Raw genomic sequence first — 56546 nt, 5'->3', positions numbered from 1 at the left:
ATGATTTCTTTTTCTTCTGCTTCACTTATTATACGTTGTCTTGGTGAAAATAGCGATAATTCGTTAGTAAGGACACATACAGAAAGCTACATTAAGGTGAACCGTATTATAGGGTGCAATCGTTAAACAAGAAATATACTAATCATCTCCCCTAATCGGGCGAGATTCTGTAATAAGGATTAGCGCTCGTTTTCATTTGACCGAGTGCTATCGGACCTTCTGCTTTTTTATTTACCTATCCCCCTATTCTTCTTGTTATTATTAACATAAAGTTATAAAATCAGATGAAAAAGAAGGTCTTTTGATGTTAGAAAAATTAAATGTATTTCTCCAAAAATACATTGCGATCTTGACACCATTAAGTTTAATTTTAGGTGTATTATTAGAAAGCATAGGACAAAGCTTATTATTCCTCGTATCATGGCTATTTGCATTCATGACATTTTCAGGAAGCTTACATATGAAATTTAAAGATGTAAAAATCTTTGTGAAGCATCCTGGACTTATTATCTTCTCCATTATTTTTCTTCACCTATTCATGCCGTTATGGGCGTATTTCTTATCTACTGTTATCTTTGACGACCATTTGTTAACGGTCGGATTTGTTTTAGCGGTTGCACTTCCAACAGGCGTTACAAGTGTTATTTGGATCAATATTTGCAAAGGAAACTTACCGCTAGGCTTATCGATCATTTTAATCGATACGCTACTTTCTCCATTTATTCTCCCTTTCATTCTCTTCTTGGTGTCGGGTGAAAAAATTGAACTAGACGTTCTATCGCTTATACTTAGCTTACTCTTAATGATTGTCTTACCGACGATTGTAGGTATATTGGTAAATGAATGGTCAAAGGGAGAAATACCAAAGAAAATTGGAAAGAAGCTTGCGCCTTTTTCAAAGCTATGTTTATTTGCCGTTATTTTAATTAATAGCAGTGCGATTGCCCCATACTTGAAAGATTTTAATCTACACCTATTATTCGTTATATTATTAGTGTTTCTGCTTGCTGTTTCAGGCTATGTTTTCGCCTTTATCATTGGTCGTTATCTGCTAAAAGACTATTCACATATGGCTACCTTTGTCTATACTGGAGGGATGAGAAATATTGCCGTTGGGGTCATTGTGGCCACAACATACTTCCCAGGTAAAGTAGCAATGCCTGTCGTGTTTGGGATGTTATTTCAACAAGTGCTTGCTTCAATCTTTAGTAAAATGGTGATAAAAAGAACCGCTGTGATGGCTGACAATCAAGTTTCACATTAGGTGGGGTTTTCATGAAAAAAGTCATGATCCCTGTTTTTTCTGTTTATGGGATAGGAGCTATTTTAGTTTTATTGATGCCACTCCTCCTTTATTGTTTTTTATCGTGTATCGAGCTTCATTCGCCAATCTAATGTTTAGGGAGGATGTTATGACTGTTAAAAATAGGAATTTCATTTGTTTCATTAGTGGCTTAGCATTATTTTTAGTAGGAGCCTATAAAATCTTTACCGATCACTTGGAAGCTATGTCCCTACTGGTAGCTTATATAATCTTCGTTTGTGGATTCATAGGGTCTGTTTTTAGTATTGTATCGTTATTTAGAACAGCTCGAAATTAGCGTAGCTACTCAATTGGAATAGCTTCTATGAAATTATAGACTTTTCCTTTATACTGATAAAAATATATGAATAGGATGGTGTGATCTAAATGATGTATGCTCCATTATTTGAACAGGACGTTCCAGCACTTCTTCTTCCTTAACGGTAGAAGCACTTTTTCTCCGTTAAGGACATAGGTAACTATGAAAACGGAGGAAAAAACATGAGAAATAAACTAATCGGCGCCTTCTTTTTATCGCTTGCGGCGAGCATTTGGGGCGCTATGTATGTAGTTGTCAAAGTTGTGGTGGAGGTCGTGCCACCGTTAGAGCTTGTTTGGATTCGTTATGTAATTGCCGTCTTGGCACTTGGTTTGATTGGCATTATAACGAAACAATCTTGGAAAATCGCCAAAAAGGATTGGCTCCTTATTTTTCTTGTCGGTCTCATAGGCAATACGATTTCGATTGTTACTCAAGAAATAGGTACCATGCTTTCCACTGCACAAATGGGTGCAATTATTACGGCTACAACACCTGCTTTTATGGTTGTCTTTGCACGTGTCATTTTGAAGGAAGACATAACCTTAAAAAAATGCTTGTCTATTATCCTAGCAACGATTGGTGTCGGTGTCATTGTAGGCCATGGCGGAATTGATAGTACCCAACAATTAGGTGGACTCTACTTATTGCTCGCTGCCTTAACATGGGCATTGATGTCTGTTCTAGTAAAAAAAGTTCCAAGTCATTACTCTCAAATTGTGGTGACAACCTATTCTTCCTTCATTGCCGTCATCCTACTGACGCCATTTGTCATTCCAAGGTTAAAAGAGATGAATTTATCCATTGTTGTGCAGCCAACAATTTCAGGTGGCTTGCTCTATTTAGGTATTGTTTCAACTGCTGGTGGTTTTTTATTGTGGAATAAAGGGCTTCAACTAATGAATGCTTCTAGTGGGGGCTTATTTTTCTTCTTTCAGCCCGTTGTTGGTACATTTTTAGGCTGGCTCCTTTTAGGGGAGACGATTGGTCTTTCATTTTGGTTGGGCTCGCTTTTCATTTTTAGCGGTGTATTTATGGTCATTCGAGAAGAGTAAAAGAATGTGCGTTTCTATCTTGTATAGAGGCGCACTTTTTTAAATCCAGCTACTGGCGGTTATGCCGTTGTGTGTAGTCATGTTCCTACAGCTCGCCTCATATATTGCAACAGTTTAAAGGAGCTGATGATTTGATTACCCTTTTAGAATCCATAAAGGAACTATCATTTCTAGTTATACTTATTTCTAGTATGGTGTATTGCAGACATCTTAAATTAACAAAATGGAAAAGAAAACTGACGATTGGTGAATGGACAATGTATATCGTTACTTCCACCGCACTTTCTGTTTATGCCGTACTTTATTTTGCTTTTCTATTGGGAACAAAATAGATGAAAAAATAAAATGTTTCAACCTTAAAAACTATATAATTAGGTGGAAGACTTCATTTTAGGAGGGTTATTTTATGTTTCAAACAGTAGAGCATTTTTTACAATCTTGGACATTTGAAGCTACTGCTACGCAAAATTTACTCCACCAGCTTACCGATGAATCGCTTCATCAAGCAATAACGGCTGAACATTGGACTTTAGGACGTATCGCTTGGCATACTGTCACAGCTATTCGAATTATTTCCGTCAATACCGATCTAACCTTCGAGGCACCAGCAGAGGATTATCCTGTTCCCACTTCAGCTCAATTGATTGCAGATAGTTATCATCAAGCGAGTAATTCCTTTATTGAAGCAGTAAAAACACAATGGACAGACCAGACCATGAATGAAATGATTGAATTTATTGGTCAATCCATCCCTAACGGCTCTCTTTTATTATTTTTATTGCAACATCAAAGTCATCATCGTGGACAAATGACTGTGCTCATGCGACAAGCCGGCTTACCTGTTCCAGGCATTTACGGTCCTGCCAAAGAGGAATGGGCACAGTTCGGGTTGCAAACCCCCAAAATGTAATTGAAGCTAGACAAACAACATTCAAAGTGAGGTTGCCCATTGAAGGACAACCTCTTTTTTGAGAGCTTATTTAAGAGTAGCTAACCAATTATTTGTGTCTGCAATGGTTGGGTTTGCTAAATAATGGCCACCTTCAATTTGCATTGTTTGACCTGTCATAAATTTTGATTCGTCCGAGGCTAAAAATACCACTGCGTGACCGATATCATCTGCTTCACCATGGTATGGTAGGGCATTAAATTTAGAATAGATCGCTAGCATTTCATCTGGCATATTATTTTTTGCTGCTGGTGTTAAAATGAGACCTGGTGCGACCGCATTACAGCGAATTTTATCTTTCCCATATTGAGTGGCAATGTTTTTAGTCATATTTACCACTCCTGCCTTTGTAGCACCATAGGCTGTTCGGATTTGGTCACTAGCGAATGCAGCCATGGAAGCTGTGTTAATTATGGAGCCCCCACCTGCCTTTTGCATATGTGGAATCGCAAAACGACTTCCAAGTAAAATGGATTTTAAATTCACATTGACTAAACGATCCCATTCATCTAAGTCGATATTCACAACATCTAAATCCTTCTGCAAGTTTGTTAAACCAACATTGTTAAACAATACGGTTAATGTACCGTATTGTTCCACCGTGAAGTTCACTGCCGCTTCAATTGAAGAAGCATCCCCTGCATCAAGGAAAATCGCTGAAGCCTCGTAACCTTCTTTCACTAAAGAATGTGCTGCTTCTTGAGCACCCTCTATATTGAAATCAGCAATAACCACTTTTGCGCCTTCCTTGGCTAATAAGGTTGCTGCTGATAAACCAATTCCTGATGCGCCACCTGTTACTAATGCTACTTTATTTTGTACACGATTCATATTTAATTCCTCCTTATAACAAAAAAGAGCAACCCACTCTTTCTTTTCGGTTAATAGTTTAACATTAAACTATTTATTTTTAAACTAAAAAGACTAGCTCATTGATTACCTGCGCCATCTTTTTTTATGTTATATTTACATATATTACATAAAGAGGTGTTTATATGGAAAATAATAAAATGAATTGTAAAGCATGTGGAAACGATGCCTTTGCCTCAGGACAAATTGGCAGTTTCACGAGTGAAGGAAATATACGGCCGTTCGGTTCAATTATGGCTACTGGATCTCCACTTATTTTAACGTTTTGCACAAAATGTGGGGAAGCTGCATCCATTAAAGTAGCTAAGCCGGAGAAATTTAAGTAAGATAGCGAGTATGCGAAAGATAAATAACGAGGTATATGCCTCCTCGATAGATAGTTAATGGTGGAAGATTGATGGCGTGTGACAATGCAAACACTTCAATCCTCCCCCTTTCTATGCAAGAAATAATTAATTATGCTATAATACATTGGAAAACCTCAAAGGGTCAACCAATTCTTGGCTGTAGCGAATAACCTCGCTACAGCTTTTTTATATGATCGTTTACTTATTTATTAACACAACTAAAAAAATAAAACGAGAGCATCCTTTCAAAAGAAGTGAAAATTGCTCCCGTTTTTATGTTTCCTTATTATTTTTCTTCCCCCATTGGTACGGCTTTTTCGACCAATTCCACAGCAAAATAAAGAGATATATGATGACCATCGTAATTATCATCATTGTCACGTTTTCGCCCCATGTAATAGATGCTTGTTTCCTCCATTGATTGATCGTTCTTACGATGAAGTAGGTAATTGGATAAATGAAATAACTTAATTGAGCCCGTTTCATGATTCAAACATTGACGTAAGCTTCATGATAGTTTTCCAATTACGAACCGTTGCGGGCATCTCGAGCTTGGGCAATTGTTGGCTAAGTTTGGCGTTGCGGATGCTCTTGTGAAATAAAAGATAAACCTCTCTGCCAATGATGACGCAACGCTCTTGATCATTTTCATATGATAAGTACTTACGACGATTTTCTTCTGTTGGGGTAGCAGGTAAAAAGGCAACATGTAGGCTTTCCCCAACTGCTGTGGCACTTGCTTCAGCGATGTCTTGCTGAGAAAATGGGCAATTGTCGACGATATGCTGAAGTTCCTCAGCGGTTCTAATGATGACTGTACTTGTCATTTCAAAATTCATTTGGATTGTTTCATGAATTTGCTTCTGCAAAACTTTCTCTAATTCGGTCGATTCAAAAAGGATATTTCCACTTTGAATATAGGTACGAATGTTTTGCAATCCTAGCGGTATAAGAGCTTCCCTTAAGTCAGCCATTTTTATTTTATTATGTCCACCTACATTAATCCCTCTTAGTAATGCTACGTAGTTCATCCTACACTCCCACCTTTCTCTACTCTCATTATAGCCATAATTATGGAATAATAGGGAAAAACTGCACCTTGGGAGTCCAAGTGCAGTTTAATCCTTATGCTAAACGCTCAATGTCCTTTATTAAACGCTCCACATTTTCTTTTTTTGTCGCCCAGCTTGTACAAAAGCGAACAACTGTATGTGTTTCATCGAATGTTTCCCAAACGGAGAATGAATATTTTTCGCCTAATGTCTTTAGTAAATCATTCGGCAAAATTGGGAATTGCTGATTGGTTTTCGAATCATAGCGTAATGCAAAGCCTTTATTGATAAATGCCTGTTGAATGAGCATGGCCATCTCTACCGCATGTTGGGCAATATCCAAATAAAGATGGTTCTCCAATAATGTTTCAAACTGAAGACCTAGTAATCTACCTTTTGCCAGTAGCCCACCTCTTTGTTTGATCATATAGCGAAAATCTCGTTGATAGGCAGGATTCACGATTACGACCGCTTCGCCAAATAATGCCCCCATTTTTGTACCACCTATATAAAATACATCGCAAAGCTGAGCGATATCTGCTAAAGATAAATCATTATCCTGTGCTACTAAACCATAGCCTAAACGAACGCCATCTAGAAACAATGGCAATCCACAATCCCTGCAAACTTTACTTAATGCGGTTAATTCAGCTTTACTATATGTTGTTCCATTTTCTGTTGGATGAGATATGTACACTAAGCCCGGCTGTACCATATGTTCATGTGTGCTGTCTTGCCAGTGTGCGTCATAGCATGCTTTAACCTGTGCGGCTGTTAGTTTGCCATCATCACTAGGCAAAGTAAGCACTTTATGACCGGTCGCTTCAATTGCCCCCGTCTCATGGACAGCAATATGGCCTGTAGTTGCAGCAATAACGCCTTGATGAGGACGTAGGATGGAGGCGATTACAGTTGTATTCGTCTGCGTGCCACCAACTAAAAAATGAACGTCTGCCTGCTCAGCCGCTATCGCTTTTTTGATATACGCTCTAGCTTTTTCAGAATGCTCATCCATCCCATAACCTGGTGATTGCTCTTCATTGGTTTCCACTAATTTTTGCAAAATTTGCGGATGGGCACCTTCTGCATAATCATTTTCAAATCGTATCATATCTTTTCCCTCCAAATTCTCTCTGTATCTATCCCTTATTTTACAACCTTATGATGGTAATAATCTATGGTTAGTTAGTCGGAAGGAATTATTTAGCTTTGGAGGCTGCTAACAGAAAGTTGATCCACATTCAACCACAAGGAAAAACTACGGGCATAGATAATAAGAAGTAGTTCAGGACAATCGCTCTCAGCTTAACATATTGCTGTATATTCGCTATGCTCATTCCACCTCTATATCATCATTTTATTCATAATTTCTATTTGTTTAACTGTAAACTAACTGGTATACTTATTGTATCAATGCGCAGTAATGGGGCGAATTTATATCAAATATTGCCCTCACGCATAGTGTACAAGCCGACTTGTTTCACAAATCTCTGCCATCTGAAAATATTGAAAATGGAGAGGATAAGTATGTACAAAGAAGATCGGCTACCACAAAACGCAAAAGAGGGTATTTTATTTTTATTGATTATTTCAGTTATTTCTGTCAATACCATTGCACCCATTATTGTTGGGCTAGAGCGAGGTTTCAGTATAGCTGTATATATGGAGACACTAAAAATTATTCCTATTATGTGGGTCATTGTCATTTTATTAGTGAGAGCTGTTGCGGGTCCCTTAGTTGGAAAAATAATGTCTGTTATAATAGGCCCAACAGATGGGTTCAATGCACGCGTGCTATTGGATACATTATTAAATGTAACGGTATTGTCTATTTTTTTATCAATCATTGGTCCTTGGGTAGGCACCAAGCAAATTAGCTTAGAGCCTTTTCAACAATTTCTTCACATTTGGCCAAGGAATTTTGCTGTGGCCTTTTGGATTGAACTTTTATTAGCACAGCCTATTGCTCGACTTGCGATGAAAAAACTACACCAAAGACAGTCCATTCAAGCACATCAATTATAAATATGAATTTGCCTAATGATATTTGTGTATCATTAGGCTTTTTTAATGCTCTTCCATTCAACTCATTGATCAGTCCCCTGAAGGACCGCATGACGAATCAGGAGTTGTTGAACTATTGTCAGCACAATGATGGTTCTCCTGAATAGTAGTATGTGCATGATGCCCATGTAAATCGTTTGTTGAATGTAGTTCATGTATTTGCTCATTGGATTCGTTAGATTTTTTGCTAACATTACTGATGATGCTGACGACTACGATGATGCCAATAAATATAATAAAAAATTCCATTTTTACCACACCCCCCTCTTCCATTATAAAGATTATAACATTGCGTTGATAAAAAAATGATAGTTCTTAACATATGTAAAATTCCCCATTACCTCTTAAGAGGAAAGGTCGTTTTAGGAACCATTCTGAATGAATGGCTCTCTATTATTTTATGTGACGATTTAGTTCAACTTCTCTGGCTTTCGTCTATTTATGGTGAAATGACGGACAAAAATAATACCACAATCGAATGGATTGTGGTGTGTGAATTATGATTGAGATTTACGTGATGATGATTCGTTCGAACAATGAGTATCGTTTGAATTTTTCTTTTGTTCTTTTGTTAACGCATTATCTTCACGCACATCTAAATCATCTGGACTTAAATCTGTCGCTAATTCCGCCAACTCTGACTGACGTTTATATTGCTTGCCCTTTGTCAAAATGATCACCTCCAAGTAGTATTACATTGCCCTAATTGGTTTGATCTCATTCTTGGAAAGGTATGAAATAATCATTTGTAGCTATGCTAATTGAGGTACTGGCTGGTTCAAAAGATGGTGATATGCCTGTAAATCTTGCTCATATATTTTTTTATAGGTCGCTAGGCTATGTTGCCTTATATAATCAAATTCCTTATCACATACGAAGTGATGTTTACAATTGAGAGCCCAAGCATTTTCCCATGCTGTTTGCTCAAATTGAATATTCATGTCATGTTCTTCCAGCAACATAGATAACAGATGCTCATGAAGATAAATTTCCTGTAAGCTATGTTGTTTTTTCATTGTAAAAATTTCGATAGTACGTGGAAGCGAGGATTGTAATGCTTCACGATCCACCGCATGACCCAGTTCATGTAAGGTCATTGTTTTTACATACACTTCTAGTGATGGTGGATATTGCAACTCATTCTTTGCCTCAATTAAACGTTCAGCATCAAAGCCCACATAATCCCCAATAAAGTTATAACTCATATTTACGCCTGAGTGGTCCTGCTTTATGGTCATCGTCATGCCAACAGCCTGCACAACGGAGTTGATGATTTCATATAGTTCTTTCTCTTTAAGTTGTTTTGTCATGAACCGTCCTCATTTCCTCTGCAAACATTCTCATGTAACTATAATAGAAGCGGATTAAATATATACTACAAATCATATAAATTCAACCAATTCATCCTGTACATATAGAGGAAATGCTCAACAAAAAAAGGCGCTTGTAGTAAAAACTACAAACGCCTCGTGTGTGAAGGGTTTTATTTTATTTAACGAAATTAGCGATTATTGTTACTTCGGCGATTTTGGTTACTGTTGGTGTTGGTACTACGCTGTTTGCTGCGAGCCTCGCCGCCTTTGCGACCTATTTCTTCATAAAATTCCTCGCCGTGGTTGTCAGCTGTAGCTTCTCCACCCTTTTGACCAATCTCTTGATAAAATTCATGTCCATGATTTTTAGACGTAGCCTCGCCGCCCTTACGTCCTATTTCTTCATAAAAATCACGATCATGATTTTTGGAGGTAGCTTCTCCGCCTTTACGTCCCGCTTCTTCGACAGTCATGTTTTCATTGTTGTTTCTGTTGCGATTGTTTTGCTTGTTAGCCATTTTCTATTCCTCCTAATTATTTTTTGAGCTATTGACTAGCTCGCTATTTATATTCCCAGCTCTACCCTATCTAAACATCCTTTTTCAAAACAATGATTTTTCTATAGTTGTAGAACCTCTCAATGCTAGCGCTCATCAGGCTTTGAGCAAGCATATAAATTTAGCCATTCCAATATAATACTAATCTATAACATTGTAATTTTTTGAAGGAAGGGTGATGTGAAAATGACGATTTTGACAAAGCCATCTATTGGCTTAACACAATTTACGGACTTCACAATGAAGGGAAGTGCCGCCAAGACGAAGTTTGTGAAAGATATTAAATATCAGGGTGATTATCATCCAATTAAGGATTATTGGAAAGCGTTACGCGAGGGGTTAAAAAAATACCATGAGCATCATTTTAATGACTCCTACCTTCTCGATATTATAGACAATGCCCTCCCTGCTCGGCAGAAAAATTATCAAGAAGCGATTAAAGCTTATTTAAAATTTTTTAAAAACAAAAATGTGCAGTGGTTTGAACCAGGTAAATCTAATTGGGTTTGTGGTGACTTAATCGTGCGTTCAAACCCAGAACTTGGTTTAATCATCGATGACATCCCCTACCTTATAAAATTATATTTCAAAGGAAAAAATGAACGCATTGATAAACATAAATGTCGATCTGCCCTGACACTTCTAAAGGATTCCCACTATTCCGTTGAACATCCCGATTCTGTTAAGCATGCCATTTTAAATGTTCAAAAAGGTCGCTTAATTTCTGAGGATGAATCGACCGAGTATCACCAACTAGCTCTTGAAGCGGATGCAGCACAATTTATGTTTATTTGGAATAGGCTTTAAATCCATTCAACTATATTTGAATAGGGTATTTTTTATTCTAATCGCGCGGAAAGCATAAGCAGCATCTCCTTCTCCAGACAAACTAGTTCAACCATGACAAAAGGACATTCCATATAGGATAATAAGGGATGGCGTTGAAATTAGATAAAAAGGAAGTGCTTCTATGAATGCAGAAATGGTCATGCAGGAGCTGGAGAAGCTAGGCAAAGAACGTACGAAGAAAATGTATATGTCGAATGGGGCACATGAGCCGGTTTTTGGCGTGGCAACTGGAGCGATGAAGCCGATTGCTAAAAAAATTAAAATCGATCAGGCTTTAGCAGATGAGCTTTATGCTACTGGCAACTATGATGCGATGTACTTTGCGGGTATCATTGCAGATCCAAAAACGATGACGGCGGCTGATTTTGATCGATGGATGGATTCTGCCTATTTTTATATGCTATCTGATTATGTAGTGGCAGTCACTTTAGCGGAATCCCCTATTGCACAAGAGGTAGCAGATGCATGGATTGCAAGTGGTGAGGAACTGAAAATGTCAGCGGGCTGGAGCTGCTATTGCTGGCTTTTAGGAAATCGCAAAGATAGCGAGTTTTCTGAGGGCAAATTAGCGAGGATGCTAGATGTTGTGAATAATACGATTCATACTGCACCCGAACGAACAAAATCTGCGATGAATAATTTTCTTTACACAGTCGCGATTTCCTATGTACCCCTTCACGAAAAGGCAGTGGCAACAGCACAGGCAGTTGGTCCTGTGGAAATGAAGCGTGACAATAAAAAAAGCACGACATTGAATGCGTATGAAAACATTCAAAAGGAACTCGATCGAGGGAAGCTTGGTTTTAAACGGAAATATGTAAGATGTTAATGAATCATACTAAAAGGCATTGATCCAATATGGATGAGTGCTTTTTTAAATAAAAAAATGGATTATGGATAAATTTATTTTAGAATCTTTACCGCTGTCCTCCATCGCCTCTTACAAAAAATAGAGAAGTTAAAATGAACTAACTTTGTTTAAATCAAGTTGGCACTAATAATTGATCTGTTAGCACCTTCCATTTTGTGTTGTTTTTTAATACTAATTTACTATAAAAACATTCCAAATTTTACTTTTATATAGTATAATAATTACATATTTTGATAATAGGAGGATACATATGAAAAAACTGGTCTTGTTTTTAGCGATGGTTACACTATTCTTCACTACTACCTCGATTGCTGATGCGCATCCAGGGCGTCTCGATAGCAATGGTGGGCATAATTGTTCTGATAAGTCAAAGGCAAAAGGTCTTTGTACAGGCTATCATTATCATAATGGGAATAGCGGCGGTGGTTCTTCCTCAGGTGGTCAAAGCAACTATACGCAGCCGACAACAGCAATACAAGCACCGGCATTGACAAAAGTAGCCGTTTATTTGAATAATGAAAAACAAAGCTATACGCCGAGCGCCTACATGAAAAATGGCACAACATTGGTACCGATGAAACATATTTTTGAAGCACTTGGTGCAACAGTTTCTTATGATAGTGCTACTAAAAAAGTAACTGCGACGAAGGTCAGCAAGAAAATTGTCATCGGCGTAGGTAACAAAACTGCTTATGTAGATGCAAATGGAACGACATCTACCATTAACCTTAGTCACCCTGCTGAAGTTTATCAAGGAACAACAATGGTACCTTTACGTTTTGTAAGTCAAGCTCTTGGCGCAGAGGTAACATTTGATGAAGCCAAATTAACGGTCTATATTACAACAAAATAATGGACAAGCAAAAAGCAGCTTCCCCTGAAGGATGCTGCTTTTTTAGTGTTGATTTAACTCGAACTGATATTTTTTATTAATTTTATTAGCAATTTTCTCTAAAAATGCAGCAACTGTCATATTTTCTACTTCATTTGTATACCATGCCAGTTTAGCACCATAATTTTTCTTATTATAATTTACTTCTAATGGCCAGAAGTTTTTAGTCTTATAAGTATAATCAAATTTGACATATAATTGCTTTCCCTCTGGACACTCCATGACTACGTTATATAACGGATTTTTTCGTTCCTGCTCAAATTTTACTTTTCTTATTTTTGTTAACATCCTAACCCCCGCCTCTCTTCTATTTATTTCGACAAAAGTTCTAAAAATCTAAAAAAAAGATAAAGCACGCTGTTTCAACGAACTTTATCCTCTCTATATTATAGCATAGTTATTTATTATCGACAAATTTATCGTAATATCGTTTGAGCATAGTAGCCATTTGCTCCCGCGTGAGAACGCCTGCTGGATTCATATTTTTACTACCATCTCCTCGGATAATACCTTCTTGAATGGCCCAATCCCATGCTTCTTTGTAAGATGCGCCTACTTCTCGGTCGGATTGTAAACTGGCTTTAGTAGCTAATAAGCTTTTTAAAGCCTCTATTTCCTGCTTCAACTCATTATATTGTGACACGGTTAACTCCTCCTCCAGGCCATTTTTTATATCTTGTTGGAACTGTGCTTCGGTAACACCCATACTCATTAAATAGGCAAACGGATCTTTGTGTGTGGTGCCGCCCAAATTATCGGCAATCCATCGATGGGATTTAATGCCGTTGCCAGTACCATCTAAAATAGTTGGTACCCCTGCTTCTATAGCCATTTTGCGCAATAACCAAATATAAGCCGCATAATCCTTTTTAAATTGTTCCTTATCGGAAGTCCGCGCTAGCTCTACTTGAGCATAGCTATACGGATTCCCTTTTGGTCCACAACCATATTGGACGCGGTTAACGGGTGCTATTTGCACAATGCGTCCACCTCCTCCTACCCAGTGAGAAACGAAGGCATTGTCTTTATTTCTATTCATATAGGCAATTTCATTTTCTAATGCGTTTGGACCTGTGTTTGTGCTGTTACCTGATTCATGTGCTACCACGTATTTGATGGCGGTGAGCGGCTGATTCGGTAAACCTGACATTATTTGCATTTCAATAACATAACTCATTATGCACCACCCTTTCCTATCATTTTTTTGCGAATGACAACCATGTTATTCATTAGTTATGTCGATTTTAGGGGAGAATCAACAACTAGTTATAGTGCGATATTCTAACTATTTGCCATGGTTGACTGATGGGGCTGAATGGGTGACTGCTCTATTTCACCTTTTTTGCTGCTACACATGTCAAGCTAATGACCGTGAATGATTGAAGAGAATAACATTCACTTATTCTAGTAAATGCAAGCTACACCATTTTTTCTAGTTATTTGTGCTCATGACTATTATTTAAAATGATGAATAAATGATCATTTCACTTCAACAGGTACATTGACAAAGGACAGCTCCATATAGTATTTTGTATCTTCTAAACTGATGGAAGGAGAGAGATAAAATGGTTGTAGAAAATATCATGAATCGATTAACTAGCTTACAAGGTTACACTGCTATTAATAAAATCGACAAAGGTTATTCCTCTGATACCAAATATGTTGTAACAGTTGATGATACACCTTATTTTGTACGGCTATCCGATCTCGCACACCACGACAAAAGGTGGATTGAGTTTACTTTGCTGCAGGACTTAGAGCTACAGGGAGTTCAAACACATAAGGCCATTGAATATATGGTCCTCCCTGACAACGATCTTTCAACGATGGTTATGAGCTATTTAATAGGCACCCCTGCGGATGAAATCATTCCTCACCTTTCGGACACAGAGCAGTTCCATCTCGGTCTTGCGGCTGGGAAAGAATTAAGAAAAATTCATCAGGTGAAAGCTCCAAAAACTGTCCAATGGGAGACGTTACAAAAAGAGAAATTTACCAATTATTTACAAGCCTATCAACAGGATTCTTATCAAATTCCGCAAGAAGCTAAATTATTGAGCTTTATCGAAGAACATTGGCCGCTATTAAGACAACGTCCTATTACGCTGCTTCATGATGATTACCATCTTGGTCACATTATTTGTCACCAAAACAGCTTCAATGGGGTTATTGATTTCAATGGCTATGATGCCGGCGATCCCTATCATGATTTTTATAATCTAGCCCTGTTTAGTAGACGGCATAGCGTCCCCTATTGCGTCGGGCAAATAAATGGGTATTTCACACAGCCACCAGATGATCAGTTTTGGCGCCTTTATGCCTTATATGCCGCGATGAATGTCATTGCAACTATTGCTTGGACACGCCAATATGATCCGCAATCGTTTGACGATGCATTAGCCAGAATTCAGCTAATTTTGGAGGATCATGCTTACTTTTCATCTGTGAAGCCTTTATGGTATGCCGAAAATTAGGACGTTTAACCACTTTCGAGCAGCGCTAATATTTTTTGTCGTTCTGCTTCAAAATTAATGGTTGGCTGCTGTGGCCGTTCCTCTTCATGACGATGATGAAACCACTGCGGAATAATCTCTTGACGTCTATTGGCTGGAATGTCCGTCACTTTTATCTTCTTGGCCTGAAAGCGCCTTTGATCTGAAGCAATATCTGCCATGGTCTTTAGTTGTTTATGATGCCAATTTCGCAATATCTTCTCAACATACCGCCAGCGCAATACATTGTGTTCTACAGCTAGCTTCATCGCATGAATGACGATTTCCTCTGAAAAAATGGTAAGCCAGGAATGAATTTTTGCCGTTATATACGCCGACAGTGAGCCAAAGCCTTGTTGTTCGTAAAAGTAGTCGGCTGTATGTGATTGTTGATCATCATCTTTATTTTTTAGTAATTGGTTATTTAGTAATTTATTATTTAGTTGTGTGGGCTTTTCCGTTTGTGGTGCGTCCGTTGACGGATAACCCGTTGACGGCCGGGCAGCACGTTTTGATACTTCAAAAACGACAAATTCCACCTTGCTGAATTTCCCATCCTTTGTTCGCTCCTGCACCTTTTGAAGATAACCTGCCAAAATCAGTTCATTGATAATGCTAGCAGTTGCTTCACGTCCGCATTTACTACGTGTCGCTAAATCAGTCAGACAAAAATCCCAATCATCTGGTAATGACAGCATATAGGCAAGTAAACCCTTTGCCTTCCAACTTAATTGATCATCATTTAAAAAGCCCTTGTCCAATACGACAAAATTTTCGTTCTTTACTACTCTGTAGATCATAGCTACCCCTCTCCCCTACAATTAATCTCTGTACTATCTATATAAACGGGCATGCTGTAAAAGGGGACAATTTTTCTAATTCACTAAAATTTGTGGTCGTTTTCAGAGAATGGCCTTCTGCATACATATACAGCAAAAAAGACACTTACCATTTAGTAAGTGCCTCTGCTAGGCTAACTGCCCATTTTGCGGCCTTGTTTATTCGTACAGTTCTTTATAAATAATAACTTTTAATGCAGCTATTTCTTCATCTGATAATTTTCCTTCTACCTGTTGCAATGCTTCTTCCTTTGTCATGGAGCCATCTTGTAATTTCACACGAATATCATTGAGCTCTGTAATGCCAACCTTTTGAATGATTACTTTCGTAGCATCTTCTTTTGATGTAAACGGTAACGTACTACTATCAACCGTTTTCGCCTCTTCCATATAGGCTTTTAACTCCGGATCATTTTCAATCGTATTTTTTATTTCTTCCATTTGTCCACTATTCTCTAATTCTGTTGAAAGTGTATTGACAATTTTTTCGGACGCAAATTTCGTGCCAAAATGTAATACACCATAGCCAACTATACCAATGAGAATAATAAAAACAACTAACCATTTAATGAATCTCAAAATCGCTTCACTCCTTTATCCACGTTCATCATACTATATGGAGTGGGGTATTGAGAAACAATTCTCCCTAGAAATTATGTAAAAAAACCCCATTCAACGATGAGGCTTTTATTTGACGTATTTCAAATACTTGCGGACAAATTCTACAATATAAAGTACTTCTTCATCCGTCATGCCTACAAGATTGCAAACACGTTGCAGTCTAGCGGGTGAAGTTAATTGTTGGCGAACTTGATGGATATACATGTATTTGCATTTACGCGGATTGACCTTATCCCGTATTTGCTTGTATCGAAGATATGCATAGCGTGCAAAGGCATTAAGCATCTCCCGCTCCTGCTCATCACGTTCCTTTTTTCTAGCAGCTTCATCAATTATATCCGTTTCAAACGTCCGTGTACCATCTGTTAATTGCATAGTACCACCTCTCTATTGCAAATGTACTTTTACTTATTAAATGCAACAAAAAAAGCCACACCTAGGGTAGATGTGACACTTTTATTGATTATCTATGTAAAGATTATTAAGAGCGCTTTCTTTTTTGATCTCGTTTCTTCAAAATATAGCGTGTAATCCCAAGAGTGATAACAATTTCATTTATTAATAAAAATTGAAAACCATTGGGTGTTGCGTTTCGCCAATCATAGATGCCCCAAATGATGAGTGTGAAGAGAACAACTGCAAGTGTATATCTAGATGCTTCTGAATAATAATCTTTTTCTTTATCCAAGGTACACATCATCCTTTCAATTGAGCTGGTATGATCACATATAATACGCAAAGATAGCGACAATAATATTTGGTAATGCTAACAATAAAGCATTATTCATCATATGATTGCGTTCGTCCCTATCTTCTTTTGTTGCTGTTGCAAAATTAGCCCGCATTCTATCCCCACTCCCCATCGAACCCGACACTAACAGAGCGAATATTATGAATATTCCACCTACCAATCCAGAAAGTAAATGCGCTTTTTCTGTACCCCATATTAGGATTGAAAATACTACACCTAGGATGGACAATATTGTTCCGATGCCTACATATTTCATTTCCGCCCCCCTTTACTTTAGTATACGATTGAGACTTCATTTTCGTTTCAATAAATCCAAAATTTTCATATTTACTACATCAACTATATAATATAAAGAGGAATTTGCTTTATTTTGTAAATTATTGTAATGTACGAAGTCGTCTTGTTGTTTTCTACTAAGCCCACTTTGTAGAGGGAGAAAAAATTTCTGTAGTAATAGTTCGCTTATGTATATCGGCTTCTTCCCCATTATTGCTTGCAGCTATTTGTGATAAATGACATAGATTTTACAAAGATTAAGAAAGGTGTAGATACGATTGAAAAAAGAAATTGGTACATTGCTATTGTTAAGTACAGTTATATTTTCAGGATGCCAATCAGATCAAAAAGATGATCCAACAGAAGAACGAATTTCGAAGGAAGCCCACAGCCCAACACATATAGATGCCACATTAATTGGGGCCTCTGACCATAATGAAGTAAAACTGTATAAGAATGGAGAGAGCGTAAAGCTAGAGATTAATGGGAAGGTGAAGGACTTTAATTGGAACAACCCTGGTGATACAGGAACCGAGCCACAAGTGTTTTACATAGATATGACGGAGGATGGCAAAGAAGAAGCTGTTATCATCATTCAAACTGGCAGAGGAACTGGGCTAGATAATTATGATATTCATATAGTAGATCAGGACTTACAAGAAATAAAGGTCCCTCATTATGAGGAAATTGTTGCTCAACATATTGAGTCAAACGTTGTGAAAAAGGATCATGAAACATTAACGATTACGGGCCAAGCACTGGGCAAGGAATATCACTTGGACTATCATGTCGATCCAGAGCTAGAATTACAGCAGGATGAACTAGGTTTTGGTGGGATAACGATTTACTATTTAGAAAATCAAAAGATAAAATTGACCCTTGCGGCTAGTGTCTTTCCTATAAATGTGGCTGATTTCCACATTACCTATAAATTCGATCATACGAAGAACGAATTTATGGTCGATCAAATAAAAGTAGCACCTATTCAACAATAAATGACAGTTGTATATTTTCAACCTATTATTTATTCGTATAGGATACGCTGCAAACGTTCATAGTAAGTATGGTATGAAACTTATACCGAATCATACGACGGAGGGATCAATTTTATGAATAATGTTCGTGAAGGTTTAATCCCAACTATTCTCGGGTCGGCTGTCACAGCGGCAGGATATGCCATGAAGCAAAAGCATGGCTCTAATAAAATGGTGGCCAACACCATTTTTGGCTTTGGTTTAGCTCATATTGTGTTAGGAGCTATTGACCTGGTAGAGCATCGTCGTTAAGAAAAGAAGGGCACTCTATGTGCTCTTCTTTTTTATTTTGAATAATTTCCCACATAATGTTAGCATGATAATATAGTTGACATGAAGGAGAGTTGAATAATGGCCACATTTGAAGATTTTACAGCGCTTGATCTACGAGTTGGTACGGTCTTGGAAGCACAGGAGCTACCAAAAGCACGTGTTCCAGCAATAAAAATGAACATCGATTTTGGTGAAGAGCTCGGTATTAAACAGTCTTCCGCCCAAATTACAAAACGTTATACGCCAGAGGAAATGGTCGGAAAGCAAGTCGTAGCAATTGTTAATTTCCCCCCACGCCGCGTTGCCGGTTTTAAGTCAGAGGTGTTAGTCATTGGTGGAGTGCCAGGTGAGGGAGACGTCATCCTGTTAACACCTGATCAGCATGTACCCAATGGAACAAAAATACATTAAAGAGCCATGCATTATGCAAGAGGCTCTTTTTTGTGAATGGGTATCCATATTTCACTTGTAAAGGTTGGTGATGAAAAATCGGTGCTCGCAAGACTGACAATTTCAGGGCCAGCAACCTGTTCATAGCTGGAAGATGGAAACCACTCAGCATAAATGCGGCCCCACGTCTCCTGAAGTGTTTGCGGGAAAGGTCCGACCACTGTAAAGGCAGCCCATGTATTCGCTGGGACAGCAAGTTGGCAAAAGCGCCCAGGGATTGTTGCTGTAGTAGCCACGCCAATATAATGATCGAGTTCTCCCTTTTGCTCCATTCGCCCCTCTGAAAAATTTGTAGAAGCTTGGATGATGCCCTTAGGTTCCACATTAGACAGCTTTTTAAGTTGCTCAATATCTGTGGTTGTTAGGGATTGCGCCAATTTCACAATGTCCGGATTTTCTCCCTGAAAAATAATCGGTACGCGTTTCATCAAACCAACGATGCGAAAAGCTTCCTTTTGCTCGAGTCGGTAATTCATTTCAATTCCTCCTTGGATGGTCAATTGGAAGGTCATCCGTGGAAAAGCTTTGAATGTTTGGCCAGTTTGCCTCGCCTCAGAAGGTTTAATCCCATGTAAGTGCTGAAAGGCTCTTGTAAAAGCATCTGCTGAGCTATAACCATACATAACTGCTATATCGAGGATTCTCAAAGAGGCGTTCGACAATTCAAGAGCGGCCAGTGTCAAACGTCTCCGACGAATGTATTCGGAGAGCGAGATGCCTGCGAGAAATGAAAACATTCGTTTAAAGTGATACTCAGAACAATACGCTCTACTTGCCACTTCCTTCATATCAATGTCATTGGTCAAATTGGCCTCAATATAGGCAATCGCTTCATTCAGTCGTGTGCATGAATCCACTTGAATAACCTCCCTTTTCACAACAATAGCAAGAATAGAATTGAGTCATCCGACATATTGTGCCCGATTTAGTCGCCATTCAAAAAAATAATCTATCGAACAGGCAGATAACTAACTTTCGAAGTTACTTTCACATACATATAATAGTGTAAAGCTAATTTTAGCCTTACACCTCCTGACTTGATACTTAGGGTCACTGCTCGCACAGTGGCCCTATGAATAAGAAGGATTAAGCATAGCTTGTATTCCATTTTTTGGAGCAAAAAATGTGTTACTGCTTTCCATTTCTGAAAAAACTCCATCCTTTTGGACAAGCTTTTGCTCTATCATAACGTCTTCTATGTAGTAGTTTGATCATCAAGAACGTATAAGAAATGACCAAGAACTAAAATTCTTGGTCATTATTATGTTAGCGGTAGGTTGAATGGCTAGGTCCAAATAAGTCTTCGTCTGAATGACGCACCAGCGAGAAATGGTCAACATTGTAATGACCGTGTAATATGTCATTATGATGTGCGATCATGGCTTCTGGTACTAAATGCTTGGAGCCGTTCGTCGAATGTCCATCAGCGACAACTGTGACATCGAAGCCGTGAACAGTGGCTGATCTGACGGCAGTATCCACACAATGCTCGGTTTTACACCCCATCATTACCAAATGCTGCACGTCATGATCCTTTAAATACTCCAGCAGCCCAGTTTTGTAGAATGCATTGGTAGCGAGTTTGTCAAAAAAGACAGCTGATATTGGAACATGGATTTTTTTATGTACTTGAAAGCCATCTCCCTCTCCACCAGCCACATCTTGATCACGAACAAAAATAATTTGAACATTTTCCTCGATAGCCTTTTTAATTACCTTATTGATGGTCTCTAGTAATTCTTCTTTGCGATAAACAGCTTGTTCCTCCTGATTACCTTCTATCAGTTCTTGCTGTGCATCAATCACAACTAACGCTTGTTTCAAACGCATCTCTCCTTTTTCAGTTACTAACCATACTTTACCATAAAGGAGGACTAATCTTTATTATTTTTTTACCTTAGAAACGGTTATGCCATCCCCAATAGGTAAAAGAATTGACTCCAATTGTGGGTGGTTCGCCACCAGACGATTAAATTTCTTCATGATGGCTGTATATCGTTTTGGTGTCACTTCTGGGTCTGCAACACTACCCGCTGCTAATACATTATCCGTGACAATTAATGCATCAGTATTTGCTAGTTTTATACAATATGCTAAATAATGCTCGTAATTTTCCTTATCCGCGTCAATAAAGAAAAAATCAAAGCGTTTTCCATCAGCTACAAGCTTTTCAAGGCTTTCAAGGGCAGGCCCAGTGAGATAGGTCACTTGTTCAGCAAAGCCTGCATTGGCAAGATTTTGTGCAGCTAACTGTGCATATTTTTCCTCTAATTCTAGTGAGGTTAATGCGCCCTCATCTGCCATTCCTCTCGCTAGACAGATGCCACTATAACCACCTAATGCACCGATTTCTAAAATATCCTGAGCCCCTGTAAGCGATACGAGCATCGTCAATAGCTTTCCTGATGAAGGAGAAACAGAAATGGCTGGCATACCTTGTTCCGTAATGGAAGCTATGACATTCTCAAGAATGGGGTCCTGCTGGGCAAATACCGTATCAATATAGTTATTCACTTTTTTCATGCACAGAATCTCCTTCTTCTATCTGTGAATGATCAACTGCAGTTTCTACTGTTTCGCTTTCATGTATATCAAACAGCTGGCTAAATTCTTGGATCACCATATCAATGGCCTTTAACTCACCTACTAAAATTTGCTGAATGGATTGAAACTCGGGCTTTTCTAATTGCTGTTTAATCGTTGCACGTTTCACATTTAACGTTTCTAAAAAGGCAATGGCTCTCCCTCTTCGGAACGTTTTTGCTCCACGTGATGCCGTTCCCTCCATTCCTCTGTGACGACCACCTCGATGATGACCTTCCTTCATATGCTCTCTAAAACCTGAACCTCTCATTCATTAAACACTCCTTTTGTATACAAACGTATACGTTGATTTAAACTTATTGTATACAAGTGTATACAATAAGTCAATTAACATATTGCTTTCATCGTTCAACATATACTAGGGATACCGATTACTTTTGAAATGGAGGTACGTGTATTGAAAAGAGTCATAAAATATGTTTTGGCGATTGGCACATTATTGATACTGTCAGGCATATTTTTAATTGGTGCGCAATCTCACTATAATCAGAAGGAAATTAAAATTGCGAGTAAACTTTGTCTTGAAAATGGCGGACATCCTAAAATCATTCGTGATTATTTGGCCCTTAACTACTCCTTTTCATGTCAAAAGGATTGAGGTTTTACATAAGATAGATACTCCAGTCATTTTTAACTATCGTTCGGACAAAAGGCTAGCTGGAAAATATACTTTCCATATATGTATAGAATTATGAAATCCCTCGGTCATAAAAAGATAGAAACGACTATCATTTATATGGAGAAGGTGTTGGAGACAGAACAGCATGCTATTCATGAATGGGAAGCGGAGAATTTTAGTGGTTATATCTAAAAATTTTAGATTTGGTTGTTGTTTGTTTGATTAACTAATTTTTCAATAATTAGAGTAAAAAAAAATAGTTGCTCCTATTTCTACATCTATGGAGGTATTCCCGCAGTTCCATCATAGTATATTGTTATTGTTGCCTGTCTTAAGTTTTGTAATTATTTGTAATTCGTTTGCAAAATATATAGGATTTGAAATTATTTAATTCAAAGGAAATCCACTACTTTCTAAATTAATTTTGTGATTTCCATACACCTGCAAATAACATTTTATAGCATGCACGCAATAAAGAAATATATACAACAAATACATCAATTTAGAATTTTAGAAATTAACAGATTATTTATTTCAAATTAATTCTCTAGTATGGCACAATACTTCAAAATTTTAAATGAACAGCAAAAATACAGTCTGATAATAGATAAAGAAGCTTCCCTTAAATGTCTATCTCTAAGTCTGAGAGAAACTTAGGAATCCTTTTACCTAGAATATAACTTACTTCATATGACTATAAGCTATTGCATGATGTGTTCAAATTGTTCAGTACTATTTTGCTCCTTGCAAGGCTATATTCGGTTCCCAGAATTTACTGGTATCACTTAACTAAAATATTGATAAAATGAATTGAATTCTTTCTTTTTCGGAGGCAATATGACTGAAATAATAAAGCAGCCTATAACCATTTCGCTTTCACAACTGGCAAATAATCCCTTTTATACTAGTAGTAATTCTTTCAATTGTAGTATTATTTCAAGCTAGAAATGATAAAGGCTCAACAGCAATATATTTATATATAACGGTTTTATATATATTCATTTATCTACTAGTTGGTTATTTTTACATATCGAATTGATACATTGTTACTGCACAAAATCTTTCAAGTATGCAAAACCACTTTTAAAGAGAGTTTACTAAAAAAACACAACTCCTATTATAGGATTTGGCCGAATGTGAAAGATCAAAAGCATATTTCTACTTAAACTAAAGCTCTCCTTTAGTTTAAGTAACTTTTTCACATACTTTATTATTTAGCTAAATTAAATAGTTTATATAATAAAAAAACAATACTTTGTTAGCAGCCTTTGAAAAAGAGATCTATCCAGGAGAATTACTTCCTTTCTTTTCATCTTTACTTATTACTTCGGCTGTTAGTATGAACTAGCCTGCTAAATAATCTTATAATTAATTGCCCTAGAATATAAATAATTGAAACAAATACAATGGCGGCATCTCTGCCAAAAGGTTTAAACCAACCTCCATCATCATCTATGAAAAAATAGCCAAATATCAAAGAAATAACGGTCATAATAAAATTCAAGCCAATGAACAAAGGCAATTTAATGTTTCTCGATGAAATACCTACAACAATTATGAACACTAGAAATACCTGAAACAAAAAATCAGCTTGTTGCCTAGCAAGATGACAATTAAATTCGTAAAAATGAAATAAGAAAGGAACTGGAAATAAAGACAAAATACTTTTAATAAACCTCTTCAATTTATATATACTCCCATATTATATTGATAACGAAAACCACCCATAAGTGTAATTTTACACTATCGGACATTTTTTTCAATATGTTGTAGTTTTATTTTTTCCAAGGCTACATATACGGTATATAGGACATTCCTGAAGGTTGAACGTTGCATAATGCCAAGGTACGGTGTACACAAAGTTTGTCGTTAACAATAAGCTTAAAAAGAAAAGGCATTACCATGAGTATGTCCTGTAAAGGTACACTCGCTGATAATGCACTTATCGAACAAAAATTTTTCATTAAGAACAACCAAATACTAATTATTTGTAGCCTCTTTTTCTTCTTCTTTTATAAATTCTTCTGTGTTGTTTATGTCTTCCGAATTCAAATCTTCTGCTGATAAGGTTGAACTAGTATTATAACTCGCTGTTTTAAATCCAAAATTTATAGCATGTTGATAATTTTCTGATGTCCCAAAAAAGATATCAAACCAATTAGGAGTTACATTTTTTACTCACTTAACATCTCCCATATCGTAAACTTGGAAAGTACTTCTTAAACGAGCGTCAGGGAATGGTAATCCGGCCTGTGTTGTAATTATTGTTCCAGCAGGAAATTTTGTACCCGATAATGCATTCCCACACACTTTAGGGCGAACTGCAGCAGTACTATACATAACTGGAACAGTACCATGATAAGTCAGACTACCCTGATCGGCTACATATGCGGTAACTGATTGATTTACATATGTTGCTGCTAAAGTACTTTCTGAAAGTATAGATGCTCCTAAAATAAATAACATTCCTAAAATTATAGGAATCTTTTTCATATTTGATTCCTCCTGTAAAGGTTTATTTTTTTTCAATTCCTCCTAAATACTCTCCGTTTTTAGGATTGAAATAGATTTCTGCTCTCTTGCCTGTTTTTTGACCTCCCACCCCCAAAAATACATTTTTCTCATCTCTTATTAGACGGAAATGATAACCATTCAAAAAATTATCATTTCCTGGTTCTAATTTAAATTCAGATATGGCTTTTTTTACAACCTCGTTACTATCTACTTTTATATCTTCATCTTTAATAGGCAGTTGTTCATCACTATCTATTACATCGTAACTTTTCAGTTTCCCCTTTTCGATAACAAATATGATACTTAGTCTTTTGTTAGGTAAGGTAATATACCCTTGCCAATTTCCTTTTTTTCCATCTGAACCATTTATTTTGCCATCATTCACACTATTCATAAAAATAAGTTCCGAATTTTTATCGTATTCTTTTGCTATGTCCATCCCTATGTCATATGCTTCTAATAAAGTTATTTCCTTATTGGGTAGTGATTCAAAAGAATCCACTTTATAAGAACCTTTCTCTAGTTCAGTTGCAAATAGTTTGTCCCTTATTGTTAATGCTCCGATAATTGATAGTAAGATTATTAGTAAAAGACCTGGAATAATTTTATATTTCACGGATACCCACCTTCACTTTTACTACTTTTAATTGCTATAGTATTTAACATATGATGGAAATTACTATATTATACTTAAAGATAGATAATATATTATTAATTTATATATTTTTATTAACAACCTACTAGATTTGAACAAGCTTAGTATAGCCATATAAATTGTAGTTTAAAAAAAGAATGATTATTTATAATAAAGTTGGATTAAAAATTCTGTGGGCATTGTTTTTGTTCTATAATTCAGAACTTTCCATAAAGAAAGACGCTTTCCTTATTTCAGAAAGTACCCGATTTTTTAATAAACTTATCCACTTATATTTAATTCTCAATGATGCAATATTTAGTTGCATAGATTGAATAAAAATGTTATGGATGTTTAATATTGAATGATATGATATTTGTAGATAGGTGGAGAGTAGGATATGAAAACTAACGACATCGTAATAAGCAAAGTAATTAAATGGTTGAAAGCTGAGGATAAATCATATCAATGGCTAGCTGAACAATTAGGAGTAAGTAAATCACTTGTAGGACTTATGTTAAAAGGAGAACGTACTTTAAAATCAGATCGCATTGAACACTTTGCCAAGATAATGGGGATCACGACAAAAGAATTGGTTCATTCAGATACAATAACGGAAGGCCAATTAACTGTTAACTTGCTAGGTGAATTATCTAATCGTCACTCTAAGAGAGAATTGGATTATTTATTGTTTGCCATCAATGATTATCTTGGATTAAAAGAGCAGGTCCAGTAGCTATCGAGATTAGGGGGACATTCAAGTGGCTATCGTTTTTTGGTAAGATGCTAGTTATAACTGACATAATTCATAGTTCTTCAACCAAAATAAAATAAGGATTCTAATTTGAATAGAGACCCTTTTTCTGGTTGTCACACTATGAGTATGATGCTGTAACCCGTCACACTCAACACCCCCTATCCTCGTAGGTTTTTGGTTGAATCGGCTACACTAAGTTGGACATAAAAAATAAGGGCTAGTACACTTAGACTACCAACTTAAAGGAGCGTGCTACTATGTCACGTCAACGTCGAACTTTTACATCTGAATTTAAATTGCAATTAGTAAAACTTTATGAAAATGGAAAATCCCGTGCAGATATTGCCAGAGAGTACGATATAACGCCTTCGGCTTTAGACCGTTGGATTAAAAACCATCAAGAAACCGGTTCATTCGCTGCCAAAGATAATCCCTCTGAAGAAGATAACGAACTAGCTCGATTACGCAAAGAAAATCAACGTTTACTGATGGAGAATGATATTTTAAAGCAAGCAGCGCTGATCATGGGACGAAAATAGATGTGATTCGAAATAACGCTCACAAATATTCAGTATCAGCAATGTGTGACGTCCTTAATATTCCGAAAAGTACGTATTACTATCATGCCGAAGTTTGTGGCAAACGTGCGCTAAAAACTGAAGATAATGAGATTTCCAAAGAGATTGCTCGTATTTTCAAAGAAAGCCGTAATAATTATGGTACGCGTAAAATCAAGAAAGAACTAAGTAAATTACCAGAGCCAAAACACGTATCACGTCGTCGAATTGGTCGTTTAATGAAAGGTCTTGGACTAGTATCAAACTATACAGTAGCACAGTATAAGGTGCATAACTCAACATGTAATGAAGGGCCGATAAAAAATGAATTACAGCGCCAATTTGAGCAAAAAGAGCCGTTGGCTGTCATCGTGAGTGATTTAACATATGTCCGTGTCGGAACAAAATGGCATTATGTATGCTTATTTGTCGACCTTTTCAATCGTGAAATCATTGGCCGTAGTACTGGTGCAAATAAGACAGCAGAGCTGGTTTATCAAGCACTAGTAAGTATTAGAGGTAACTTGAACGACATACAAATGTTTCATACAGACCGAGGAAAAGAGTTTGATAATAAGCTCATTTCAAAAGCCCTAGAAACATTTGGAATCCAGCGATCCCTGAGCATGAAGGGATGCCCTTATGATAACGCCGTGGCTGAGGCGATGTTTAAGGTATTTAAAACCGAATTCGCTAACGGAGCACATTTCTCTACTCTTGAACAGCTCGCTCTTGAACTTGATGATTATGTTCATTGGTTCAATAACATTCGAATTCACGGGACACTAGGCTATTTACCCCAGTGGAATTCAAGCAACAGACCTTATAATTTTTGTGCAGTTTAGTGTTGACATACCAAACAATGCAACTTAAATGCAAAATCTAAACCTATAATTTTAAAAATATAAATAGTAAAGGGCTGCCACAAATAATCAGCTTTCACTGACTTTTTGGACAACCCTACTTTTTTTATTTTAATTGCATTGTTGTAATGCAAGTGCCATCGCTTTCATAAGTAGAAAATGACGATTTTACAGTTTTGCCTTTGTGCTCCATTTTTATGTTATACGTTTGGTCACGAGGTAGCCATAAATCAATAAATCCATTAGCTAGAGTTTTCATGGTTTCGTTCACTAGCACATTACCTTTTGAGTCTTCAATATAGACAGCTATATCCTTATTAGCCAGCTCTCCTTGGCAACCCGTCAAGCTATGGTTAGTACAAGGGTGAGTTTCATTTATGTAAGGAGCTACAGAAACAAAAAATTCGTCTTCTGGCAAAGCATATGCTGACTCAATTCCTTCTTTATCAGTTACAATCAGCTGGTTTGATGTGATTGAAGCAGATTCGTCTTTTGTTTTGTTCCCGCTATATTCATTCACCAACTCCTTAATATTTTGCATCTCCACTTCTTTTCTAGGGTTATCGTCATTAGTACTCTCTCCATTGCAAGCACCTAGGACAATCGTAGTAAGCAAAGTTACAGCAAAAGCTTTTAATTTCATTTTATTCACCTCTAATTTCCTCATTCTTTCTACTTTGTAAAACGCTGACGACTTATACTATAAACTATAAATAAGAAGAAATTGTGCAGAGGAAAAATAGATTAATGACAAACAGATTTTATTTATTTGAGTATTGGAGACTCAAATCCATTCCAATGAAACAAACGTGACAATGTTGCTGATATATAATTGATTTTTAAAAGTTACAGCAAAAAAATTCTGAATATTTAATATTATAATCCTTTCATTGTTTATAAAGAGTATCTCATGATCATTTCCATTCAAACTCCAATGTTTTTAGTTTTGACTCAAATTCAAAGCCCAATTTTTTTGCTAAACGTTTAGATTCAAGGTTTGTTTCCATCGTTGACCATTGGGGTATTAGTCCATTTTTTATACAATCATCTAAATATGCAGAACACACTAAAGTGGCTAATCCTTTATTCATGTGTTTCTCGTCGTATGTTTCAACACTAATTTCATGTTTATTCTCGTGTACACAGCAAGAAAAACATGCACTTACTATTTTATTATCCCTTATGATACAATATCCCAGTCCATGAGTATTAAAGTCTTCAATTGAATACCAAACCTCTTCTACTACTTCAGAAAGAATCCCATCTGGATCGTTCTTAATGACTTCGGTATCAATTTTTTTTATAAGATAATTATCCGGTAAAGGTTTGTATTGCTCTTTTAAAGAAACGAAAGCCTCAGGATTGAATTGATAATACAGCTCATAATCTGGTTCGTATTCTTTATCATCAATAACATTCTCTAATACTTGTTCCCATATCTCATCTTTTATGACTGCAATAAACCAGGTTCCACCACACGATTCATAAGTATCCATTTTTAATTCATTATCAAGAAAATCACGTAAAGAATCAATAAACTGTTGATTAGTCGCATTCCCAATAAAAATACTGCTTATTCCTGTTACATCTATTAGTGCTGTATTGGGTTCTTGCGGATTGTCTACATAAATTGTCCCTCTGTTCATACCATTAATTATGGAATTTAATGTTAAATCATTCTTCTGATCAGGTGTTTGTAGTAACCTTTTTATTTTATAATAGTCTCTTTTATCCAATTTATAAATCATAAAACAGCTCAGCTCCTTTCATAATCTAGATAAAATATTTGTTTGTATTTAAATTCCTATAGTTTTTTTAAGAAAAAAATGCTTTATACAGGCGCTATGAAATGACGTAGCGATGGTACATTTTAACTTGAGTGAATGTCTACTTCTCCCTAGAAAAATCCCCTATGCCTACTGATTTTATTTTTTTATCTGTACTAAAGAAATATAGGGTAAAATCCTTAAATTAAGTCCTTCTAACTCTTTTCATTCTAAAAGTTCGGATGTACTATTTAATATTTATTACCATTTTATAACTTTTTATGAAGTAAAGCTAATAACTGCACGTTTTGATTCACCAATAAATGAGGGAACCTTTTCCAGTATTGATTACTTCGGGGCAGGACTATTCTTTACTATGAATGATGCAAACCCAGAATAAAAAAGACGTCAGGTAGACGCCTTTAATGTTTGATCGATATCCTCAATCAACCTATCCACTTGTTCCTTTGTTATCTTTATGACATATAACTCTGTCTTTTCGATTCCATCTTGAATGGCTAGGTGTTCAGGATATTGATAGTTGTTTGATATCTCTTTGTCCATACAATCACCTCTTCAATGATATATATTCGACATAAAGTATAGCAAACCTTCTATAAAAAGGAAAATTCCCAATACTTTCTCACCCTATAAGCATAAGTTTCCACTATTCCTATTAAAACCCAGTCAATTGAAAGAACCAATTCCTTAACGGGGCTATTACTTATCCAATTTTGCCGTTTTTTTAAGATAGAACACCCCAATAGACATAAGGATAATGCCATATACTTTCACCATCCTGTTTCGAATGGCTGTATCCATCGTTGTATTTAGCAGGGCAAGCCCAAAAAATGTAATGAGCAGGCCAATGAGCGTATGAATGATTCTCATTTTTCTACTCTCCTTTTAATAGGCGATCCCTACTCGACTTTTAACGAATTCCTTACTGAAGATTTGTTGGTAGGCAAAGTAGGCTGTATCGGCTACTGATATTTCACTACCGCCTTCAGGTAAAAAATTGCGCTCCACTCGATAGGTTCCTGTAAATGATCCATCTGGTAAATAGGTTGGACAAACAATCGTCCAATCGACATTGGAAACGCGTAATTGTTCAAAAACGTACTGATGCTCCTTAGCAGCAAACGTAGATTTACGTTTGGATTCCGTTGATTGATATCGAAGAATCGTAGGTGACACTCGACTTTGTAAAATACCCGCAGTGCCAATCGTAATAATTCTCTTTATCTTTTGTTGCTCCATCACCTCAAGTATGAGCGAAATACTAGTAGATAAAGTATCATTCCCATCTGTATTTAATGCACTTACTACTACATCCACATTCACCATAGCCTGTTCGAGATCTTTCTTATTTAAGACATTTCCCTGAAAGATATGTAAGTTCTTATTGTCTAGCTGTAATTTATGGGGATCACGGACAAATGTCGTTACTTCGAGTTGATCTTTTAACGCGAACTCAACAATTTGTCTTCCCACACGTCCTGTTGCACCCAAAACTAATATTTTCATAGACCTTCACCTCTACATTCCATTATAACATGCCCCCTCTATGCAAAAGAGACACATGCAATATGTGTCTCCCGCTTTCCTTATTTTGTTTCTAATAGCTGAACATTCACTATAAATGCTCCCATATTCTCTTCTTTGGCCAGCTCATGGATAATCGTTTGAATCTCACTTTCTGTGCTTTTTTCTATTTCATTACCATCGTGTAATTGGATGGTGATGATTTGATGGTTAGGAAAATCTACCATATAGCCTACCGTACTATCTGGTGAATATCCTGCCTTTCGTACCGCTTGTATGATCTTTTGTGTAAAATTAGTCTCTTGTAATTTTTCACTAAACTCTTCCGCATAGGTCGGAGAAGGAGAGAAACTTACGGCTATTGGTGAAGGCTGTTTTTCTACAATCAGCCATGATATCACTACTATAGCGAACATCAGTAAAAAGAAACCTTGTAGTATTCTCTTCATACACTCGCTCCCTTTCACCTTCATATTAACAGGCAGAAATCTAGTATTACCCCCTAAAAACGGTTAGTTATGTACGACAAAGTTTCCATTTTTCTATTCAAAGGGCAAATTACCAAGAACTCTATTTGATTTGTTCATAGATTAGAGGTGTAAGGGTTGCGCGACCAATACTAAAAATTAACCATAAGGGAGATTAAAAGATGCAAGATTGTAGATTTAATCATTATATGAACTGGGGTCAACAAAAAGACGAATCGAAAAAATGCTGTGAGAAAAAATGTAAGCATACGTGTAAATGCGAACACAAAGATGAAAAATGCCCTGAGAAAGATTGCTGTTCCAAAAACGAATGTAAAGGCTGTATTTGCCATCAATTAAAATGCCTGCCTATTGGCACACTTGTAGACGTCGTGTTAGTAGGTGGTTTTAGCTTAGCTGATGTCTTTTTCATTAGCCTAGATCCTAAAACATGCTGTGCTACATTCTTAGAAGTAGCAGATGTAGGAGCATCTCCGATTATCATAGATTGCCAACAAATTATTGTCATACGAAGAAGCACAATTGCTTAAAGAATTCTGGAATTGATATTTTCAGATATATGTAAACAGACTATTTATTTGATCTTCTGCCAGGTTAAATCCTGGCAGAATTTATAGTCTTATTCATTAATAATTACTTTGACAATGGGCTCCAGTTTGCCTCGGTACACATCGCCCAAATAATCCACTTCCACTACGACTGCTCTCGGCTCAAAACGCTGGATACACTCAATCAAACGTTTGGTGTTCATTTTTTTCATACGTTGGAAGAGTTTACGAATATCTGACCGAATGCTCCATTCCCGTTGCGGGCAAGAGACCGTAAACGTCGATAAAATAAATGCTACATTTTGTAAAATACCTTCCACTCCCGTAGCTTTTCCATTCACATTACTTAATGCCGTTACTTGATGTGTCATGCTATCAACCTTTCTTCTACGTTCATACTGAAGTTTGTTCTCTTGAAAAAGAGCACTTTGTTATTTATGCTTGTTAGTCAATATTTATGAACGTTACTTTGTTTGTACCCCATAAACTTTTGGATTAAACAAATACTTAGCTGATAGGTATGCTTTAAAGTTTAGCGAGTAAATGCATAATAGAGAACGTAGAGCCAGCTAAAGCAGCCATGAATGATTGCCCATATGATGGAATGATGGACACTCCATGAAATTGTGATCGCTAAAACAGAACCAAAGCCTATACCATTCTTGACGACTGTTTTGTGCTCCATTTTCTTCACCTTCTTTACTTTTTTCATCTCCCCTTCTTGCCGTCTCACCTTATTCCCCTCCTCTATATCTTTGGTTTATGTAACAGCTAACAAGGGCATCCTGAGAAAAAAGGATGTGTGTTGATGAACGTATTCATACTAGTTACCATCATTGTCATACCTGCTCTCATGGTCTATCTTCAGCAAAAAAGTGATAAAATGCGCCTTGTTTTCAATGCATTAGGTGTCGTATCTGCCATTCTTTTTGGCTATATTGCCGCTACTTCTATAACGCAGATTATTCTGGAGGATGTGGTCTTTATGACAACGATTCATGCTGTTTTCCTAAATCCCATTTTTCTACTGACAGGCGCGTATCTAGGTTTATTTTTCATTCAATACATGATCGATATTACAATCCATTTTAGGGCTAAGCGTTAACGATATTAATAAAAATCACAATAGACGCGCCATGTCTGTGCTGTTGGATTATAAAAGAAATAAAAATTGCCATTATCCACAATATTCAGTTGTGCCTTGGCATCTGAGGCAATTTGGAAGACAAAAGGTGTATCTTCACCAAAATCATAGCCACTTTGACAAAAGGTCGGGTAGCCGCCAATTTTGTGTTGCGGATACATCTCTTCAAGGATGTCTTCAAAATAATTAAGGCCGTCTTCATGCTCCAATCTTAGTATGTCCTCTTCTATTTGTGCAGGAATACCCCCGCCATCCCATACTGGATAATCATTGTGAATATGCTCTACCTGCAGAGGAAAGGCTCGAATACGGTCGTGCTGCCAGTCCCGCTGTACTAGGTTTTCTAAGGTGGTGTAGGCTCTTATTTCAAAATAGATGCTCAAATCATCCTCCATAAGATGATCGAAAATATTCTCATGGACAAATAGAGTTACCAATTGAAACGGCTGTAAAGCTTGAGGTACATAGGGCAAATCTTTCAAAAATAATGTAGCGAGCGGTTGAAAATCGGAAGGTCGATCCTCCTCTAGTAAAGACCATCCAACATAGCCAATCCAACTTTCTAAAAGCTCATGGGTTGGACGGAAGCCACCCGTCTGGAATATTGTCGCTTGCTTGGCTAGCTGAGATTGGATATGTTTAATGCTCATGCGCAAGCCCCTGTTGTCGACAGCAGCAATCCGTTATATGATCATTGACCATACCGACAGCCTGCATAAATGAATAACAAATCGTACTACCCACAAATTTAAAGCCGTCCTTCTTCAATTGCTTACTCATCCGATCACTGCGATCTGTTGTCACTGGTACCTCTGCCATAGATGGCCATTCATTTATGATTGGTTGATGATCGACAAACCCCCAAATATATTCAGAAAACGAGTCATATTTTTCTTGTATTTGTAGAAATGCTTTCGCATTCGTCACAACGCTAGCTATTTTTAATTTATTGCGCACAATCCGTGTGTCTTGCTGTAATTCCAAAAGCTTGTCCTCTGAATAAAGGATAATTTTTTTAGCATCGAAATGATCAAATGCCTCTCGATAGCCCTCTCGCTTTTGTAAAATCGTCCACCAGCTAAGTCCTGCCTGTGCTCCCTCTAAACAAAGCATCTCGAATAAATGCTGATCATCATAGACGGGTACTCCCCATTCTTTATCATGGTAATCTACATATAACGGCTGATCTAGCTTGACCCATGAACATCTTTTCACCGTATAACCTCCCACGTTTATGTATTATTTAATGGCCGTAATACATAGCCATCCTTTACTTGTTTTTTCACTTATATATACCGTTTGGAAACCGGTTTGTTTCAATAATTCTTTCATAGCTGCGGGTGTTTGGAAAGCCTCCATATGGTAATTCATTTTGTAGTACTCGGCGATGACAATAAATTTTCCTCCATTTTTCAATACCCTCCATACTTCCCCAACATCATGTTCCAATGATGGCCAAAAATAATGGGTTTGAAAAGCTGTAATGGCATCAAAAAATTGGTCCTCATATGGTATTTGAGACACACTTGCCTCCTTAACAATCATACTGCCACTTGCGACATTCGCTTCATTCATTTTGATGGATTCCTTTACGGCTTGTGCAGAAATATCGATCCCATAAATTATACCATTGGGATTCAATTTCGATAAATTTCTGAGTGTTTTCCCTCCGCCACAGCCAATATCTAACACACGGTCCCCATCATTGATGGCACCTTGCCGGATAAACCAGCTATTCATGCCACGATGAGTGATATTCATGATACGTAGCATCCATGAACCCATCCATCCTTTTGGATTTTTTGCCTGTTCAATTAACGATTGTAATAATGACATATCGGTTCCCCTCTCATCAAAATCGATGTGGATTTTATCCTTTTTTTACATGTATACCCTGTATATAATAATAGAAAGCACATCAACGACAGAAACTCTTACTAGTTTGTACGTGCAAAAATGATTTTTGTTTCGTTTTCGAATGAATAGGATGGAGGGACTTTGAATGATTCAACAAGCAGAGCAACAGGATGCCCTGGCAGCTGCCACATTAGCTTTATTGCTGTGGCCTAGTCATACAGTAGAGGAATTTACTGAAAGCATGACACATTTATTGAAGGATGACCATGCAGTCATTTTCTTAGCCTACGACCATGACAAGGCGATTGGCTTTGCCCAATGTCAGCTGAGAACAGATTATGTAGAGGGTACGGACTCTAGTCCAGTCGGCTATTTAGAAGGATTATTCGTCATGGATAACTATCGACAGCAAGGCTATGCTAGACAGCTTGTAGCACATTGTGAACAATGGGCCAAGCATATGGGATGCTCAGAATTTGCAAGCGATTGTGAATGGGACAATACCGAAAGTTTACAAGTACATTTACAGCTTGGTTTTACGGAAGCGAATCGAATCATTTGTTTTACAAAAAAATTATAAAAAATGTGATAAAAAAATCACAAGTGCTTCGAATCCTGCACTTGTGATTTTTTGCATCTATATATATAGGTTAATTTAAATATGTATGGTTAGAAATATTACGTTCGCGCTCATCGATAATTAAATGGATCAATAATGCAAGCTGTTGTTCTATTCGCATATTGTTTAGATGTAAGATATCAGCAATCGCACTTTTATGCTTCTCTGCTAATTCAATTTCCTCTAACTTTAAAAGAATTTCCTCTTTTGTCAGCCCAAACATCTCTTATCACCCCCACTCCTTTTTTATTATTATTTTAAACAAATTAAACACACTTCACAAATAACATATAATCATCTTATATATGAACCATTTTTACTAATTATAGGCTAATTCACCGAAACTAATCAATCTATTATCTAAAATTTCTTAATATTTTTTTTACATCAATTCCAAACTTTATTATTCAAAAAATAACATTTACAAGAAAATATACCATTTTACTTCTTTTTTTTTGGAAAATTGCAGTAATTGAAAAGAAGTTGTCTATACCATTATAAAAATAATCAGTCAGTTTGTCGAATAATAGAGTTTTCGCTGCCTATTTATCTCATCGTTTTTAACCCAAACATATTACTTTACCCATAAATATAAAGTTGAAACCTTCTGATGCCTACCGCAAAAAAAGTAATTTCAAAATTGAAACTACTTGTCTTAGTTGTATAATCGGTTATTAAATTATTTTTTTAATATCATTTTTCAGCATTTTTATATGGTTCTCATCATTTGTTTGAACCCTCTCTATTTGTGATACTCTTGATGTCGTGTCTTGTTGCCAAGTTGTTGTCTGAACATGCTTTTGCACATATAACTGACTGTTTTCCTGTACCACCGCAGGAGCTTTCACTGCACTTAAATCTGTATCACGTATTTCTAATAAAGATTGATTGGACAAAGCTAAAAATGGGCGTGCTGCTTCGCCTACTTGACAATGTTCAATACGTCCCATTGAACGATCAGACCATATCATCGCATACGTGCTATCCTGACAGTCATTGAAATGGCTGTTGGCTACTTCAAAAATGGCATCGATACATGTAATCCCGTTGCCTTTCATTTGTTCAAACGTACAATGCTGTGTAAACAAACGGGCATTGTTCAAATATACATGTTGCTTTTCCAGCTCTCGAATGTTTGTATGGTGAAGCATAATTTTGGCATGATCATTGCCATAAATACCACCTGATTGCCCAAATTGAATAATCGTTTGATGGAGCTGTAGCCCACTTGCATCCACAATGATATGAAATTGCTGATGGTTTTGGATTTGACATTCGGTCATCGAAACATCAGCTTCATCTACGATGGTCATACCAACAGCCATTCCATTACGTACATGACATTTGCGAAACTCTGCCTTGCTATTCTCTATCAGCATTTGTGCTTTCACATGACGATTAAACTGACAATCGTAGAATTGAGCTTCTGTTTTTTCTCCCAGGTACAGCCCGAGTCCTTGGCCATCTGAAAATATAGAATCAGATACCATTACCTCACTACGGTGGACGATCATATTCGTGTCATGATGATTCTTGATTTCACAGCCATCCATACGTAAAAACGTATCATCAAATAGCTGTATACCAACCCCCTGTCCTTGGTGAATAAGGCAATTGGTGATTGCCAGCTCACTAGACGCCGCTACAATTTGCTCCTTTTCATGACCATGAACTTCACAATCCTCCATGACCATCTTCACATGACGAATCGCAAAAATACCATGTTTCTTCCCTTCGAGCAGCAGACAATTGCTTAATGTCATCTCGCAGTTTTGCGCAATAATTTGAGCTTTCACATGATGCTCAAGTGTTGTATCAACGAGAATAACACTGGAACCATTAGCAACACGTAGACCAAAATGATTGAGCGGTGTAGCAAGCACAGCACAATTTTTCATCAGCAAACTACCATAGCTTACCATAATCTGCGTGCGAATCAATTGCTCCTCAATAATACAATTTTCTAACTGTAAATCTCCTTTTACATAAAGTCCCTGCCCTTGGCGAAAACGTAAATTACGCATATCTACATGGGTCTGGTAGCGAATAAAAACACCACCTTTAATTGTAACATTGCCAACTCCATACAATGTCAGCCGCTTGGAAATATCCAAGCTCTCCTCATAAATACCATCTCGAATTTCTATCATATCCCCAGGCATAGCCTCTTCAATTGCCTGCCCAATGCTTTGGTACCGATGCATAATACTTCTCTTTACTACAAGCGTTGCCATTTACACACTCCTCAGCCTAAAAATGATCGTATCCTATTTATATACCGAACAGGCTTGTGGTTATTCAATTTTGTGTAAAATTACTGGATTATGCATGTATTCGTTTGTGAGGAATGAAGATTTTATGACGGTTCATGGCCGTCCTGACACGCCTCCATGTATACGTATATGAGGTGAATCAAAAAAAAACCAACAAAGGATGATTCCATCTTTGTTGGTTCTTATTACTCTCAATTATTTTTTTCTTTTCACAAAAACAAAGGCAAAAATAGCCGCGAGCACGACTAGGATAGCAATGATCCACACTGTGCTTGAGTTAGATGATGTTGTTTCATCAGTTTGCTGCTCTTCTCTTGGTGTGGCATTCGAAGACTGTACTTCTTTCGTGTCATCTGCTGCTACCTGAGCAGAGCTGATTTGCACATATTGAAGTGTGGCTGTATTGGATGCCGGTGCATCATGGCCGTCTCCATGACCTTCTTCATGATCACCATGTCCTTCTTGATTGTCATCATGTCCATGATGGTGATCTCCAGCTGTCGTAAAAATAGAACGTTCTAGCTGTTGACCTACCCAGCTTTTAGCATCCGTTGATTCTGCAAAAATGCGAGGGTGTCCTGACAGCATATACGTTTTACCGTTGATGATAATGCCCGTTTCATCACCTGTCACGACATCTTCAATAGTGCCAGTTGGACCTTCGGCAAAGCCACCCATTTGAAGAAGCGTATGACCGCCCATATCAACATCTAGGTGTTCCGTTAAGAAGGTAATATACTCCTCTTTCGTCATTGTCGCATCTGGGTTCTCTACTTCAAGTTTATGATGAAAAAGTGCTGTATTTATTTCCTTGTATGTAAGGTCGCCCTCTAAAGAAGAAATGTATTCTTCTTTTTGTGCTGCTTGTGCTAATTCATCCACTGTTGCTCCTTCAAGTCCAAAGAAGCCACCTACCCAGCTTGCAAAATCTTTGCGTGATAAGTTGTCAGTTGGGTTTAAGGCCATATCTTTGCCATTATACCCAAGGAGCCCAATACTATGTAACACCATTATGTCCTTAATAGTTGAAGTTGTTTCAGGGACATCCGTAAATAGTGTACTTTTATCCATCGTATGGGCGTAGGCAGCAGGTGCCATGAATAAAGTACTCATTAGTAATAAAAGTAAATATTTTCTCAAAATGATTCCACCTTCCAATACATTAGTATACAGCGTAAATGTGATGGAAGTTTGAAATTAACGGGTCAAATCGTTACAGTTTAAATCGGCGTATTAAACTATTTAATTGCTCGGCCATCTCTGCTAGATGCTCAGCACTATGTTTAATTTCTTCCATAGAGCTAGCGGACTGTTCAATTGTGGCAGAGGTCTCCTGTATGCCTGCCGCTGACTGCTCAGAAATAGCTGCCATTTCATCTATGGACTTATTAATCGTGACAGTATTGTGAACGACATCATCTAGCCCAGAGGACATCCCCTCAATATTTGTAGCAATGGCCTCAATTGCGTCGGCAATATGATGGAACGTTACATTGGTCGTTGTAATTTGCAATGCCCCTTTCTCCACTTCACTATAGCCCTGCTCAAGAGAAGCGGTCACTCTATTGGAACCATCCTGAATGTTACGGACGATACCTGTAATATCTTCCACAGAATATGACACTTGCTTGGCTAATTTTCGGACCTCATTGGCCACTACGGCAAATCCTTTGCCTTGTTCCCCCGCTCTGGCTGCTTCAATTGCTGCGTTCAATGCTAGTAAATTTGTTTGTGCCGCAATGGTTTGAATGACCGTGACAAGCTTTGAGATTTCTTGTGTTTGCTTGCTTAATCCATCAACCTGATCTACTGCATCCTTCACAATATCTTGAATGGCTCCCATCTGCTTAGTAGAGGAGGACATTAAGTCCCGTCCCTCCCTTGTTAAAACTATAACATCCTGAGAATAGTGCTGAACGTCTTTATTGCTTTGATGAACAGAGGTTACTTTTCCTGCAAAGTCATTCATGGAAGTCGCAACATCTGTCGTGTGGCTGGCTAGCTCATCCGTCCCACTTGCAATTTCTGTCATCGTATGGGCGATTTGGTCTGTCCCCGTCTTTACTTCTGATGTTGATTGCAATAGCTCCTCACTATGGGCCGCTACGTCATTCGATACCGTTTGAATATGCTTCAATAAGCGATTCAAAATATCCGCCATCGTATTGGTTGCCTCCATTAGCTGGCCCACTTCGTCTTTCGATTGAATTTTTAAAGGAGGACCGCTTAAATCCCCATTCGTCATTCGTTGCATTCGCTCCGTTAATGTCATAATAGGTCTTGATATACCGCGGGCACTCAATAGCTCAACAATAATCGCTATGACAAAAATGAGTATACCTACGACGATGCCAATAAGCTGCTTATTCTCCCCAGCAACTATCATGTCAGCGCCTACCTCATTGATCGCTTGCTTGCGTTGCTCTGCTAAACCTTCATAGCCTTCACGAATGGTTGTGGCTGTTGCATCCATTTTTGTGATGTTTTGAATCGCGAGCTCCGCATTACCTTGATCATAAACAGCAAATACTTGTTGTTCAATATAGCGATTCCATTCCTTCGCCATTTCTGCAAGTTTGCTGAAATCTTCAGAGCTTGTCATGGCTAATCGTTGTTTTTCGTTGCTCGCTGCACGCGCTACATTATCTTGAAAAATAGCTTTATACTTTTCATCGCCAGACAATACATAGCCTCTAGCAGCAGCTATTCTTACATCGATGGTTTGCGCTTGTCCGTAATCTGTCGTTAATAGCTGTAATTCTTGCTCAACAATTTGTTCTGTTGCATGGTTACTTTGCTTAATAGCAAAATAGTTGTACACGATATATAACGCCATGATCGTAATAACAATGCTAAAGGAAAAAACAATTCTTCTACTAATCGTTTTGAATGACATGTGCAAAAACCCCTTATTTTCCGAATCTATTCCATAAAAAGTAATCTACCATTTTCAAAGAAAGATTGGTGGCTTTAGGAATTTTTGCTATATTTCCAGAAATAACTTGGTCAATTTTGTGTATTTTATAGCATCTTCCATCATGAGTAATTTGCCCTAATCAATCCCAAGCATGAAACATGACGTCACCAATAGTTTCACTTTTGAAATAGGCAATGTTCTTCCACTCCATTGCAGATAAACTATGCAAGGCTCGGTCTTTTTCCAGTAACGTATTTAGCGTTGCTGCTTCCAAACATTTTCGCATTGGAAAATATTTGTGTAGCTGTGGTCTCGATAAAAAGGCAAAGCTAAGCTCTTCATCCAATTTTGCAAAGGCAATATACGGCATCCAGCGATGGTGAAGAATGGTCACCATTTCCCCATCTATTTCCACTAGTGCTTGCATATAGACAAAATGCGGTCGATCGATAAAATGTCGTACTTTCGCTCGCTGTTCACTTGTTGCTAAATGGTACACCATCGATTGAAACATGCGCACATCTTGTTCGATTAAATGGTCAGCATCAAAACCAGTAATTCCTTTTGTTAATCGCATCCAATCACTCCTTCATGTTTGTCACTCTATGGACCTTCTATTTTAACTAGTCCTATTCCTTCCAAATCGTTCAAATTAATTAATTTACTCAAAATAGCAATCGTAAAGTGAATGTGATAAGCAAGATATAATAGAAAGCGGTATTTCTTTGCGATAGATTGGTTGTTTTACTTGGCAAGTAGCTAGATAGGAAATAAATGTATTTATTGTGTATAATTAACATACAACAAAAGTGAGGTGAGGATTTGTCAAATCTTCAATTTTTAATGTTGATGTTTATTTTATTGATAGTGATTGTTAGTTTAATTAAAAATAAAAACGCACCCCGGTTTGCTGGGGTGCGTCTACATAATTTTAGCCTACTACTTCTTGGTATTCAGGATGCTTTTCAAACTCAGCTTTTGCGAAGGGACATAATGGGATAACTAGTAACTTTTCTTTTTTCGCATAGGCAACAGCCGCTTTAACTAATTGCTGTCCAATATTTTGACCTCTAAGATGCTCGCCTACATGTGTATGATCGAGAATGATTCGACTTTCCCCTACACGAACGAAATGCACCTCTGCCTCACTATTTTCCTCGTTTCCGATATAAAAGGATTGGTTACCTTGTTTAATTTCCATGGCATAATGCTCCTTTTAAATTTTGTATTTTAATGCGCCACTTGGACATCGATTGATAACTTCTGCTACATGTTTGGCCGCTGCTTCATCTGGTGCGATCCATGGCTTTGCTTTGACATTAAACACCTCTGGCAAGCCCTTTACACATTCAGCCGCATGTTGACACATGTCCTTATCGAAATAAACGGTTATCTCTTCTCCTCTATATTCACGGTACCCCATACCTAACACGTCCCTCATTGTAAGATTATTATTCTATTGGTGTTAATTTTTCTTCAATTTCCTGCCGCCGTTCTTCTAAAAATGGTGGTAAATCTAAATGTGTTCCTAAATCCTCCACAGCCGTATCCATGGTAAAGCCTGGTCCATCTGTCGCTAGTTCAACTATTATGCCGTGTGTTTCTTTCATATAAATACTTGAAAAATAGTATCGATCCGCTTTTTTTATAATAGGAAAACCAAAGTCTTTTATTCGCTGTTCCCATTGTTCAAGCTCTTCCTTATCGTTCACGCGGATAGCTAAATGGTGAACACTACCTCTTCCTGGTTTTTCTTTAGGACCCTCTTGCTCGACAATGATAATCTGTCCTTGCAATTGGTCTTCCTCCACTTGAAAAACAGCTTCAGTTTCAGTTTTTGATCGTTCTTTGTAGCCAAATAATTGTACGATGGTTTTCGCAGCATTCTCTAAAGAGCTTACAGTTAATTCCACTGGGCCCATTCCTAAAATTTGATGAGCCATCTCTACGGATGAATCTTGCCACTTTGTCCATTCTTGTGGAATAGGCTTGTCCTGATTATTTAATAACACTAGACGTAGACCGTCTGGGTCCTCAAAATAGATCGCATCCGTGTCACCATATGTTGTGATCTCGCTGTGCTCCATCTGAAATTCATCCAATCGATTTTCCCAGTACATTAAGCTGTCGAAAGAAGGAATGAGTAAACCAATTCTTGTAATCGCATCAGCGCCGCGATGTGTACGCCCGGCGTGCGCTAATTCAAAAAATGTTAAGCCTGTACCAGGACTACCTGTCAAATCACCGTAAAATAAATGATACATACTGGGATCATCTTGGTTAACTGTCTTTTTCACGCGGCGAAGTCCTAAAATATGATGGTAAAACTGATGATTTTCATGAGCATTTTTCGTAATCATTGAAATATGATGGTGTCCTGTGATCTTTAACATCGAATATTCTCCTATCCGCTATGCTTTTAAAAGAAGACTTGTTCAACTGCGAAAACATGCTTGTGTTTGTCTTAAGAACTATGACGAAATCATTATCTCGAATTAATATATCTCTAATTCGAGATAATGATAACACGATTTTTTATAGGTAGTCAATACCCTTTGATCGTCAGTTCTTCACTTTAAAAATTGCATGATTTCCTGAAGGATTTCATCTTGCTCCCGACCTAATGTCATTAAATGCTTGGAGTTTTCAAAGCCTCTTTTAAGCTTCTGAATAGAATGAACTCGCTGATAAATAGTGTCGGCACTATGCTCGTATAAGTCCTCGTCTCTTTTGCCGTAGAAAATAGCAATTGGCATCGTGATCTTCTCAAGCTGTTGCATCGTTTCTTTAATAAATCGCTGAAATCCAATCATCGCGTCCAATGGCATATCGTTAAACGGCTTCATTTCATGTGTAATTTGCTGCTCTGATTTACCCTCGATATGTTTAAAATTATAAGCGTAGTCAATGATTCTTTGTTTTAGCTGTGCTGGTTCCTTATCAATTGGTACCGATAACACAATGATTTGCTCTAGCTTTTCTAATTGGGCAAGCTTTAATGTAAAAATACCACCAATGGATAAGCCAATAACGGAAATTTTTTGATAGCCTTCATTCAGCAAAAATTGGTGCGCCTTCACCACATCTTGCCACCAGTCCTCAACTTTGTACTGTAATAACGGTTCTGGCTTATGACCGTGTCCTCTATAAAGAGGTACATAACAGGTATAGCCCTCTTCGTGGAGCTTCGTCGCCACTTTCTTCATATCTCTTGTATGGCTTGTAAAGGAATGTAAAAGCAATATTGCATGCTCATTCCCTTTCAAGTATATTTCTTTAGCCGGTAAAATAGTTAGCACCATATCAGAACCTTTCTTCACGTTCATCATAATAGAAGGTAGCCATATTTAAGGCTACCTTCTTGTTGTATTTATAGCATAATCGAATTACATATGCCACTGACCACAGCGACATATAATGCCAAATTTTTATTGCTGTTACGCTCCCACAAATAATACAGCCTGTCCAATCGCAATAAAAAAGGCCTCATGCTGTATAGGACTGTTGTCTTCAATTTCTAGTGTAATGTCAAAATGAGTTTCGCAAAAAGTCGCTTGCCAACGCGCTATCGGCTCCTCATTCCATGTAAAGATCGACCAGTCTTCCATTTCTTTGCTGAGCTTAATTTGCTGCTCTCCATCTGTTATAAGTAAATCAGGAATCATAATTTGCCAGCCATCATAGGCAATCATATAGTCTTTCCCTGTCACTAAATCCTTGCCTCGAAAATGCACGCGACCACGACGAGATACTTTTTTACAAGTAAATAAAGGTTGGCCAGCATGATCATGGACGTCAAAACGAACAAAATAACGAAAATCCATCGTCTTATCGAATGCTTTTTTAAGAGCATTCGAATAAACACGTTGAACCGTTGATGATGTCTCTCCTGATTCATTTAAAATAGAGACCACCTCGGTAGAATCTATTTCCATTGGCTGTTTATATGTATAGGTTTTCAAACGACTCGCTCCTTCAAAACAATTGCTTCCTTTAAACTAACATAAAATATGCGCCCAATTCAAAGAATGTAAACGCCAGATGGTGCGATATCATAAATTTGTCTTACTCAAGCTTACAAGCTTAATGTGCAAATGCTTAGCATCATTTTTTTACATACAAAAAGGAGACTACTTCTTTACTAGTAGCCTCCCACATTTTCTTTATTTATCTAATTTAAATGTAATGTCTCCAACGCCGATTTCTGATTTGATGTCCAGCACAACATCTGCCTTATCATATGCTTCATTGACATAGACACCTTGGCCCTTTGAAATGAGACCCTCGATATTGGATGAACCTATGCCCTTTTCGGTTGTTAATTTGACACCAACCTTTGAAGGTACAATAATCGTCGTTTGACCTACCCCAGTTTCAATATTCGCTTTAAAGCTTTTTTTCCAATCACCGCCTAAATTGACTGTGAGATCACCGACACCCGCTTCTATATCTAGTTTTTCTAGCTGCAGTCCCTGTAAATCAAGATTGGCTAAGGAAGCACCTGTTTCTACCGTCAAATCCATCGGAATATCATCATTTAATTGGATTGCCCATGTGTTTTTAATATTGGAGATGCCAAGCTTCGTCGAGCCTTTATGTTTAATTTCAACTTCTCCTGTATCGCCGCTTACATCATAGGTAACTTGGGGGGCTAGCTTTTTAATATTATAGTCCGCCTTGCCCTCAACCCACTCCTTGGCACCACCAGTTAGATTCATTTCGCCGACACCTAAATCAATATCTACTTCTAGCGTCTTCGCTTTATCCTTTTCTACTAAGATGGTTTCTTCTTGCATTTTGTTTGGCATAAACGAAAAGCACCCCGACAAGACGAATACTGATGTGCCCATCACGACACCTAATCCAACTAATTTTTTCAATTTAATTTCCTCCCGCTATATATTCTACCAATAATTTCATTATATAGGAGTGGATAATAGAAAATACGACCCTGCGTTTGAAATTTATCTAAGACCTGAGACGTAGTAGCTACGATTGGCGTGGAAGATCCTCACCCTCTAGCAATGCTTTTAAATTAGCAAGGGACGCATCATAGCCCTGCATATTGAAGCTAACCGTTGTGCCGTTGTCCTGTTCTGCTAAAGACATCGCGATTACCGTTTCTGGAACTTCCAAGTAAAATGAAAAAATCTCATGTTTTTGGACCTGCTGGATCGTTAACTGCATTGGCAGTGGATCTGCTAGCTGATTATGGTCATTAGGCATTAAAGTAAAGGTCATCATTTCCCCTTCAGCCAGTTTAGGAATGTCCCAAGTAGAGCCTGGCGCATACCATTGTGAAAGGGATTGCTCCTCTGTTATCGCTTGCCACACATTTTCAATTGCCGCCTGAATCCAAATTGAACTACTCATCCGCAACACCCTCATTTCCTATTTTTTCATTATTTTACCGAACTTTCAGAAGAGAAGCTACGATTGGTTGTTCTCGATAAATAAAATGCTCCTACAATGACCATCATTGCTACTATATCCAAGGCCATTTGATGACTTGAAAGAATGGTAACGAGTAAACCGTAGATAGACGGAGCTAAAACAATAAAGAATTGATTGATCGTTAAAGCCGCACTAACAGTCAGTCCCACAGATTGAGGATCAGACTGCTCCGTTACACTGGCTATATATAAGGAATACCAGCCTAGTGCGAAAAAGCCCATTACACCACAAAATAACATCATTATGCTATTAGCATGTAAAACAACAGGCATACAAGCGACCATCACAAATGTGGCAAGCATAACGATTATTAGTAAGTGCTCGCGCTTCTGAGCAAAGTATCGGTCACTCAGCCAAGCAAGACCAATTCTTCCTACCATCCCTCCAAGCAAGACCAAACTCAAATACTTCCCTGCTGCTGTTAAAGAATAGCCGCCTTCCTGATGTAAATAACTCATCAAATGGGCGATGAGGATCATCTGTAAGGACATCATCACAATGCCCACAAAAAAAATCGGATAGAGTGCTCGATTGTCTTTAATAGCCTTCATCTTTTCTTTAAACGGTATTGGTGCTGCTGCCGTATTTTGCTGTTTTGGCTCCTGATACATCAATAAAAATAGTAAACCGCCACCGATTGCTACGAAACCTTGTGCCCCATGCACAGCCGTCAGATGGGAGTGATGATATAAATAGGTAAGAATGAAGGAAGCGAGAGCCCCACCGATTGGAATACCTGTTTGGCGAATTCCGATTGCTAAACCCCGATGCTTGTCTGGAAACCATTTCACGATGGCCGTACTACCTCCCGTTTGAGCACTACCGTACCAAAAGCCAACAACTATTAATACGACTAGCAATGTCGTATAATGATTCACAGGAATTAAGAGGAACGTACAGAGGCCAAGAAAAATAGAGCCCCATCCAATAATTTGTTTTTCTCCCTTTTTATCCATGAGATAGCCAAAGAAAAGCATCGAGAATATCGGTCCAATATTCACGGCAGAAACAATTAATCCTGTTTGGAATGACGTTAAGTGCCATTCCATTTGATAAAAGGAAGCAACTGGCCCCATCCCGTATGTGACAAAGGTGGAAGCTGTTTGCGAAAGCGTAGCCACCAGTAAAATGATCCATTTATAATATGTATGCATATAAACCCTCCAGAGCTATATACCGCACTATTTATACGGTACATTTAGATATCTTGAGTTTACGTTGACAGCTTGCTTACGTAAAATGGAGGAAAATGATAGCGGCTATCAAAAAATTTAATAGGTGTGTGACGAATAACATGAACATTGAAGAAATTGCCATCAAAATTGAGCTTTTAGAAAGGCAAAATTTAAGTAAATCAGCCGAAATCACCAACTATACACAGTCGGCCTTAACTTCGAAGGTAAAGAAGATGGAAAGTGAAATTGGACAGGAAGTCTTTAAACGAACACCTCAGGGCTTAAAGCTAACAGAGGTAGGTGACCACTATTTACAATTTTTAAAGCAGGTTGCCCAACAATATGAGGCATTTTTACATACCGTAGGATTCACGCAAGCCCATATTCAATTTGGAACCTCCCATACGACAATTAAAATATATGGTGCGTCTATCATGAATGCGCTACAAACTAGTCATAGTCCTATCGATGTGGATTTCACGGTCGAATCGAGTACATCGTTAAATCACAAAGTCCATCTGGCGGAATTAGACTGTGCATTAACGAGTAATCCAATAAAGCATTATGCCGATTTACACTATGATTTAATGACAACCGAAACATTTGAAGTCATCTCGAGCCCTGCACATGTCATCGATTTTGACAGGCAAACACCTGTGACACTCCTAGTTTTAAGTAAGGGCTGTATGTATTCGAAGGCATTAGCCGAATGGCTTACTCACAAGAAAGTCCCTTTTACAATGAAGGAAATTAAATCCGTAAGTAGTATTCTTGATTTTCTAGAAATCGAGCATACATTGGCAGTGTTAAATACGAAGTTACTGGCACTCTACCCTTGTCCTGACCTGCATTTTTATGAAATGGAGACACTTAACAAGGTCATCGAGACTGTCTTTATTTATAAAAAGGAAAACCATAAGCAGTCTTCTATACTGCAATTAAAGCAAGTAATAGAATCCTTGCTTGAAAGGAATGAGCAGGGTGATCATTAGCTCAGGTTGCTCTTTATGCGAATATTTTAAAAAGCCTATATTATTCACGCAAGCTGCACTATAATAGGTTTGATATTATTAAATACATAGGAGTACATCATGTTTTATTACATCTCATTGTTTTTGGCAGTATTTGCTTTATCTACATCAGCTATTTTTGTTAAGCTTGCGGATGCCCCGCCGGCTATTACGGCTTTTTATCGACTATTTTTTGCAATGCTCGTGCTCCTTCCCTTTTTATTAGCACAAAAGGGACTACGACAAGAGCTAGCTAACCTGTCTAAAAAACAGTGGGGACTGGGCATTTTATCAGGTCTATTTCTGTCCTGTCATTATGTTTTATGGTTCGAATCATTAAACTACACATCCGTGGCCAGTTCAACGGTTATCGTCACGCTACAGCCGTTATTCTCTTTAATAGGTAGCTATTTTTTATTTAAAGAGCGCTTTTCCAAAGGGGCTATTGTTGGCTGTTTGGTAGCGATCATCGGCTGTTTCATTATCGGCTGGCAGGATTTTCAAATTAGTGGACAGGCTCTTTATGGCGATATTCTGGCATTTATCGCAGCAGGCATTATTACAGCCTACTTTTTTATTGGGCAATCTGTACGGAAGGATTTATCACTTATTACCTATTCGATTATCGGATATGGCAGTAGCTCAATCTTCTTAGCCATTTACGCCCTCTTTATGCAGGAATCGTTTTTCGACTATCCCGCATCCACATGGTGGTCCCTATTAGGACTAGCTGTGATTGCAACCATTTTTGGGCAAACGATCTTTAATTGGCTATTAAAATGGTTAAGTACAACCGTCATCTCTATGAGTATTTTAGGAGAAACAATTGGCACATGTATTTTAGCTTATTTTATTTTAGATGAAATGATTTCCGTTCAACAAGGGATTGGCATAATGGTCATTTTACTAGGACTTGCCCTCTTTTTACTCCAACAACGTAAATCGGCATAATAAAAAACAACGGCTAAAAATGCCGTTGTTTTTTTATGGCTGAGTAAAGCGAAAGGTCGTACCATCCTTGCTGGATTGTAAAGAGGCTTCCATATTTATTGTTCTAGCAATATCGTGGATAATTTTCAGTCCAAGTCCACTATGTTCGATATCTGAATCAAAGCCGATGCCGTCATCACACATCCATACCTCTCCCTCTTTAATCGTCACCACTAGTTTAGATGCTTGGGCATGCTTTAATGTATTTTGAAAGACATTATCAAATAAACGTTGTAACCATAATTCATTACTTGTCCAAATTACCTCTGCATCTATTGGATGAAAATGGAGTGCAATATTTTGCATGTGGTATAAATAACTCCATTTCTTGATCATCGTTTCTAATAGAAACGCTAGATGAACTTCCTCCTGAACGACAAAGGCATTATCGCTCGTATCAAAAGACTGGTATTGCAATTCATTCGTTAAATTCGCGATATAGTGAATTTGTGCATTTAATGATTCCACCAATTTTGGTTGCTCTTGTAGTTGATCTTCTAAATAAAACAATTGCAAACGTATCGCTGTCAGTGGTGTATGGATATCATGTCTTAATTTTTGAAGCAGCTCTTTTTGGAGCTCCTGCTGTTGAGCTAACTCTAATTCCCGATAAGTCGTGCGCTCAATTAAAAGATTCACCGATTGAATTAATTGCCCTATTTCATCCTCGCTGCTTACCGTTAACGTATCGGGTATCCGTTCATTACTCGCTAGTTCCCGTATTGTTTGATTGAGCATTGTAATTCTAGTCAATAATGAATGGATGGATGTGGAAAATAGTAAGGCAAGAATCCCTAAAGACAGCACAAAGGCAAGCAGCATAACAGGATATGCAAAGGATTCATGGAACGGGATGCCATTATTTTTCGTTTTAAAAACCTTGTCATATAGTATGGACATGAACACACTAATACCTAATAATACGATGGGCACACTCCCAATCGCTACCAACAAGAGTGTTCTATATTTAGTTTTTAATGTCATTTCTTTATATGGGTATTTAGACGATACCCCTCTCCATATATATTTTGTAAAATAATGCCTGTTGAATCGTCCAGCTTTGTCCGAATCTTCTTCATGTAGACATTGAGAATATTATGGTTGCGATCATCTAACGGCCATAAATAATCAAAAAAGTGGTCCTTTGTTAAAACTCTGTCACGGTTGTCAAATAAATAAAAGAAAATTTTTCGTTCTATAGCCGTCAATGAAATTTCGTTTTGAAGATGGTGATGAAATACTTTACGATGCTCTCCGTCAATGAATAAATGCTGTATTTGCGTAAACGTTCCATATTGTTGCACTAGCATTTTTTGGATTCTTAACAATAGCTCTCGTGGATCAAACGGCTTTGTCAAATAGTCTTCTCCAACTGTTAAACCTTCTAGCTTGCTTTCAATATCACTACGAGCTGATAGAAAAATGATGGGTATATTTAAGCCTAATTGTTTAATGTTTTTGCTTAATTGATAGCCATCCTCTCCTGGTAGCATAATATCCATAATGACTACATCTACTTCCTGAATGAGCCTCATTATATCTCGGCCATCTGTTTTCCATATGGCTTCATAGCCTTCTCGTTGCATTATCTTTTGAAGTAAATCACCAATCATGGGATCATCTTCTACAATTAAAATTCTAAATCCTTTCATGTTAACGACCTCTCTCATCAGCATTCGTTTTCATAAACTCTATCGCTAGTTGATAGATTTCCTCGGGTTGATAAAGATATATACTATGAGTGCCACTGACCTCTTTCACTTCTGCATGGGTGAATTGCTTCGCAAAGTCTGCGTAATCCTGACGATTTTGCGCTGTATATTTTGAATGTACATTCTCCTTCGCAATAGCATCAACTATTAAAATGGGAATGTCTTGCGGCAATGAAAGCTGTTCTGATTGTAAACTATTTTCATAGACGTGTAACAGCTCATTTTTCATATCTTCATTAAAAAATTGCTTAAAGGACAACGCCTGATAGATTTCCTTTTCCTCCGTCGTTAAAAAGGACATGTTCAGAACTTGCGGATTATACACCTGTGAGGGTACTAGGCGGTGTAAACCTACCTTAGTAGCTAGACTCATCCCCTTCACCATCCATCTATCGAAGTTACCCATCTTATGCTTTACATACTGACTAGGCAGGCCAATATCTAGAGCGATAATTCCCTTTACTTCTTCTGGGTATTTTTGTGCCCAGTAAATCGCTTCAAGTCCTGAAATAGAATGAGGGACAAGAATATAGGGTGGCTGAAGCCCACTTGCCAGAAGTGCCTCCCTTGTTTGCATAAGGATGGTATCAATATCTCGTTCATCATGGGCGATCTCACTAAAGCCATAGCCTGCGCGGTCCACTACTGCAATTTGATGGTGCTGCGAAAACTTACTATAAAGCCCCTTTAGCTCATAAACAGGAGCCGCAATGCCTGATCCTGCCATAAAAACATATGTATCCTCCCCATCCCCCTCCTGATAGACATTCATGCGTTGACCATGAACGTTTACCATCATGCCATTATTGTGTAAAATGGCCTCCTCTTTTTGGATTAAACTATAGTGGTATATACTGACTGCTACGATACTGAGCGTTACGATGACCCCCAAATAAATAAACATTTTCTTTATGATTTTTTTCATACGCCTCTCCTCTCCGTTGATACTTGTAAGGATACATGTGAAAAATTAATAACTAATTAATTTTCGAAGAAATGTTTACAAGATGCGTTGAGATGCTTGTCAATGAACAAAAAAAGCTGCCTACATCATGTGGCAGCATTTTTAGAGTCATTCATTTGGATAGGTTTTCTGTAAAAAGACGATAGACTGTTGAATTAGAGCCTTTAAAATATCTTCCTCGACATCAGCCAGTTTATTAATATAAACACAGGCTTTCCCTGTTGTGTGTTTCCCAAATTGCTGTAATAGCTGTTCTCGCTCACTATCACCTGGTGCAAAGTATAAACTAATTTTTGCCTTGCGAGGGGAGAATCCGACAAGTGGAGCATCGCCTTCATGGCCCGTTTGATATTTGTAATGATAATGACCAAACCCAATAATACTAGGACCCCACATTTTTGCCTCATAGCCTGAGACCTCTGTAAAAATGTCCAATAGTCGATAGGCATCTTCCCGCTTTTTTGGATGATCCACACTTTCAATAAATTCAATGACACTTGCATCGGTTTCTTTCGTCTTTAATTCATACATGTGTATCCCTCGCCTTCACAAAATCGGATTGTTCATTCCTATTATTCCCTATTCCGCCTGCTCTAACAAAAGTTTTTGTTGGAGTTGACGATACATCCCTTGTTGTTCCATCAGCTCTTGATGATTGCCTTGTTCAATAATTTCACCCTGTTGTATAACGAGTATTTGGTCTGCATTCTCGATGGTTTTCAAACGATGGGCGATAACAAAGCTTGTGCGACCCTGCATTAAATGCTGTAAACCTTTTTGAATATCGACTTCCGTTTGCGTATCCACACTGGAAGTCGCTTCATCTAAAATTAAAATATCCGCGTTCTCCAAAATGGCACGAGCAATAGCAATGAGCTGTCGTTGTCCCTGACTTAAATTAGCACCACCCGCTTGAACAGGCGTATCGTATTGTGCAGGTAAATATTTTATAAAATGATGGGCATTCGCAATTTTTGCCGCTTCCACAACCTCTTCATCCGTCGCATCCAGCTTTCCAAAGCGAATGTTTTCACGAATAGTGCCAGAGAACAAATAGGTATCCTGTAAAACCACACCTACCCGTTGGCGAATTGTAGACATTTTATACTGTTCAATATGGTGCCCATCAATTAAAATTTCACCCTGATCCACGTCATAAAACCGTGTTAGTAAATTAATAATGGTTGTTTTCCCTGAGCCAGTAGGACCAACAAGAGCTATCGTTTCCCCTGCCTTTGCCTGGAAGTTTATGTTTTGAAGAACTGGCTTCCCTTGCTCATAGCTAAACGATACTTGCTTGAAAACGACGTCGCCTTTTAAGGAAGGTGCCTCAATAGCCTGTGGTCGATCAGCTACCTCTGACGGTTCATCTATTATTTCAAATACACGCTCTGCTCCTGCAATGGCAGACTGAAAGGTGTTTAACAGATTAGATAATTGATTGAGCGGGCGGAAAAATTGCCGTGTATAGGTGACAAATGCAGCGATAATACCAACCGTCACTAAACCTTTTACTGCTAAAAGAGCTCCTGTCCCGATGACTATCGCTAGGCCAAGGTTATTCATAAAGTTATTGATAGGTCCTAATAAACCTGACGTAATCTCTGCGCGTTGTGCGGAGTTTCTCAAGTTTTCATTTTGCTGATGGAACGTGTCGATGGATTGCTGTTCCTTGCCAAAAAGCGTGAGTACCTCTGCACCTGTAATCATTTCCTCAATATAGCCATTCAGCTTACCAAGATCTCGTTGACGAGCCGCATAATTTTTACTGCTGCGTTTGATAATTTGCTTAGTAGTGAAAACAATTAGCGGAATAATGATCAAGGTCACAATCGCTAATGGCCAGCTTAATGTGAACATGGCAATACTAACACCAACGACTGTTAAGATGGACGATACAATTTGCGTCACACTTTGAGCAAGCGCTGTATTTAAATTATCGATATCGTTAGTGACACGACTCATTAAATCCCCGAGCGCACGCTGATCAAAAAATCTTAATGTGAGCGTTTGTAGTTTTTGAAACAGTTCCAGACGCAACGTCCGAATCGTTTTCATCGCCACATGAATCATGACATAGGTTTGCAGCCAGGTCAGAATAGACGCTACCGTAAAAATCACGGCTAATAGGATTCCTAGTCGAATTGTCCCGTCAATATCTTTTTTCATAATGTAATCGTCAATGATATGGCCTATCATATAAGGCCCGGCTAAGCTTAAAAACGTAGAAGCGATGACCAAGATGATGGAAAAATACAGCCCTATTTTTTGCTGTTTGACATAGTGCCAAACTCTTGTCAGTGTTGCCTTTTGATTTTTCGCCTTTTCAGCTGGCCCTCCCATACGAGGTCCACGTCCAAAATTCATTTGCTTTGGTTGATTTTGACTCATCCTTCTTCACCAGCCTTTTGCTGTGACGCGTAAATTGCTTGGTAATGTACATTGTTTTGAAGTAGCTGTTGATGGGTTCCTTGCCCAACAATCTCGCCATCCTCTAGGACAAGAATGACATCTGCCTGCTGTATCGAGGCAATTTTCGAAGCTACCATCAATGTCGTCGTGTCTTGATAATGGGCGGCAATGGCCTGCTGCACATGTTTTTCTGACGCACTATCAAGGGCTGAGGTCGTGTCATCCAGCACGAGAATAGCTGGCTTTCGAACGAATGCCCGACTTAAAGCCAAGCGTTGCTTTTGCCCACCAGAGAGATTTGTAGCCCCCTGTGACAGCTCATGTGCTAAGCCCTTATCAAGCCGCTCCACAAATTCACTAGCACAGGCAGCGTCCAATGCCTGTTGTATTTCCTCTGCCGTTGCGTGTTCATTACCAAGGCGAATATTTTTTTCAATCGCTCCAGAAAACAATAAGGCCTTTTGTGAGGTAAATCCGATATGGTCCCGTAACGTGGCTAAAGAGTACGTTGAAAGCGGTTTGCCATCCAAGTAAATGGCGCCACCTGTTGGATCGAAAAGGCGAGGTAATAGCTTTACAAGTGTTGATTTACCGCTACCCGTTTTTCCAATGATGCCCACTGTTTGCCCTGGCTTCACAGAAAACGAAATGTTTTTAAGAACATCCTCCGCCGTTTCATAATAACGATAACTCACCTGATCAAATTCAATAGCTCCTTTTATAGCATCTGTCCATGCATGTTCTGCTTCCTTAACGGCAATGTCCTTGTTTAAGACATCCACAATTCGTTCTCCCGAAGGCAATGCACGCGCAATTTGCATCAGCACCATACTAGAAGACATTAAACCATTTAAGATAATGGTTAAGTAGTTAATAAATGCGAGAATAATTCCAACCTTTAATGTCCCTGCCTCGACCTTAATAGCTCCAAGCCAAAGCGCCGCAACTATCCCTAGGTTAATCACGAACATCGTAAATGGCACAAGCACCCCTATAATTTGTTCTGCAGTGATGAAGCGTTTTGTCAGCCCATCATTCAGCTCACCAAATTGGGATACCTGTTGGGTTTCACGGCGAAAGGCTTTAACGACACGGATACCCGCTAAATTTTCCTGTAGCTTCGTATTCACTGCATCAATAGCCTCTTGGACGCGACGATAGAGCAGCCCCGAATACTTCGTGAAAAAATACATAGCCACAATCAAAATCGGCACAATGATAAGAAGTATTGAAAAAAGCTCCCGTGCGGTTACAAAGACGATAATGACTGCCCCGATAAAGAGTAGCGGCCCACGCACAAAAATACGTAGTGTCATCATAAACGCGCGTTGAATACTTTCCACATCACTCGTTAAAATAGTAATTAACTTACCTGTCGTAAAGTCATCCCGCTCCTTAGCTGAATAAGTCATCATTTTCTCATAGAGAGCCTGTCGAACATCCGAAGCAAAATGAATCGCTGCCTTCGAGCTGTAATAAGAGCAGCCAATCCCACCAACAAGCCCAATCACCGCACTTGCTAGCATCCATACAAACATGCTTAGCACATAAGCATGATCCCCATTGGCAATCCCTGTATCAATCATATGCTGCATAATCGTCGGCTGAATTAAATCCATTGTCACCTCCAGCACCATGAGAAGAGGCGCTATTAAGGTGAAAAATTTATAGGGCTCCAAATACTGCCCTAACTGTTTTATTGCCTGCATACATTCGTCTCCGTTCTATTTAAATCCCATTCGTTCCTCATTATAACTGAAAACTATTCCCATTTGGCACTATTTTTTCGAGACTCGTAATATTTGAGATTTAACTAATTGAGGAGATATCGTCGAGCTTATGGCTGACATCCATCCAAATAAAAAACCCCCATGCCTATACAAAGGGCACTGAAAAAGTCCATATCTTTTTTTCATTTGGCACTGTGACTCTACTGTTGTTTTCCGA

The 56546-nt window shown here is 37.9% G+C and carries 69 protein-coding genes and 1 pseudogene; 20 read left to right on the top strand and 50 right to left on the bottom strand.

Annotated features, from left to right (window positions below):
* Window positions 1-304 precede the first annotated feature (304 nt).
* From C9J29_RS08085 to C9J29_RS08065, 3 genes are all read left to right on the top strand, one after another.
* Complete coding sequence (locus C9J29_RS08085; protein ID WP_008175130.1) at window positions 305-1264, top strand: bile acid:sodium symporter family protein; 960 nt, start codon at window positions 305-307, stop codon at window positions 1262-1264.
* A 540-nt stretch (window positions 1265-1804) separates the two neighbouring features.
* A complete protein-coding gene (locus C9J29_RS08075) occupies window positions 1805-2677 on the top strand; it encodes a DMT family transporter (RefSeq protein WP_008175131.1) in 873 nt (290 codons plus the stop codon).
* 406 nt (window positions 2678-3083) lie between these two features.
* Entirely contained in the window at window positions 3084-3587 is a 504-nt protein-coding gene (locus C9J29_RS08065) for a DinB family protein (RefSeq protein ID WP_107921908.1), read from the top strand.
* A 66-nt stretch (window positions 3588-3653) separates the two neighbouring features.
* Here C9J29_RS08065 and C9J29_RS08060 read toward each other — a convergent pair whose 3' ends face one another.
* Window positions 3654-4457, bottom strand: a complete 804-nt coding sequence (locus C9J29_RS08060; RefSeq protein ID WP_008175135.1) for an SDR family NAD(P)-dependent oxidoreductase — start codon at window positions 4455-4457, stop codon at window positions 3654-3656.
* 164 nt (window positions 4458-4621) lie between these two features.
* On the opposite strand from C9J29_RS08060, the gene C9J29_RS08055 reads away from it, so the two are divergent.
* Window positions 4622-4822 (top strand): hypothetical protein, encoded by a 201-nt coding sequence (locus C9J29_RS08055; protein WP_008175136.1) that lies wholly within the window; start codon window positions 4622-4624, stop codon window positions 4820-4822.
* A 307-nt stretch (window positions 4823-5129) separates the two neighbouring features.
* On the opposite strand, the gene C9J29_RS24930 is transcribed toward C9J29_RS08055, so the two are convergent.
* From C9J29_RS24930 to C9J29_RS08040, 3 genes are all read right to left on the bottom strand, one after another.
* Window positions 5130-5261, bottom strand: coding sequence for a hypothetical protein (locus tag C9J29_RS24930; RefSeq protein ID WP_255250293.1), 132 nt, complete (start codon window positions 5259-5261; stop codon window positions 5130-5132).
* 64 nt (window positions 5262-5325) lie between these two features.
* Window positions 5326-5874, bottom strand: coding sequence for a DUF1697 domain-containing protein (locus C9J29_RS08045; protein WP_107921907.1), 549 nt, complete (start codon window positions 5872-5874; stop codon window positions 5326-5328).
* 94 nt (window positions 5875-5968) lie between these two features.
* Window positions 5969-7006, bottom strand: a complete 1038-nt coding sequence (locus tag C9J29_RS08040; RefSeq protein ID WP_107921906.1) for a threonine aldolase family protein — start codon at window positions 7004-7006, stop codon at window positions 5969-5971.
* A gap of 416 nt (window positions 7007-7422) precedes the next feature.
* Between C9J29_RS08040 and C9J29_RS08035 the strand changes: the two genes are divergently transcribed.
* A complete protein-coding gene (locus C9J29_RS08035) occupies window positions 7423-7920 on the top strand; it encodes a DUF2798 domain-containing protein (protein WP_008175141.1) in 498 nt (165 codons plus the stop codon).
* Between the two features lie 536 nt (window positions 7921-8456).
* On the opposite strand, the gene C9J29_RS24270 is transcribed toward C9J29_RS08035, so the two are convergent.
* The 3 genes from C9J29_RS24270 to C9J29_RS08025 all read right to left on the bottom strand — a co-directional run bounded on the left by C9J29_RS24270 (window position 8457) and on the right by C9J29_RS08025 (window position 9790).
* The gene (locus C9J29_RS24270; protein WP_230584799.1) at window positions 8457-8639 is read right to left on the bottom strand and encodes a hypothetical protein; all 183 of its coding nucleotides are present in this window, start codon (window positions 8637-8639) and stop codon (window positions 8457-8459) included.
* 72 nt (window positions 8640-8711) lie between these two features.
* Window positions 8712-9269, bottom strand: a complete 558-nt coding sequence (locus C9J29_RS08030; RefSeq protein WP_008175146.1) for a hypothetical protein — start codon at window positions 9267-9269, stop codon at window positions 8712-8714.
* Between the two features lie 191 nt (window positions 9270-9460).
* The gene (locus C9J29_RS08025) at window positions 9461-9790 is read right to left on the bottom strand and encodes a KGG domain-containing protein (RefSeq protein WP_107921905.1); all 330 of its coding nucleotides are present in this window, start codon (window positions 9788-9790) and stop codon (window positions 9461-9463) included.
* A gap of 225 nt (window positions 9791-10015) precedes the next feature.
* Here C9J29_RS08025 and C9J29_RS08020 point away from each other — a divergent pair, with 225 nt between their 5' ends.
* The 3 genes from C9J29_RS08020 to C9J29_RS08010 all read left to right on the top strand — a co-directional run bounded on the left by C9J29_RS08020 (window position 10016) and on the right by C9J29_RS08010 (window position 12402).
* Window positions 10016-10636: a hypothetical protein gene (locus C9J29_RS08020; RefSeq protein WP_008175149.1), complete on the top strand. Its 621-nt coding sequence runs from the start codon at window positions 10016-10018 to the stop codon at window positions 10634-10636.
* A gap of 163 nt (window positions 10637-10799) precedes the next feature.
* Window positions 10800-11507, top strand: coding sequence for a DNA alkylation repair protein (locus tag C9J29_RS08015; protein ID WP_008175150.1), 708 nt, complete (start codon window positions 10800-10802; stop codon window positions 11505-11507).
* Window positions 11508-11799: 292 nt separating this feature from the next.
* Complete coding sequence (locus C9J29_RS08010; protein WP_107921904.1) at window positions 11800-12402, top strand: copper amine oxidase N-terminal domain-containing protein; 603 nt, start codon at window positions 11800-11802, stop codon at window positions 12400-12402.
* A gap of 42 nt (window positions 12403-12444) precedes the next feature.
* Here the strand turns inward: C9J29_RS08010 and C9J29_RS08005 are convergent, their stop codons facing one another.
* The gene (locus C9J29_RS08005) at window positions 12445-12729 is read right to left on the bottom strand and encodes a hypothetical protein (protein WP_008179733.1); all 285 of its coding nucleotides are present in this window, start codon (window positions 12727-12729) and stop codon (window positions 12445-12447) included.
* 109 nt (window positions 12730-12838) lie between these two features.
* Window positions 12839-13618, bottom strand: a complete 780-nt coding sequence (locus C9J29_RS08000; protein WP_090001685.1) for an N-acetylmuramoyl-L-alanine amidase — start codon at window positions 13616-13618, stop codon at window positions 12839-12841.
* Between the two features lie 388 nt (window positions 13619-14006).
* Here C9J29_RS08000 and C9J29_RS07995 point away from each other — a divergent pair, with 388 nt between their 5' ends.
* Window positions 14007-14915, top strand: coding sequence for a phosphotransferase family protein (locus tag C9J29_RS07995; protein WP_008179737.1), 909 nt, complete (start codon window positions 14007-14009; stop codon window positions 14913-14915).
* Between the two features lie 5 nt (window positions 14916-14920).
* On the opposite strand, the gene C9J29_RS07990 is transcribed toward C9J29_RS07995, so the two are convergent.
* From C9J29_RS07990 to C9J29_RS07970, 5 genes are all read right to left on the bottom strand, one after another.
* Window positions 14921-15733 carry a DnaD domain protein gene (locus C9J29_RS07990; RefSeq protein ID WP_089984704.1) on the bottom strand — a complete coding sequence of 271 codons (813 nt, stop codon included), beginning with the start codon at window positions 15731-15733 and terminating at the stop codon, window positions 14921-14923.
* 198 nt (window positions 15734-15931) lie between these two features.
* A complete protein-coding gene (locus tag C9J29_RS07985; protein ID WP_008179741.1) occupies window positions 15932-16351 on the bottom strand; it encodes a hypothetical protein in 420 nt (139 codons plus the stop codon).
* Between the two features lie 108 nt (window positions 16352-16459).
* The gene (locus C9J29_RS07980) at window positions 16460-16768 is read right to left on the bottom strand and encodes a hypothetical protein (RefSeq protein WP_008179743.1); all 309 of its coding nucleotides are present in this window, start codon (window positions 16766-16768) and stop codon (window positions 16460-16462) included.
* Window positions 16769-16874: 106 nt separating this feature from the next.
* Window positions 16875-17090: a hypothetical protein gene (locus C9J29_RS07975; RefSeq protein WP_237068775.1), complete on the bottom strand. Its 216-nt coding sequence runs from the start codon at window positions 17088-17090 to the stop codon at window positions 16875-16877.
* 25 nt (window positions 17091-17115) lie between these two features.
* Window positions 17116-17400 carry a DUF5316 domain-containing protein gene (locus tag C9J29_RS07970; protein WP_008179747.1) on the bottom strand — a complete coding sequence of 95 codons (285 nt, stop codon included), beginning with the start codon at window positions 17398-17400 and terminating at the stop codon, window positions 17116-17118.
* 298 nt (window positions 17401-17698) lie between these two features.
* On the opposite strand from C9J29_RS07970, the gene C9J29_RS07965 reads away from it, so the two are divergent.
* From C9J29_RS07965 to csaA, 3 genes are all read left to right on the top strand, one after another.
* Entirely contained in the window at window positions 17699-18415 is a 717-nt protein-coding gene (locus C9J29_RS07965) for a hypothetical protein (protein ID WP_107921903.1), read from the top strand.
* 114 nt (window positions 18416-18529) lie between these two features.
* Entirely contained in the window at window positions 18530-18706 is a 177-nt protein-coding gene (locus C9J29_RS07960; protein ID WP_008179752.1) for a hypothetical protein, read from the top strand.
* A 99-nt stretch (window positions 18707-18805) separates the two neighbouring features.
* Window positions 18806-19138: a chaperone CsaA gene (gene csaA / locus C9J29_RS07955; RefSeq protein ID WP_008179754.1), complete on the top strand. Its 333-nt coding sequence runs from the start codon at window positions 18806-18808 to the stop codon at window positions 19136-19138.
* An 11-nt stretch (window positions 19139-19149) separates the two neighbouring features.
* Here the strand turns inward: csaA and C9J29_RS07950 are convergent, their stop codons facing one another.
* From C9J29_RS07950 to C9J29_RS07935, 4 genes are all read right to left on the bottom strand, one after another.
* Window positions 19150-20034 carry an AraC family transcriptional regulator gene (locus C9J29_RS07950; protein WP_107921902.1) on the bottom strand — a complete coding sequence of 295 codons (885 nt, stop codon included), beginning with the start codon at window positions 20032-20034 and terminating at the stop codon, window positions 19150-19152.
* Between the two features lie 409 nt (window positions 20035-20443).
* The gene (locus C9J29_RS07945) at window positions 20444-21001 is read right to left on the bottom strand and encodes an isochorismatase family protein (protein WP_089984708.1); all 558 of its coding nucleotides are present in this window, start codon (window positions 20999-21001) and stop codon (window positions 20444-20446) included.
* Window positions 21002-21061: 60 nt separating this feature from the next.
* The gene (locus C9J29_RS07940; RefSeq protein WP_089984711.1) at window positions 21062-21700 is read right to left on the bottom strand and encodes an O-methyltransferase; all 639 of its coding nucleotides are present in this window, start codon (window positions 21698-21700) and stop codon (window positions 21062-21064) included.
* Window positions 21684-22031 carry a hypothetical protein gene (locus tag C9J29_RS07935; RefSeq protein ID WP_008179767.1) on the bottom strand — a complete coding sequence of 116 codons (348 nt, stop codon included), beginning with the start codon at window positions 22029-22031 and terminating at the stop codon, window positions 21684-21686. Before C9J29_RS07935 ends, C9J29_RS07940 begins: the two co-directional genes overlap by 17 nt.
* Window positions 22032-22178: 147 nt before the next feature.
* On the opposite strand from C9J29_RS07935, the gene C9J29_RS07930 reads away from it, so the two are divergent.
* Complete coding sequence (locus tag C9J29_RS07930; RefSeq protein WP_036125393.1) at window positions 22179-22379, top strand: hypothetical protein; 201 nt, start codon at window positions 22179-22181, stop codon at window positions 22377-22379.
* Window positions 22380-24578: 2199 nt separating this feature from the next.
* On the opposite strand, the gene C9J29_RS07920 is transcribed toward C9J29_RS07930, so the two are convergent.
* Both C9J29_RS07920 and C9J29_RS07915 read right to left on the bottom strand, forming a co-directional pair.
* Window positions 24579-24929: a hypothetical protein gene (locus C9J29_RS07920; RefSeq protein ID WP_107921901.1), complete on the bottom strand. Its 351-nt coding sequence runs from the start codon at window positions 24927-24929 to the stop codon at window positions 24579-24581.
* Window positions 24916-25530 carry a hypothetical protein gene (locus C9J29_RS07915; RefSeq protein ID WP_089984715.1) on the bottom strand — a complete coding sequence of 205 codons (615 nt, stop codon included), beginning with the start codon at window positions 25528-25530 and terminating at the stop codon, window positions 24916-24918. The genes C9J29_RS07920 and C9J29_RS07915 overlap by 14 nt, the downstream gene beginning before the upstream one ends.
* A 418-nt stretch (window positions 25531-25948) precedes the next feature.
* On the opposite strand from C9J29_RS07915, the gene C9J29_RS07910 reads away from it, so the two are divergent.
* Window positions 25949-26284: a helix-turn-helix domain-containing protein gene (locus C9J29_RS07910; RefSeq protein WP_089984717.1), complete on the top strand. Its 336-nt coding sequence runs from the start codon at window positions 25949-25951 to the stop codon at window positions 26282-26284.
* A 278-nt stretch (window positions 26285-26562) separates the two neighbouring features.
* Window positions 26563-27691, top strand: a pseudogene (locus C9J29_RS07905) (IS3 family transposase).
* Window positions 27692-27831: 140 nt separating this feature from the next.
* On the opposite strand, the gene C9J29_RS07900 reads toward C9J29_RS07905, so the two are convergent.
* The 6 genes from C9J29_RS07900 to C9J29_RS07885 all read right to left on the bottom strand — a co-directional run bounded on the left by C9J29_RS07900 (window position 27832) and on the right by C9J29_RS07885 (window position 31485).
* Complete coding sequence (locus C9J29_RS07900) at window positions 27832-28368, bottom strand: CueP family metal-binding protein (RefSeq protein ID WP_170844062.1); 537 nt, start codon at window positions 28366-28368, stop codon at window positions 27832-27834.
* A gap of 271 nt (window positions 28369-28639) precedes the next feature.
* Window positions 28640-29473 carry a GNAT family N-acetyltransferase gene (locus tag C9J29_RS07895; protein WP_089984723.1) on the bottom strand — a complete coding sequence of 278 codons (834 nt, stop codon included), beginning with the start codon at window positions 29471-29473 and terminating at the stop codon, window positions 28640-28642.
* A 426-nt stretch (window positions 29474-29899) separates the two neighbouring features.
* Window positions 29900-30055 carry a hypothetical protein gene (locus C9J29_RS24265; RefSeq protein WP_008179775.1) on the bottom strand — a complete coding sequence of 52 codons (156 nt, stop codon included), beginning with the start codon at window positions 30053-30055 and terminating at the stop codon, window positions 29900-29902.
* A 156-nt stretch (window positions 30056-30211) separates the two neighbouring features.
* A complete protein-coding gene (locus tag C9J29_RS24260; protein ID WP_164908692.1) occupies window positions 30212-30382 on the bottom strand; it encodes a hypothetical protein in 171 nt (56 codons plus the stop codon).
* Between the two features lie 15 nt (window positions 30383-30397).
* The gene (locus C9J29_RS07890; protein ID WP_008179778.1) at window positions 30398-31018 is read right to left on the bottom strand and encodes an NAD(P)-dependent oxidoreductase; all 621 of its coding nucleotides are present in this window, start codon (window positions 31016-31018) and stop codon (window positions 30398-30400) included.
* A gap of 80 nt (window positions 31019-31098) precedes the next feature.
* Window positions 31099-31485 (bottom strand): hypothetical protein, encoded by a 387-nt coding sequence (locus tag C9J29_RS07885; protein WP_107922011.1) that lies wholly within the window; start codon window positions 31483-31485, stop codon window positions 31099-31101.
* Between the two features lie 200 nt (window positions 31486-31685).
* Here C9J29_RS07885 and C9J29_RS07880 point away from each other — a divergent pair, with 200 nt between their 5' ends.
* On the top strand, window positions 31686-32054 hold the full coding sequence (locus C9J29_RS07880) for a hypothetical protein (protein ID WP_008179782.1): 369 nt from the start codon (window positions 31686-31688) through the stop codon (window positions 32052-32054).
* Window positions 32055-32143: 89 nt separating this feature from the next.
* Here C9J29_RS07880 and C9J29_RS07875 read toward each other — a convergent pair whose 3' ends face one another.
* A complete protein-coding gene (locus C9J29_RS07875) occupies window positions 32144-32443 on the bottom strand; it encodes a hypothetical protein (protein ID WP_008179784.1) in 300 nt (99 codons plus the stop codon).
* A 161-nt stretch (window positions 32444-32604) separates the two neighbouring features.
* The gene (locus tag C9J29_RS07870; protein WP_043990650.1) at window positions 32605-32805 is read right to left on the bottom strand and encodes a hypothetical protein; all 201 of its coding nucleotides are present in this window, start codon (window positions 32803-32805) and stop codon (window positions 32605-32607) included.
* Between the two features lie 75 nt (window positions 32806-32880).
* On the opposite strand from C9J29_RS07870, the gene C9J29_RS07865 reads away from it, so the two are divergent.
* Window positions 32881-33177, top strand: coding sequence for a transposase (locus C9J29_RS07865; RefSeq protein WP_107921900.1), 297 nt, complete (start codon window positions 32881-32883; stop codon window positions 33175-33177).
* A gap of 5 nt (window positions 33178-33182) precedes the next feature.
* Here the strand turns inward: C9J29_RS07865 and C9J29_RS07860 are convergent, their stop codons facing one another.
* Genes C9J29_RS07860 through C9J29_RS07850 form a run of 3 tightly spaced genes read right to left on the bottom strand, consistent with a single transcriptional unit; the run spans window position 33183 to window position 35052 of the window.
* Window positions 33183-33866 (bottom strand): DUF1963 domain-containing protein, encoded by a 684-nt coding sequence (locus tag C9J29_RS07860; protein WP_090001699.1) that lies wholly within the window; start codon window positions 33864-33866, stop codon window positions 33183-33185.
* The gene (locus tag C9J29_RS07855; RefSeq protein WP_090001701.1) at window positions 33856-34431 is read right to left on the bottom strand and encodes a DNA-3-methyladenine glycosylase I; all 576 of its coding nucleotides are present in this window, start codon (window positions 34429-34431) and stop codon (window positions 33856-33858) included. Before C9J29_RS07855 ends, C9J29_RS07860 begins: the two co-directional genes overlap by 11 nt.
* A 24-nt stretch (window positions 34432-34455) precedes the next feature.
* Complete coding sequence (locus tag C9J29_RS07850; protein ID WP_008179795.1) at window positions 34456-35052, bottom strand: class I SAM-dependent methyltransferase; 597 nt, start codon at window positions 35050-35052, stop codon at window positions 34456-34458.
* Window positions 35053-35218: 166 nt separating this feature from the next.
* Between C9J29_RS07850 and aac(6') the strand changes: the two genes are divergently transcribed.
* Window positions 35219-35653 carry an aminoglycoside 6'-N-acetyltransferase gene (gene aac(6') / locus C9J29_RS07845; protein WP_107921899.1) on the top strand — a complete coding sequence of 145 codons (435 nt, stop codon included), beginning with the start codon at window positions 35219-35221 and terminating at the stop codon, window positions 35651-35653.
* Window positions 35654-35723: 70 nt separating this feature from the next.
* On the opposite strand, the gene C9J29_RS07840 is transcribed toward aac(6'), so the two are convergent.
* From C9J29_RS07840 to C9J29_RS07780, 13 genes are all read right to left on the bottom strand, one after another.
* Window positions 35724-35915, bottom strand: coding sequence for a hypothetical protein (locus tag C9J29_RS07840; protein ID WP_008179801.1), 192 nt, complete (start codon window positions 35913-35915; stop codon window positions 35724-35726).
* A gap of 451 nt (window positions 35916-36366) precedes the next feature.
* Window positions 36367-37926, bottom strand: a complete 1560-nt coding sequence (locus C9J29_RS07835; RefSeq protein WP_107921898.1) for a right-handed parallel beta-helix repeat-containing protein — start codon at window positions 37924-37926, stop codon at window positions 36367-36369.
* 234 nt (window positions 37927-38160) lie between these two features.
* Entirely contained in the window at window positions 38161-39105 is a 945-nt protein-coding gene (locus tag C9J29_RS07830) for a hypothetical protein (RefSeq protein WP_090003184.1), read from the bottom strand.
* A gap of 73 nt (window positions 39106-39178) precedes the next feature.
* Window positions 39179-40861, bottom strand: coding sequence for a methyl-accepting chemotaxis protein (locus C9J29_RS07825; RefSeq protein WP_107921897.1), 1683 nt, complete (start codon window positions 40859-40861; stop codon window positions 39179-39181).
* 160 nt (window positions 40862-41021) lie between these two features.
* Window positions 41022-41459 carry a hypothetical protein gene (locus C9J29_RS07820; RefSeq protein ID WP_089984752.1) on the bottom strand — a complete coding sequence of 146 codons (438 nt, stop codon included), beginning with the start codon at window positions 41457-41459 and terminating at the stop codon, window positions 41022-41024.
* A gap of 354 nt (window positions 41460-41813) precedes the next feature.
* The gene (locus C9J29_RS07815) at window positions 41814-42083 is read right to left on the bottom strand and encodes a GNAT family N-acetyltransferase (protein ID WP_089984755.1); all 270 of its coding nucleotides are present in this window, start codon (window positions 42081-42083) and stop codon (window positions 41814-41816) included.
* A gap of 15 nt (window positions 42084-42098) precedes the next feature.
* Window positions 42099-42305: a (4Fe-4S)-binding protein gene (locus C9J29_RS07810; RefSeq protein WP_237068774.1), complete on the bottom strand. Its 207-nt coding sequence runs from the start codon at window positions 42303-42305 to the stop codon at window positions 42099-42101.
* 28 nt (window positions 42306-42333) lie between these two features.
* Entirely contained in the window at window positions 42334-43275 is a 942-nt protein-coding gene (locus tag C9J29_RS07805) for a VOC family protein (protein WP_107921896.1), read from the bottom strand.
* Between the two features lie 177 nt (window positions 43276-43452).
* The gene (locus C9J29_RS07800) at window positions 43453-44211 is read right to left on the bottom strand and encodes an alpha/beta hydrolase (RefSeq protein ID WP_107921895.1); all 759 of its coding nucleotides are present in this window, start codon (window positions 44209-44211) and stop codon (window positions 43453-43455) included.
* 108 nt (window positions 44212-44319) lie between these two features.
* Window positions 44320-44844: a tubby C-terminal domain-like protein gene (locus C9J29_RS07795; RefSeq protein ID WP_008179821.1), complete on the bottom strand. Its 525-nt coding sequence runs from the start codon at window positions 44842-44844 to the stop codon at window positions 44320-44322.
* Between the two features lie 201 nt (window positions 44845-45045).
* Window positions 45046-45762 carry a toast rack family protein gene (locus tag C9J29_RS07790; RefSeq protein WP_036125356.1) on the bottom strand — a complete coding sequence of 239 codons (717 nt, stop codon included), beginning with the start codon at window positions 45760-45762 and terminating at the stop codon, window positions 45046-45048.
* 109 nt (window positions 45763-45871) lie between these two features.
* A complete protein-coding gene (locus tag C9J29_RS07785) occupies window positions 45872-46255 on the bottom strand; it encodes an SRPBCC domain-containing protein (RefSeq protein WP_008179824.1) in 384 nt (127 codons plus the stop codon).
* Window positions 46256-46284: 29 nt separating this feature from the next.
* On the bottom strand, window positions 46285-47490 hold the full coding sequence (locus C9J29_RS07780; protein WP_090003179.1) for an MFS transporter: 1206 nt from the start codon (window positions 47488-47490) through the stop codon (window positions 46285-46287).
* 140 nt (window positions 47491-47630) lie between these two features.
* Between C9J29_RS07780 and C9J29_RS07775 the strand changes: the two genes are divergently transcribed.
* The gene (locus C9J29_RS07775) at window positions 47631-48503 is read left to right on the top strand and encodes a LysR family transcriptional regulator (protein WP_090003189.1); all 873 of its coding nucleotides are present in this window, start codon (window positions 47631-47633) and stop codon (window positions 48501-48503) included.
* A 99-nt stretch (window positions 48504-48602) separates the two neighbouring features.
* The gene (locus C9J29_RS07770) at window positions 48603-49472 is read left to right on the top strand and encodes a DMT family transporter (RefSeq protein ID WP_043990654.1); all 870 of its coding nucleotides are present in this window, start codon (window positions 48603-48605) and stop codon (window positions 49470-49472) included.
* Between the two features lie 33 nt (window positions 49473-49505).
* Here the strand turns inward: C9J29_RS07770 and C9J29_RS07765 are convergent, their stop codons facing one another.
* The 6 genes from C9J29_RS07765 to C9J29_RS07740 form a co-directional block, all read right to left on the bottom strand.
* Window positions 49506-50495 (bottom strand): sensor histidine kinase, encoded by a 990-nt coding sequence (locus tag C9J29_RS07765; RefSeq protein WP_089984767.1) that lies wholly within the window; start codon window positions 50493-50495, stop codon window positions 49506-49508.
* Complete coding sequence (locus C9J29_RS07760; protein WP_089984770.1) at window positions 50492-51163, bottom strand: response regulator transcription factor; 672 nt, start codon at window positions 51161-51163, stop codon at window positions 50492-50494. Before C9J29_RS07760 ends, C9J29_RS07765 begins: the two co-directional genes overlap by 4 nt.
* Window position 51164: 1 nt before the next feature.
* Window positions 51165-52148: an alpha/beta hydrolase gene (locus C9J29_RS07755; protein ID WP_089984772.1), complete on the bottom strand. Its 984-nt coding sequence runs from the start codon at window positions 52146-52148 to the stop codon at window positions 51165-51167.
* Between the two features lie 147 nt (window positions 52149-52295).
* Complete coding sequence (locus tag C9J29_RS07750; protein ID WP_089984774.1) at window positions 52296-52718, bottom strand: DUF1801 domain-containing protein; 423 nt, start codon at window positions 52716-52718, stop codon at window positions 52296-52298.
* Between the two features lie 48 nt (window positions 52719-52766).
* Window positions 52767-54578 (bottom strand): ABC transporter ATP-binding protein, encoded by a 1812-nt coding sequence (locus C9J29_RS07745; RefSeq protein ID WP_008179832.1) that lies wholly within the window; start codon window positions 54576-54578, stop codon window positions 52767-52769.
* A complete protein-coding gene (locus C9J29_RS07740; RefSeq protein WP_107921894.1) occupies window positions 54575-56308 on the bottom strand; it encodes an ABC transporter ATP-binding protein in 1734 nt (577 codons plus the stop codon). Before C9J29_RS07740 ends, C9J29_RS07745 begins: the two co-directional genes overlap by 4 nt.
* Between the last annotated feature and the right edge of the window lie 238 nt (window positions 56309-56546).

Source organism: Lysinibacillus fusiformis (genome assembly GCF_003049525.1).
Classification (GTDB): domain Bacteria; phylum Bacillota; class Bacilli; order Bacillales_A; family Planococcaceae; genus Lysinibacillus; species Lysinibacillus fusiformis.
This window is presented reverse-complemented; position numbering and strand designations above follow the sequence as displayed.

Bases quoted from the DNA above. Each gene is read 5' to 3' on its own strand.
- C9J29_RS07970 (WP_008179747.1), bottom strand. From the start codon at position 17,400: ATGAAATATGTAGGCATCGGAACAATATTGTCCATCCTAGGTGTAGTA.
- C9J29_RS08055 (WP_008175136.1), top strand. From the start codon at position 4,622: ATGGAAAATAATAAAATGAATTGTAAAGCATGTGGAAACGATGCCTTT.
- C9J29_RS08015 (WP_008175150.1), top strand. From the start codon at position 10,800: ATGAATGCAGAAATGGTCATGCAGGAGCTGGAGAAGCTAGGCAAAGAA.
- csaA (WP_008179754.1), top strand. From the start codon at position 18,806: ATGGCCACATTTGAAGATTTTACAGCGCTTGATCTACGAGTTGGTACG.
- C9J29_RS08010 (WP_107921904.1), top strand. From the start codon at position 11,800: ATGAAAAAACTGGTCTTGTTTTTAGCGATGGTTACACTATTCTTCACT.
- C9J29_RS07935 (WP_008179767.1), bottom strand. From the start codon at position 22,031: ATGAGAGGTTCAGGTTTTAGAGAGCATATGAAGGAAGGTCATCATCGA.
- C9J29_RS07895 (WP_089984723.1), bottom strand. From the start codon at position 29,473: ATGATTTATAAATTGGATAAAAGAGACTATTATAAAATAAAAAGGTTA.
- C9J29_RS07865 (WP_107921900.1), top strand. From the start codon at position 32,881: ATGAACGTATTCATACTAGTTACCATCATTGTCATACCTGCTCTCATG.
- C9J29_RS08075 (WP_008175131.1), top strand. From the start codon at position 1,805: ATGAGAAATAAACTAATCGGCGCCTTCTTTTTATCGCTTGCGGCGAGC.
- C9J29_RS07995 (WP_008179737.1), top strand. From the start codon at position 14,007: ATGGTTGTAGAAAATATCATGAATCGATTAACTAGCTTACAAGGTTAC.
- C9J29_RS08045 (WP_107921907.1), bottom strand. From the start codon at position 5,874: ATGAACTACGTAGCATTACTAAGAGGGATTAATGTAGGTGGACATAAT.
- C9J29_RS07885 (WP_107922011.1), bottom strand. From the start codon at position 31,485: ATGAAGAGAATACTACAAGGTTTCTTTTTACTGATGTTCGCTATAGTA.
- C9J29_RS07975 (WP_237068775.1), bottom strand. From the start codon at position 17,090: ATGTGTACCTTGGATAAAGAAAAAGATTATTATTCAGAAGCATCTAGA.
- C9J29_RS24265 (WP_008179775.1), bottom strand. From the start codon at position 30,055: ATGGACAAAGAGATATCAAACAACTATCAATATCCTGAACACCTAGCC.
- C9J29_RS08035 (WP_008175141.1), top strand. From the start codon at position 7,423: ATGTACAAAGAAGATCGGCTACCACAAAACGCAAAAGAGGGTATTTTA.
- C9J29_RS07815 (WP_089984755.1), bottom strand. From the start codon at position 42,083: ATGGAAATTAAACAAGGTAACCAATCCTTTTATATCGGAAACGAGGAA.
- C9J29_RS08005 (WP_008179733.1), bottom strand. From the start codon at position 12,729: ATGTTAACAAAAATAAGAAAAGTAAAATTTGAGCAGGAACGAAAAAAT.
- C9J29_RS07820 (WP_089984752.1), bottom strand. From the start codon at position 41,459: ATGCGATTAACAAAAGGAATTACTGGTTTTGATGCTGACCATTTAATC.
- C9J29_RS07880 (WP_008179782.1), top strand. From the start codon at position 31,686: ATGCAAGATTGTAGATTTAATCATTATATGAACTGGGGTCAACAAAAA.
- C9J29_RS07890 (WP_008179778.1), bottom strand. From the start codon at position 31,018: ATGAAAATATTAGTTTTGGGTGCAACAGGACGTGTGGGAAGACAAATT.
- C9J29_RS07860 (WP_090001699.1), bottom strand. From the start codon at position 33,866: ATGAGCATTAAACATATCCAATCTCAGCTAGCCAAGCAAGCGACAATA.
- C9J29_RS07745 (WP_008179832.1), bottom strand. From the start codon at position 54,578: ATGAGTCAAAATCAACCAAAGCAAATGAATTTTGGACGTGGACCTCGT.
- C9J29_RS08040 (WP_107921906.1), bottom strand. From the start codon at position 7,006: ATGATACGATTTGAAAATGATTATGCAGAAGGTGCCCATCCGCAAATT.
- C9J29_RS07770 (WP_043990654.1), top strand. From the start codon at position 48,603: ATGTTTTATTACATCTCATTGTTTTTGGCAGTATTTGCTTTATCTACA.
- C9J29_RS24260 (WP_164908692.1), bottom strand. From the start codon at position 30,382: ATGAGAATCATTCATACGCTCATTGGCCTGCTCATTACATTTTTTGGG.
- C9J29_RS07740 (WP_107921894.1), bottom strand. From the start codon at position 56,308: ATGCAGGCAATAAAACAGTTAGGGCAGTATTTGGAGCCCTATAAATTT.
- C9J29_RS08065 (WP_107921908.1), top strand. From the start codon at position 3,084: ATGTTTCAAACAGTAGAGCATTTTTTACAATCTTGGACATTTGAAGCT.
- C9J29_RS07800 (WP_107921895.1), bottom strand. From the start codon at position 44,211: ATGATGAACGTGAAGAAAGGTTCTGATATGGTGCTAACTATTTTACCG.
- C9J29_RS07825 (WP_107921897.1), bottom strand. From the start codon at position 40,861: ATGTCATTCAAAACGATTAGTAGAAGAATTGTTTTTTCCTTTAGCATT.
- C9J29_RS07760 (WP_089984770.1), bottom strand. From the start codon at position 51,163: ATGAAAGGATTTAGAATTTTAATTGTAGAAGATGATCCCATGATTGGT.
- C9J29_RS08025 (WP_107921905.1), bottom strand. From the start codon at position 9,790: ATGGCTAACAAGCAAAACAATCGCAACAGAAACAACAATGAAAACATG.
- C9J29_RS07910 (WP_089984717.1), top strand. From the start codon at position 25,949: ATGAAAACTAACGACATCGTAATAAGCAAAGTAATTAAATGGTTGAAA.
- C9J29_RS07840 (WP_008179801.1), bottom strand. From the start codon at position 35,915: ATGTTTGGGCTGACAAAAGAGGAAATTCTTTTAAAGTTAGAGGAAATT.
- C9J29_RS08060 (WP_008175135.1), bottom strand. From the start codon at position 4,457: ATGAATCGTGTACAAAATAAAGTAGCATTAGTAACAGGTGGCGCATCA.
- C9J29_RS07900 (WP_170844062.1), bottom strand. From the start codon at position 28,368: ATGAAATTAAAAGCTTTTGCTGTAACTTTGCTTACTACGATTGTCCTA.
- C9J29_RS24930 (WP_255250293.1), bottom strand. From the start codon at position 5,261: ATGGAGGAAACAAGCATCTATTACATGGGGCGAAAACGTGACAATGAT.
- C9J29_RS07750 (WP_089984774.1), bottom strand. From the start codon at position 52,718: ATGTATGAATTAAAGACGAAAGAAACCGATGCAAGTGTCATTGAATTT.
- C9J29_RS07980 (WP_008179743.1), bottom strand. From the start codon at position 16,768: ATGCAATTAACAGATGGTACACGGACGTTTGAAACGGATATAATTGAT.
- C9J29_RS07810 (WP_237068774.1), bottom strand. From the start codon at position 42,305: ATGGGGTACCGTGAATATAGAGGAGAAGAGATAACCGTTTATTTCGAT.
- C9J29_RS07835 (WP_107921898.1), bottom strand. From the start codon at position 37,926: ATGGCAACGCTTGTAGTAAAGAGAAGTATTATGCATCGGTACCAAAGC.
- C9J29_RS07875 (WP_008179784.1), bottom strand. From the start codon at position 32,443: ATGACACATCAAGTAACGGCATTAAGTAATGTGAATGGAAAAGCTACG.
- C9J29_RS08000 (WP_090001685.1), bottom strand. From the start codon at position 13,618: ATGAGTTATGTTATTGAAATGCAAATAATGTCAGGTTTACCGAATCAG.
- C9J29_RS07940 (WP_089984711.1), bottom strand. From the start codon at position 21,700: ATGAAAAAAGTGAATAACTATATTGATACGGTATTTGCCCAGCAGGAC.
- C9J29_RS07805 (WP_107921896.1), bottom strand. From the start codon at position 43,275: ATGTTAAAGATCACAGGACACCATCATATTTCAATGATTACGAAAAAT.
- C9J29_RS07960 (WP_008179752.1), top strand. From the start codon at position 18,530: ATGAATAATGTTCGTGAAGGTTTAATCCCAACTATTCTCGGGTCGGCT.
- C9J29_RS07775 (WP_090003189.1), top strand. From the start codon at position 47,631: ATGAACATTGAAGAAATTGCCATCAAAATTGAGCTTTTAGAAAGGCAA.
- C9J29_RS08085 (WP_008175130.1), top strand. From the start codon at position 305: ATGTTAGAAAAATTAAATGTATTTCTCCAAAAATACATTGCGATCTTG.
- C9J29_RS07780 (WP_090003179.1), bottom strand. From the start codon at position 47,490: ATGCATACATATTATAAATGGATCATTTTACTGGTGGCTACGCTTTCG.
- C9J29_RS07990 (WP_089984704.1), bottom strand. From the start codon at position 15,733: ATGATCTACAGAGTAGTAAAGAACGAAAATTTTGTCGTATTGGACAAG.
- C9J29_RS08030 (WP_008175146.1), bottom strand. From the start codon at position 9,269: ATGACAAAACAACTTAAAGAGAAAGAACTATATGAAATCATCAACTCC.
- C9J29_RS08020 (WP_008175149.1), top strand. From the start codon at position 10,016: ATGACGATTTTGACAAAGCCATCTATTGGCTTAACACAATTTACGGAC.
- C9J29_RS07785 (WP_008179824.1), bottom strand. From the start codon at position 46,255: ATGAGTAGTTCAATTTGGATTCAGGCGGCAATTGAAAATGTGTGGCAA.
- C9J29_RS07755 (WP_089984772.1), bottom strand. From the start codon at position 52,148: ATGAAAAAAATCATAAAGAAAATGTTTATTTATTTGGGGGTCATCGTA.
- C9J29_RS07765 (WP_089984767.1), bottom strand. From the start codon at position 50,495: ATGACATTAAAAACTAAATATAGAACACTCTTGTTGGTAGCGATTGGG.
- C9J29_RS07850 (WP_008179795.1), bottom strand. From the start codon at position 35,052: ATGTCATTATTACAATCGTTAATTGAACAGGCAAAAAATCCAAAAGGA.